Source organism: Rathayibacter sp. AC182, assembly GCF_979253875.1.
This window is the reverse complement of record NZ_CEEDEK010000005.1, coordinates 2,049,013-2,106,683: the sequence shown is the minus strand read 5'-3', so window position 1 is coordinate 2,106,683 and position 57,671 is coordinate 2,049,013. Positions and strand designations below refer to the sequence as shown.

Below are 57,671 nucleotides of genomic sequence, written 5' to 3'. Positions count from 1 at the left end.
TACAGCACCGACTTCGGCTACGGCGGATCCTCGGGCTTCCAGGTCGGGTCGACCTACAAGGTGTTCACGCTCGCCGAGTGGCTGCAGGAGGGGCGCTCGCTGGGCGAGAGCGTGAACGGCGTGCGCCGGGCGTACACGAACTTCCGCGACAGCTGCGAGCCCGACGGGATCTACTACGGCGAGTCGTGGGACCCCAAGAACGACGAGGGCGGCGACGGAGGCGTGTACTCGGTCGTGGACGCCACGAAGGGCTCGATCAACACGGGCTTCGCGGCGATGGCCGAGCAGCTCGACCTCTGCGGCATCCGCAACACCGCGCTCGCGATGGGCGTGCACCGCGCCGACGGCACGGAGCTGCAGAAGTTCGCCCCGACGATCCTCGGCACCAACGAGATCGCTCCACTGACCATGGCGACCGCGTTCGCGGGCTTCGCGAACAAGGGCACCGTCTGCACGCCGGTGGCCATCGACCGGATCGTCGACCGCTCCGGCGCCGACATCGCCCCGCCGACTTCGGAGTGCACGCAGGGCCTGTCCGAGAAGGTCGCGGCCACCGCCGACTTCGCGCTGCAGCAGGTCATGACCGGCGGGACCGGCCGCGCCTCGGCCACCGGGACCGGCATCCCGCACATCGGCAAGACCGGCACCACCGACAACGCGGTGCACACCTGGATGGTCGGCGCCAGCACCGAGGTCGCGACGGCGACCTGGGTCGGCAACGTCGTCGGCAAGACCTCGATGCAGGGGCTGCGCCTGAACGGCGTGAACGCCGGGCAGGTCCGTCATCAGATCTGGCCGAGGATCATGCGGGTCGCCGACGCGAAGTACGGCGGCACCGCGTTCCCCTCCCCCGAGCGCTCGCTCGTCGACGTCCCGCAGGAGGCGGTCCCCGAGCTCATGGGTCAGAACCCGGCCGCCGCGGCCGAGCGCCTGCGTCAGCTCGGCTTCACCGTCACCGTCGATCCGGCCCGCGTGCCCTCCGATCGACCCGCGGGGTCCGTCGCCGGGACGAACCCCCCGGCGGGCTCCCGCGTCGCTCGGGGCACCGCGATCGTGCTGCGGGTGAGCGCCGGGCCGACGCCCTCGCCCACGCCCGGAGGCTGATCCCCTCGCATCGGGCGCCCGGCGGGGTCGTGCAGAATGAACGCGGTCGCGCCTCGCGACAGGACGCTCGGAGAAGGACACATGACCGGACGCAGCCGACGCCCCTGACCACCGCTCTCGCGACCGTCGCCGCGGCCGGCACCGCCGCCGCGGTCTGGGGGATCGGCATCGAGCGGACGATGTTCACCGTCCGCCGCATCACCGTCCCCGTCCTGCCGGAGGGCTCGGTGCCGCTGCGCATCCTGCACCTCTCGGACCTGCACATGGCGCCCTGGCAGTCGAAGAAGCAGGAGTGGCTGCGCTCCCTCGCCGCGCTCGCCCCGGACCTCGTCGTCGACACGGGCGACAACCTCGGGCACCGCGACGGCGTGCTCGGCATCCGACGCGCTCTCGAGCCCTTCGCCGGGGTCCCGGGAGTCTTCGTGCACGGGTCCAACGACTACTTCGACCCCCGGGTGAAGAACCCGCTGCGGTACTTCCGCGGACCCTCGAAGAACCCGCAGGCGCACCAGAGCGATCTCGACACCGCCTCGCTGACCCGCTTCTTCTCCAGCGATCTGGGCTGGACCGACCTCAACAACACCGCCACGAGCATCGAGGTGCGCGGCACCCGGATCGAGTTCTTCGGCGTCGACGACCCGCACATCTCGCGGGACCGGATCGATCTCGTCGCCGGCGCCGTCGACGAGCTCCGCGCGTCCGAGGAGGGATCCGCCGACGTCAGCATCGGAGTGGCGCACGCCCCCTACCGGCGGGTGCTCGACGACTTCGTCGCGCGCGGCGCCGAGGTGATCCTCGCGGGCCACACGCACGGCGGACAGGTGTGCGTGCCGGGCTTCGGCGCCCTCGTGACCAACTGCGACATCCCCCGCGACAAGGTGGCCGGCTTCACGACCTGGGACAACGGCCTGCGCAGCTCCTACCTCAACGTCTCGGCAGGGGTCGGCACGTCGATCTACGCGCCGGTGCGCTTCGCCTGCCGCCCCGAGGTGACGCTCGTCACCCTCGAGGCCGCGCGCTGATCGAGCCGTTCCGGCGCGGCCGCGCGTCGCGCCGATCGGGCCGTTCTTTCGGGCCGCGAATATCGGCTATCATTGACGAGGTTCGCACGCGTCAGCGGTGCGAGCACTCCACCGGGGTGTGGCGCAGCTTGGTAGCGCGCCTCGTTCGGGACGAGGAGGTCGTGGGTTCGAATCCCGCTACCCCGACCGGTGAGAAGCCCGGCCAGGATCCATGATCCGGCCGGGCTTCGTCGTTCCCGGGGCGCCGATCCCGCTGCGGTCCACCGCCCCGCTCCGAGTCCCGACTGCCGACTCCCGCCGGATGCGCCGCCGATCCGCGCTTCGGCACCCGGGCCCGGCGAGGACGGAGCAGACTGGAGGACCGTCGACGGGGCCGGCCCTCGTCCGTCCTCGGTCGCCGCACGGCGATCCCCTCCGAGAGGAGCACCGTGACCCGGTCCCTCACCCGTCTGACCGTCGCCGTCGGCGTGCCCTATCTCGGCGCACTCGCCGCGATAGCGTTCTGGCCCGTCCCCGTCGACTCCGCGCTGCGGGGCGGCCTCGGGCGCCTCCTCGCCCGGCTCGACCGCCTGGGCCTCGGGTTCGTCGACTACGACCTGATCGAGCACGCCGCGAACGTGGCGCTCTTCGTGCCTCTCGGACTCCTGGTGGCCCTGCACCTCCGGGCCCGCTGGGCCGGGCTCGCCGTCCTGCTGGGAGCAGTCACCAGCATCGTCATCGAGACCGGGCAGCTGCTCTTCCTCGAGGCGCGCTACGCGAGGACCGACGACGTCCTGATGAACACGATGGGCGCGGCCCTCGGAACGCTGCTCGGGGTGCTCCTGCGCGCCCTCCTGCACCGCAGGGAGCGACGGCGACGGGCGGAGTGGGATCTCGCCTTCGCGCATCTCCCCGCGCCCGGTCACGGCCGCGCATGAGTGCGGACCGATGAGGGTCCGCACGCACGACGACGCCGGAGGGCTCGGAGGGCTCCGGCTCGCGCCGGCCCTCCTCCGCCCTCCGGCGTCGTGGTGGTGTGCTCCGCGTCAGCGGCCCAGGCCGCGGTACTCCCAGCCGGCGGCGCGCCACGCGGCGGGGTCGAGGCAGTTGCGGCCGTCGACGACGAAGCGGTTGGCCACGAGGTCGCCCACGACGGACGGGTCCATCGCGCGGAACTGCTTCCACTCGGTCACGACGACGACGGCGTCGGCCCCGCGCAGGGCCTCGTCGATGTCGGTCGTGTAGGTGACGTCGGGGTAACGGCGCTTCGCGTTCTCGATCGCCTCGGGGTCGGTGGCGACCACGGTCGCGCCCAGGTCGTGGAGGCGGGCCGCGACGTCGAGCGAGGGCGAGTCGCGGACGTCGTCCGACTCCGGCTTGAAGGCGAGACCGAGCACGGCGACGCGCTTGCCCTCGACCGAGCCGCCGAGGCCCTCGGCGACCAGGTCGACCACTCGCTGGCGACGGCGCAGGTTGATCGCGTCGACCTCCTTGAGGAAGGCGACGGACTCGCCGACGCCCAGCTCCTCGGCCCGGGCCGAGAAGGCACGGATGTCCTTCGGGAGGCATCCGCCGCCGAAGCCGATGCCGGCGTTGAGGAAGCGGCGGCCGATGCGCACGTCGTGGCCGATCGCGTCGGCGAGCTGCGTGACGTCGGCGCCGGTGACCTCGGCGATCTCGGCGATGGCGTTGATGAACGAGATCTTCGTCGCGAGGAAGGCGTTGGCCGAGACCTTCACCAGCTCGGCGGTCGCGTAATCGGTGACGACGAGGGGTGTCGGCGGCCAGCGCGGTGGCGTAGACCTCGTCGAGCACGGCCTTCGCGGCGGCACCCGCGTCGGTGGACGGGACTCCGTAGACGAGGCGGTCGGGGCTGATGGTGTCCTGGACGGCGAAGCCCTCGCGGAGGAACTCCGGGTTCCAGACGAGCGTCGCACCGGTCGGGGCGATCATCTCGGCGAGGCGAGCGGCGGTGCCGACCGGGACGGTCGACTTGCCGACCACGATCGAGTCCGGGGTGAGGTACGGGAGGAGGCCCTCGAAGGCGGCGTCGACGAAGCGCATGTCGGCCGCGTTCTCACCCGGCTTCTGCGGGGTGCCCACCGCGACGAAGTGCACGGCGGCACCGGCCGCGTCGGCGGTGGTGGTCGAGAACCGCAGTCGACCGGAGGCGACGCCCGCGGACAGGAGTTCGGGCAGGCCCGGCTCGAAGAAGGGAGCGGTGCCGGCGGCGAGGGCGTCGATCTTCGCCTGGTCCACATCGATGCCGATGACGTCGTGGCCGAGCTCGGCCATCGCGGCGGCGTGGACGGCACCGAGGTAGCCGCAACCAATGACAGAAAGCTTCACAGGGGTTCTCCGAATCGTGGACGTGGTGGGTGTCGCGTCGGCGACGGCGGGCAGAGGGAGGTTCTGGGGAGCGGCGGGGTGCGCAGGAGCGCTCTACCGCCGCGCCAATGCTCTCAGATCACGGGAGATGTCGGAGACGGCTCCCGCGATCTCGGCGGCGACCCGCGCGTGCGTGGCCTCGCTGCGGCCGATCGGATCGTCGATGTCGTCGCCTCCGTCGGCCCTCGGCGCACGACCGCGATGGGCCGCGGCGAGCCGGACGACGGTGCGCAGGCGCACTGCGGGATCGTCGACGGCCGGGATCGGCACCTCGGCGATGACGAACGGCAGCACCCGGGCGAACTCGAGCAGCGTGAAGCCGCGCAGGAGGATCGAGGGGAACCTCCTCGCCGCGTCGACGAGGTGCTCGCGGGTCATCGTCAGCATGACGTCGGCCTCGGCGACGAGCTCCTCGGAGAGCCTGGCGCTGGAGTGGCCGACGGGCTCGCCGCCGTACTCCGCGCTCAGCCGGGACGAGATCGGGTCCATCGGATAGCCGTCCCTCGTCTGCACACCGGCGCTGCGGAGGGAGAACAGCGGACCTCCCGCCGGGGACGTCGCCTCCGCGAGGGACCGCCGCAGCAGCTGCTCCGCCATCGGCGAGCGGCAGATGTTCCCGGTGCAGACGGACAGGATCGTGAAGACCGGAGCCTCCGAGGCCGCCGCCGGCTCGGAGGGGCGCCAGCCCCGCCGGACCCGCCGCGATCCGTCGTCTCCCGGGAACGTCATGCCCGGCCGATCAGACGGCGCTCGGTGCGGGAGCGGTCGGGTTCTCGGCGCGCGCTCCCGACCGCTCGGAGCCGTAGTAGCTCGTGTAGTAGTAGCCGTAGCCGCGGCCGACCTGGCCGCGCGGCGGGACGCGGTTGAGGATCACGCCGAGGGTGTGCCCGCTGACGCGCTCGAGGTTCTGGATGGCCTTGCCGAGCTCGTCCGTCGTCGTCTTCCCCGCCGAGATCACGACGAGCGCGCCGTCGGTGCGGGCCGTCAGGATCGCACCGTCGGTCACGGGGAGCAGCGGAGGAGCATCGACGATGACGATGGCCTCGCGGGCGATCTCGTGCAGCAGGATGTCCATCCCGTTCGAGCCGAGCAGCTCGCTCGGGTTCGGCGGGATCGATCCGGCGCCGAGGATCCAGAGGTTGCCGGAGGGGCCCCACGGCTGCAGGACGTCCTGGAGCTCGGCCTTGCCGATCAGCAGGTCGGTCAGGCCCACGCCCGGGACGAGACCGAAGGACTTCGCGACAGTGGGCTTGCGGAGGTCGCCGTCGACGACGACCGTGCGCTGGCCGGAGGCGGCGAGGGTGACGGCGAGGTTCGCGGTCACGGTCGACTTGCCGTCGGAGGGCAGGGGGCTGGTCACGACGATGATGCGCGGGGGGCTGTCGACGTTCATGAACTGGAGGTTGGTGCGCAGCTCGCGGAGCGCCTCGGCGAGCGCGTGCTTGCCGTCGGACGCGACGTAGTCCGTGGTGTCGGCCTCCGGGACGATGCGGTTGGTCTCGTTGAGCCGCTTGTCGACGGGGAGCGTGCCGACGACCGGGAGATCGAACAGGCGCTCGACCATCTCGGCGGTGCGGATGCGGCGGTCGAGCGTGTTGCGGACGAAGGCGTAGACGAGCCCGAGCACGAGGCCGACGAGCGCGCCGACGGCGAGGACGAGACGGAGGTTCGGGAAGTCCGGCGAGCTCGGCAGCGCCGCGGACTGCACGACCGACAGGCCGACGGTGTCGCCGACCCCGGTCTCCTGGTTGACCTGCTGGATGCGGGTGGCGAGGGCCGAGACCCAGGCGTCGGCGAGCTTCTGCGCACCTCGGGCGTCGAGGCGGTGGCCTGGACGGTCATGACCGGGGCGGTCGTCTCGGAGGTGACCGTGATCGCCGAGATGAGCGAGGACGCGCTCAGGTCGAGGCCGAGGTTCGTGATGGCGATCTCGGCCACGTCGCGGGACGTGGCCAGCGGCAGGTAGGTCTGGAGGCTCGACCGTGCGACGGTGTCGGCGATCTGGCGGGAGTAGATCGCCTGGCTCTCGTCGCCGCCCGCGGCCACCTTCGCCGAGACGATGCCCTGGGAGTCGGCGACGTAGCGGGGCTTCTGGGTCAGGGACCAGCCGAAGGCCACCAGGGTGCCGAGGAGGATCGCTGCGACGATCGCCAGCCAGTGATCACGGAGAAGTCGGAGGACGTCTCTAAGTTCCACAGTGTCAAGTTCCTTCACTGGTTCGGATCGAGGCGCGACCGTCGGAGACGGTGAGCCCTGGAATTGTTACACAGCCGTGTATCCGCGCTGTTTCGCGGCGCATCACGTGTGCACCCCGTCGGGGGTGGGCCGTGCGGGACTCCTCCTCGTCATCACCCCGAGCGCGACGAGCTCGTCGACCGCCGCGCCGACGGCCTCCCGCGGGTCCACTCCGTCGGGTGCACCGCCGACGTCCGCGAGCACCGCGGCGACGAGGTCGTCCCCGGCGGCTCCACTGCCGACGAGGCGCCAGACGGACGGGCCGATCCCGGAGAGGCGGACGAGCGTCCCCGCGCAGAAGACGAGCAGCTCGCCGGAGGGCGTGAGGAGCGCGTCGTCGGCCGGTGCGCACGCGAGGTCGGCCTCGTCGCCCGCCCGCTCCGGCAGCGGGAGCGCCAGCACCTCGTCCCAGATCGACGGAGCGGGGACGTCGAGCGACGAGAAGAGCTGCTCGACGAGGTCGAGCGCCGCCGCGGACTCCGAGTACACGAGCCGGCGGACCCCTCCGAGCGCGCGCAGCGTCTCGACGAGGTGCAGGATCGGGCGCGGACGGGCCGAGAGGTAGGAGGTCTGCGGCACGAGGCCGTCCACGGCCTCCACCGGATCGACCGGCTCGAGGAAGGGCTCCCCCACCCCGGGGCGACGGTCCAGCAGGACCACTCCGGCGAGCACGAGGGGCGCGGCGGGACGGGGCAGGAGTCCGAGCCCACCGGGCGCGAGCTGCGCCTTGGGGGCGCTCCCGGTCAGCGGCTTGATCGACAGCGGCTTGGGATAGGGCACGACGGCGCCGTCCTCCGCGACCGCGACGGTCTCGTCGGTCACGTAGCCGAACCGGCGTCCGAGCGCGCGCGCCATGGTGGTCTTGCCGGTGCCGGACGCCGCGACGAAGGCGAGGACCCTGCCCGACCCGTCGGCGACGCCGCAGGCGTGCAGCATCAGGAGCTCGTGACGGCGGGCGCCGATCGCCTGCACGGTGAGGGTCGAGGTCAGCGACTCCTCCAGCTGGGCGACGGAGCCGGCGAGGACGCTGACGTCGTCACCGCCGGGGCGGGAGGGCAGGACATCGGCGTGGACGATCCGCCCGTCACCACCGGCCGGTGCGAGGCAATCCGCCCAGCTGGCGGTGATCCGCTCGACGTCCCGGTCCGAGAGGCCGCCGCCGAACACGACCCGGAACGGCACGTCGAGGACCGAGACGGCCATGCTCCGCTCCGGAGTCGCGTGGTGCGTGCCGCTCAATACGCGCCGTCTCGGGCGAGCACGGCACGCGCCGTCTTGAAGAGGATGATCAGGTCGCCGGTCATCGACCAGTTCTCGACGTAGTAGAGGTCGAGGCGGACGGTGTCCTCCCACGACAGGTTGGAGCGGCCGCTGACCTGCCAGAGGCTCGTGATCCCCGGCTTCATGAGGAAGCGGCGGTGCACGTGCTCCTCGTACTGCTCGACCTCGCGCGCCAGGGGCGGGCGCGGTCCGATGAGCGACATGTCGCCGCGGAAGACGTTGAGGAACTGGGGCAGCTCGTCGAGGCTGAAGCGGCGCAGCACGGCGCCGACCTTGGTGACGCGCGGGTCCTTGGCCATCTTGAAGAGGATGCTGTTGCCCTCGTCGCGCTGCTGAGCGGCCAGCGAGGCGAGGCGGGCCTCGGCGTCGACCACCATCGAGCGGAACTTGAGCATCTCGAAGGTGGCGCCGTTCAGCCCGATCCGCTCCTGGCGGAAGAGGATCGGTCCGGGGCTCGTCGTCTTGACGAGGACGGCGACGACGATGAGCACCGGGGCGCTCAGGATGATCAGGAGCGTCGACGCGGCGATGTCGAAGAGGCGCTTGGCGAAGCGCTGGCGCCCGTCGAAGCGCGGCGTCTCGACGTGGATGAGCGGCAGACCCGCGACCGGGCGGGTGTGGATCCGGGGGCCGCCGATGTCGGTGAGGCTGGGGGCCACGACGAGGTGCTCGCGGCCGGGCTCCAGCGTCCAGCTGAGCTCGCGGATGCGCTGCGGGGCGAGCTCGTCCGAGCTGGTGACGACCACCGTGTCGGCGCCGGTCGCATCCATGACCGCGCGGACGCCGTCGACCCCGGTGAAGCCGTGGACCGCGAGGCCCGTCAGCTCGTCGTCGGCGAGGAGTGCTTCCGCTCCCCCGGCGAGGTCGAGACCGCGCCGACGAGCTTGTAGCCCGCCTCGGTGCCGCGGCGCAGCTCGCGGGCGGTGTGCAGGACGCTCGCCCGCGAGCCCAGGAGCACGACCTGGTTGGCGAAGCGGCCCTGCCGGCGCTGCCGGGTGAGCCAGGCGCGCCAGCAGAGACGGCCGACGCAGATGAGGAGGATCCCGGCGGGGAAGGCGGTGACGATGTAGCCGCGCGCCAGGAGGATCTGCAGGAGGTAGGCGATGATCGCCACGATGCCGAACAGCCAGATGGAGGCGTCGACGATGCGCCGGTACTCGGCGTAGCCGGTGCCGATGATCCGCCGGTCGCGGGTGTCGAATACCTGCAGGGCGATGAGCCAGCCGAGCACCAGGATGACGGAGACCCACGCGTACGTGATGGGGATCTCGACGGGGTTGTTGAACCCGACGTCGGAGCCCAGGTCGAGGTCGAACCAGAAGAGCTGGGTGCCGAGGACGGAGACGAGGATCGCGACGATGTCCGTCGCCAGCAGTCGCCGACGGTACTCCTGCTCCCAGGACGTTCCGCGCTTCGGAGTGGTCTCCTGCGCCGCCATCGATCCCCCCGACCTCTCCTCGTGCTCCGAAAGGCGTAGTTCCGTTTCCGGTGATGTCACGCCCGCAAGGCTACCCACTAGTTCGTTTCGCGTGGGTGACGCGACAGCGAGGATGCCTCGGGGACTCAGCCGCGCAGCCGGCCGCGGCTCTCCTGCAGGTAGCAGGATCCGCAGAGCGACTCGTAGGTGACGGACGCGCCGTCGATGGCGACCTGGTCGCCGTCGAAGACGAAGCGGCCGTCCACGACGCGCCCGTTGAAGATCGCTTTGCGCCCGCACCGGCAGATCGTCTTCAGCTCCTCGAGGCTGTGCGCGATCTCGAGGAGGCGCCTGCTGCCCGGGAACGCGGCGGTCCGGAAGTCGGTGCGGATGCCGTAGGCCAGGACCGGCACGTTCTCGAGGATCGCGATCCGCAGCAGATCGTCGACGTGGGACTCGGGCAGGAACTGCGCCTCGTCGACGAGGAGGGCGCTCACATCGCGCGCCGACTCGGCCAGGGTGCGGGCGCGCGCGGCGGTGAAGACGGCCACCGGGTCCTCGTCCGGCCGGAAGAGGATGTCCACCGGACGGGTCACGCCGAGTCGCGACACGATGAGCTCCTCGCCCTTCGTGTCGACCGACGGCTTGGCCAGCAGGACGCGGTGGCCGCGCTCCTCGTAGTTGTGCGCGGCCTGCAGGAGCGACGTGCTCTTGCCGCTGTTCATGGCTCCGTAGCGGAAGTACAGCTTGGCCATCAGGTCTCCTCGGTGCTGGTGCGGGGGGCGCGGCTCACTCGAGGAATCCGTCCTCGGCGGCGCGCCGGATGAGCTCCGCCCGGCGGCTCGCGGGTCGGCCCACCTTGGCGTACTTCTGGCGCACACGGCGCAGATAGGTCTTCGCGGTCTCGAACCGCACGTTCATCGCGGCGGCGACCTCCGGCGTGCTGGAGCCGCCGACGTACAGCCGGAGCGCCTCCAGCTCCCCCGCGCTCAGCTTCGGGCGCTGCTGCGCCGCGACCCCGATGGGCAGCGGGCGCCACTGCGTCGCGGATCCGGCGTTCGAGCGCATCTCCATCGCGGAGCGCGCACTCTCCATCACGTCGCGCATGGGCTGGGACTTGGTGAGGTGCCTGGCCGCTCCCGCGCGCAGGCAGCGGTCGCGGACCTCGTCGTCCTCGCGCTCGGACAGCACGATCACGGTCGCCCCCGCGGCGCGGCAGGTCCGGATCCGCGCCTCGATCGAGATCGGCTCGCTCAGCTCGAAGTCCATGATGACGACCTGGGTCGGGAACACGGTGCTCGTGACGAGCTCCATCCAGGTGCCGGCGCTGACGACGAGGTCGAAGTCGGGCGCGTTGGCCGCGATCCAGCTGCTCATGCTGTCGAGGAGGAGCTCGTGGTCGTCGAGGATCCCGAGGCGCACGGCGCGGCGGGGCTCGTCGTCGGCGCTCCGAGCGGAGGAGCCGGGCGAGGGCTCGCCGGAGCGGGTCACCATGGGTCGATCCTATCGGCGCGACGGGGGTCAGAAGAGGGTCGGCTGACCGACTCCCGGCAGGATCGCCGCACGCTCGGCTCCGAGCTCCTCGGCGAGCAGGCCGCCGTGCTGGAGCGGCCGACGGTCGCCGCCGAGCACCTTCAGCATCCCGAGACCGGAAGAGCGCACGGAGCCGGTCGCCGGATCCTCCCTCCCCTGTTCGAGGCGGTGGGCGCGCATCAGAGGGCGGATGCGATCGGCCAGCCAGCGCCGGTACTCCTTCGGGGCGTAGGCCGAGCCGCCGGGATAGAGGGAGCGGTAGCGGTCGAGCAGCTCGGGGTGCTCGTGCGCCAGCCACTGGAGGAACCACTCCTTCACCCCGGGCTTGAGGTAGAGCGTGGAGTACAGGATCGACGTCGCCCCCGCCTCGCGGCACGCCCGCAGCGACGCGTCCAGATGGGCCGTCGTGTCGGTGAGGAACGGGAGGATCGGCATCAGGAACACCGAGCAGTCGAATCCGGCCTCGCGCGCGGCGGTGACCGTGGCGAGTCTGGCCGCGGCGGTGGGCGCACCGGGCTCGACGGAGCGCTGGAGGTCCTCGTCGTAGACGGCGATGGAGACCCCGAGGTCGACGGGGACGTGCTCCGCCGCCTCCTTCAGCAGCGGCAGATCCCGACGGAGGAGCGTGCCCTTGGTGAGGATCGAGAGCGGCGTGCCGGATGCCGCGAGGGCCGCGATGATGCCCGGCATCAGACGGTAGCGCCCCTCCGCCCGCTGGTACGGATCGGTGTTGGTGCCCAGGGCCACCGGATGGCGCTCCCAGCTCGGCCGGGCGAGCTCGCGCGTGAGCACCTCGGCGACGTTGACCTTCACCACGATCTGGGAGTCGAAGTCGCGGCCGCCGTCGAACTCGAGGTACTCGTGGGTCGGGCGGGCGAAGCAGTAGGTGCAGGCGTGGGTGCACCCGCGCATCGGGTTGATGGTCCAGCCGAACGGCATCTTGGACGACGTGTGCACCCGGTTGAGCGCCGACTTCGCCAGCACCTCGTAGAACGTGATGCCGTCGAACTCGGGGGTGCGGGTCGTCCGCACGAGATCCGTCAGCCGCACGAGGCCGGGCAGGGCGCTCTCGTCGGCCGCGCTCATCGACTGCCCGCTCCACCTCATGGAGCAATTAGAACATATGTTCGAACTCTCCGGGCCGATCGGCGCGGGATCGCGACCGGCCGCGGAGAGCGGAGCTCAGACCGAGGCGCCCAGGGCCAGCGTCTCGGCCGTCGCCGCGACCGTGCGCTCGGCCGCCTCCGGAGCGTCGTTCAGGGTCGAGCCGTAGCTCGGGATGAGCGAGCGGAGGCGCGGCTCCCAGCCCTTCAGCTCGTCCGGGAAGCAGCGCTTCAGCACGTCGAGCATGATCGGCACGGCGGTCGACGCCCCGGGCGAGGCGCCGAGGAGGCCGGCGATGGTGCCCTCGCCCCCGGTGATGACCTCGGTGCCGAACTGCAGCACTCCGCCCTTCTTCTCGTCCTTCTTCATCACCTGGACGCGCTGACCGGCGGTGATCAGGTACCAGTCCTCGGAGCGGGCGGTGGGCAGGAACTCGCGGAGCGCCTTCATCTTCTTGCCGCGGCCGGCGACGACCTCGCCGAGGAGGTACTTCATCAGGTCGAGGTTGTCGCGGGCGACCGCGAGCATCGGCCCGATGTTGTGCGGGCGGATCGAGAGCGGCAGGTCGAGCCACGAGCCGCGCTTGAGGAACTTGGGCGTGAATCCGGCGTAGGGCCCGAAGAGCAGCGACGCCTCACCGTCGACGACGCGGGTGTCGAGGTGCGGCACCGACATCGGCGGGGCGCCCACGGCGGCCTTGCCGTAGACCTTCGCCTGGTGGCGGGCGACGATCTCGGGGTTGTCGGTGCGGAGGAACTGGCCCGAGATCGGGAAGCCGCCGAAGCCCTTGATCTCGGGGATCCCGGACTTCTGCAGCAGGTGCAGCGCTCCACCGCCGGCGCCGACGAAGACGAAGCGGGCGAGCACGCGCTTGGGCGTGCTGCCCACGAGCTGCTTGAGATCGAGCTGCCAGAGTCCGTCCTTGCGGCGGCTGATGTTCGTGACCTCGTGGCCGGTGTCGAGCGTGCCTCCGTTGCCGACCACGTGATCGAACAGCTGGTGGGTGAGCGCGCCGAAGTCGACGTCCGTGCCCGCCGGGATGCGGGTCGCCGCGTAGGGTCCACCGCCTGCGGGGCGCTGCTCCATCAGCAGGGGGGCCCACTCGTGGATCGTCTTGATGCTCTCCGTGAACTCCATGCCTGCGAAGAGGGCTGGTCCTTCAGCGCCTCGTAGCGCTTGCGGAGGTACTCGACGTTGGCCTCGCCGTGCACGAACGTCATGTGCGGAGCGGCGTTGATGAAGCTCGAGGGCTCGCGGATCGCGCCGGCCTCGACGAGGCTCGCCCAGAACTGGCGCGAGATCTGGAACTGCTCGTTGATCTGGATCGCTTTGGCGGGGTCGACGGAGCCGTCGGCCGCCTCGGGCATGTAGTTCAGCTCGCAGAGGGCGGCGTGACCCGTTCCGGCGTTGTTCCAGGGGTTCGAGGACTCCTGCGCGACGTCGCCGAGGCGCTCGTAGGCGGCGATCGTCCAGTCGGGCTGGAGCGTGGTCAGGAGGGCTCCGAGCGTGGCGCTCATGATGCCCCCTCCGATGAGGGCGACGTCGACCGGTTCCGAGGAGTTCACGAGAATCGAGTTTACCGTCGCGGAAGGGTCGGCAGCCCGGACGGGGGCCGCACCGTCATCAAATTCGCGGCTTTTCGACGCGGAGGCCGGCGGCACCGCGCGGAGTCGAGCGGTCCGCTCGGCCCGGACGGCGCCGCCGAGCCGTCAGGAGGCGGCGGGACGCGCGGCGATCAGCTCGGCGATCTGCACGGCGTTCAGGGCGGCGCCCTTGCGCAGGTTGTCGTTGCTGATGAAGAACGCGAGACCGCGACCCTCGGGGGCGCCCTCGTCGGCGCGGATCCGGCCGACGTAGCTCGGGTCGGTGCCGGCGGCCACGAGGGGCGTCGGCACCTCGCGCAGCACCACTCCGGGAGCGTCGGCGAGCAGCTCGCGGGCGCGCTCCGGAGTGAGCTCGCGCGAGAACTCGGCGTTCACCGAGAGCGAGTGGCCGGTGAACACGGGGACGCGGACGCAGGTGCCGGAGACGAGCAGGCCCGGCAGCTCGAGGATCTTGCGGCTCTCGTTGCGGAGCTTCTTCTCCTCGTCGGTCTCGTTCAGGCCGTCCTCGACCAGGTTGCCCGCGAAGGGGATGACGTCGAAGGCGATCGGAGCGACGTAGACGGCCAGGTCCGGGAACGCGACGGCCGAGCCGTCGTGCACCAGGTCGAGGAGGCGCTCATCGGCGACGGCCGCCTTCGCCTGGCCGGCGAGCTCGTTCGCCCCGGCGAGACCGCTGCCCGAGACGGCCTGGTAGGTGCTGACGATCAGGCGGGTGAGCCCGGCCTCGGCGTCGAGCACCTTCAGGATCGGCATCGCGGCCATCGTCGTGCAGTTGGGGTTGGCGATGATGCCCTTGACGGCCTGGTCGATCGCGTGCGGGTTGACCTCGCTGACGACGAGCGGGACCTCGGGGTCCATGCGCCAGGCGCTGGAGTTGTCGATCACGAGGGCACCGGCGGCCGCGAAGCGCGGGGCCTGCGCCCGGGAGCCGGTCGCTCCGGCCGAGAAGAGCGCGATGTCCAGGCCCGACGGGTCGGCCGTCTCGACGTCCTCCACGACGACGTCCTCGCCGCGGAACGGCAGGGTCGTCCCGGCTGAGCGCGCGGTGGCGAAGAAGCGGATCGAGGCGATCCGGAAGTCGCGCTCCTCGAGGAGGCGGCGCATCACCTTGCCGACCTGTCCGGTCGCGCCGACGACGCCCACGTGGAGGGGGTGCTGCTCATGCTCTGCTCTTTCGTTCGGGCGGCGGAGCCGCCGGCTCGTAGGGTCGGGTTCCGCGGGAGCGGGTACCGGTGAGAAGGTACCGGGCGGGGAGTGCTCTCCGCGCCCGTTTACCGCGCGATCGGCGGGATCGCGGGGGTCGGTGTCCGTCAGCGGCCGGTGCCGGCGTAGACGACCGCGTCGTCCTCGCCGTCGAGCCCGAAGGCGGTGTGCACGACGCGCAGCGCTTCGTTCACCGTGTCGGCGCGCGTGACGACCGAGATGCGGATCTCGCTGGTCGAGATCATCTCGATGTTGATGCCCGCCTCGAAGAGCGAGCGGAAGAGCTTGGCCGAGACTCCCGCGTTGGTGCGCATGCCGGCGCCCACGAGCGCGAGCTTCGCGATCTGGTCGTCGTACTGGAGCGCCTGGAAGCCGACGTCGTCCTTCTCGGCGTTGAGCGCCATGAGGACCGTCTGCCCGTCGGCCTTGGGCAGCGTGAAGGAGATGTCGGTGAGCCCGGTCGAGGCGGCCGACACGTTCTGCACGATCATGTCGATGTTCGATCCGGTCTTCGCGACGATGGTGAAGATCTGAGCGGCCTTCCCCGGGATGTCGGGCACGCCGACCACGGTGATCTTGGCCTCGTTCAGGTCGGCGGCGACGCCGGCGATGATGGGCTCTTCCACGGTCTGTCCCTTCTCGGTGCCGGCTGCTCCGGCGTTGTAGACGATGGTGCCCTCGTTGGGGCTGAACGAGGAGCGCACGTGGAGCGTGACCCCGTGCCTCCGCGCGAACTCGACGGCGCGGATGTGCAGGACCTTCGCTCCGGCGGCGGCGAGCTCGAGCATCTCCTCGCTGGAGATGCGGTCGAGCTTGCGCGCGCGCTTCACCACGCGGGGGTCGGCGGTGAAGACGCCGTCGACGTCGGTGTAGATCTCGCAGGTGTCCGCGCCGAGGCCGGCGGCGAGGGCGACGGCGGTGGTGTCGGAGCCGCCGCGGCCGAGCGTGGTGATGTCCTTGGTGTCGCGGTTGAAGCCCTGGAAGCCGGCGACGATGACGACCGCGTTCTCGTCGAGGGCCTCGCGCAGGCGCACCGGCGTGATGTCGACGATGCGCGCGGCGCCGTGCTGGGCATCGGTGATCATGCCGGCCTGGCTGCCGGTGAACGAGCGGGCCTCGTACCCCATGCTCTTGATGGCCATGGCGAGCAGCGCCATCGAGATGCGCTCGCCCGAGGAGAGGAGCATGTCGAGCTCGCGGGGGGCCGGGATGGGGGTCACCTGGTGGGCGAGCTCGAGGAGGTCGTCGGTGGTGTCGCCCATGGCCGAGACGGCGACGACGACGTCGTTGCCGGCCTGCTTGGTGGCGACGATCCGCTTCGCGACGCGCTTGATGCTCTCCGCGTCGGCGACGGAGGACCCGCCGAACTTCTGGACGATCAGGCTCACGTGCTGCTCCCGGGTCGGTGGCTGGGGGCCGTCGCGACCCGACGAGGGAGTCTACCGGCGGGCGCATGCGCGAGGGGCCATGTGTCGGGCGGGACGCTCGCCTCCTCCTGGGTCAGTTCTCGACGAGGCGGCGGCCCTCGAAGGCGCGGCCGAGGGTGATCTCGTCGGCGTACTCGAGGTCGCCGCCGACGGGCAGGCCCGAGGCGAGGCGGGTGATGCGGATGCCGAGGGTGCTGAGCATGCGCGAGAGGTAGGTGGCGGTCGCCTCGCCCTCGAGGTTGGGATCGGTCGCGATGATGACCTCCTGCACCTCGCCGTCGGCGAGTCGCTGCAGGAGCTGGCGGATGCGCAGCTGATCCGGGCCGATGCCGTCGATGGGGCTGATCGCGCCGCCGAGCACGTGGTACAGCCCGCGGAACTCGCGGGTGCGCTCGATGGCGGGGACGTCCTTCGCCTCCTCCACGACGCAGATGACGGCGCGGCTGCGGCGCGGATCACGGCAGATTCCGCACGTCGCCTCCTCGGCCACGTTGCCGCAGATGTCGCAGAAGTGCACGCGGCCCCGCAGCTCGAGCAGGATCTCGGCCAGACGGGTCACGTCGAACGTCTCGGTCTGCAGGATGTGGAACGCGATGCGCTGCGCGGACTTGGGTCCGATGCCGGGGAGCCGGCCGAGCTCGTCGATCAGCTCCTGGACGATGCCTTCGTACATGCGGTCGCCTCCTCTCGGTGGGGGCGGACGGGGTGGAGGGACGGGAGCATCACGCGCCGCTCACGCGCGGACCGCGCGGGACGTGCGGCTGCTCCTCGATGAACTGGGCGCCGAGGATCTCGCGCACGACGGCCTCGCCGTAGCGCTGGCGGCCGTCAGCGGTGGCGGAGCGGGTGGTCCTCGTGACCGGGCGGGCGGGCGCCTCGCGGCGAGGGGGAGCCGCGGCGGGACCGCGGACGGGCTCGGGCGCGGGCGCCGCGGTCGGCTCCCCCGGAGGCGCGACGGTGGCCCAGGAGTCGGGCATCGGCGGCTCGACCGGCGGCATGTCCTCCTCCGGCGGCTCCTCGTCGAACGGGGGCGCCTCGTCGGAGGGCTCGGGAGCCGGGACGGGCGCGCGCGGCGGGGCGGGAGCCGCTGAGGCCGTGGGGGCGGGAGCGGCGGCCGGGGCGGGAGCGGCGGCAGCAGCCTCGGCGGGCGCGGGCGCCGGATCGGGGTCCGCGGGGATGGCCACGGTCGCCCAGCCGTCGGAGTCCGTCGCGGCCGGGGCCGGGGCGGGGGCCGCCGAGGCCGTCGGGGCGGCGGGCGCCGGAGCCGCGCGGGACGCGGCGCGCTCGGCCTCGGGAGCGGCCGCCGACGGCTCGACGCGGGCGATGTACTTCACCCGCAGGCCCAGGACCTGCTGGATCGCCTGCCGGAGGTGCTCGCTGACGCCGGGCTGACCGGCGGTGCCCGCCATCTTGAAGGAGTCGACGTCGTTCTGGCTCGGGAAGGACAGCGTGAGGACGTCGTCCTTCAGCGCGCGGACCTGGGCGGTGTACGCGACGAGCCAGGCGGTCATCCTGGCCTTCTGCACGACCTCGAGGATCTCGGGCCAGCTGTCCTTCATCCGCTGCAGGGTGATCGGACCCTCCTCGGCGGCGGCCGGCACGACCGGGGCGGAGGGAGCGGCGTCGGCCGGCGGAGTGGGAACGGAGGCGGGCTCGGGGGCGGACTGCGCCGGAACCTGCTCGACGGGCACCACGGGCCCCGCCGGCTCGACCGGGACGGCCGTCGCGATGACGGCGGCCGGACGCTCGATGCGGTGGGCGGGAGCGATCGGGGCCGGAGCGGCGGGGCCCGGTCGCGCGGCTCATCGGCGGCCCGCGGCGCCTGCGGGCGCACGGCCTCCTGCGGGCGGGCGGCCTCCTGCGGGCGCTCGCCCGCCGACGGGGCGCCACCCAGCACCAGGGCGCGCGCGATCATCAGCTCGAGGTGCAGGCGCGGCGAGGTGGCGCCGGTCATCTCGGTGAGGGCGTCGTTGACGAGGTCGGCGACGCGGGAGAGCTCGGCGAGGCCGAGCGCCCGGGCCTGGCCCGCCATGCGGTCGAGCTCGTCCTGCGAGACGCCGCGCAGCACCGCGGCGGCCGCCGCTCCGGTGGCGGCGACGACGATGAGGTCTCGGAGCCGCTCGAGGAGGTCGTCGACGAAGCGCCGCGGGTCCTGACCGGTCTGGATGACCCGGTCGACCGCTCCGAACGCCTCGGCGGAGTCGTGCTCGGCGAGCGCGTCGATCACCTCGTCGAGGAGGGCGCCGTGGGTGTAGCCGAGCAGCGCCACGGCGCGCTCGTACTCGACGGTGCTGTCCTCGGACCCGGCCATCAGCTGATCGAGCAGGGACAGCGTGTCGCGGACCGAGCCGCCGCCCGCGCGGACCACGAGGGGCAGGACGCCCGCCGCGACTCCGACGCCCTCGCGTTCGCAGAGCTCCTGCGTGTAGTCGAGCATCTGCGCGGGCGGGACGAGGCGGAACGGGTAGTGGTGGGTGCGCGAGCGGATGGTGCCGATCACCTTGTCGGGCTCGGTCGTCGCGAAGATGAACTTCACGTGCTCCGGCGGCTCCTCGACGATCTTGAGCAGCGCGTTGAAGCCCTGCGGCGTGACCATGTGGGCCTCGTCGAGGATGAAGATCTTGAAGCGGTCGCGGGCCGGGGCGAACACCGCGCGCTCGCGGATGTCGCGCGCGTCGTCGACTCCGTTGTGGCTCGCGGCGTCGATCTCGACGACGTCGAGCGAGCCCTGGCCCTCGCGGCTGAGCTCGACGCAGCTGTCGCAGACGCCGCAGGGCGTGTCGGTCGGACCCTGCGCGCAGTTCAGGCAGCGGGCGAGGATGCGGGCCGACGTGGTCTTGCCGCAGCCGCGCGGACCACTGAAGAGATAGGCGTGATTGACGCGGTTGGTGCGCAGGGCCGTCATGAGCGGATCGGTCACCTGCGACTGGCCGATCATCTCGGCGAACGTCTCGGGCCGGTACCGGCGATACAGGGCTGCTACCACCCGTACAGAGTAGCCGCGACCTCCGACACCGGAGCGGGGTCGGCCGAGGCGGGGCCCCGCGTAGCCTCGGAGCGTGACGGACCCCGCGCCCCTCCCCCGCTTCGACGCCGTCGTGCTCGCCGGCGGGCGCGCGCGCCGCCTCGGCGGTGCGACCAAGCCGCTCCTGGTGCACAGCGGGGCGACCCTGCTCGCCACGGTGCTGGCGGCCGTCGAGGGCGCCGAGCGGACCGTCGTCGCCGGGCCGGCGCAGCTGGCTCCGGAGGCCGGGACGGCGCTGCTGGTCCAGGAGGATCCCCCGTTCGGCGGGCCGGTCGCGGGGCTCGCCGCCGCACTCCCCCGGCTCCTGCGGCCCGCCGCCCCGGAGTGGGTGCTCGTTCTCGCCGCGGACCTGGTCGCGCCCGCCGCCGCCGTCCAGCGGCTGCTCGCGGAGGCCGCGAGCGCCGACTCCGACTCCGTCCTCGCCGTCGACGCCGAGGGCCGGGCCCAGCAGCTGCTGGGCGTGCACAGGACGCGGTCGCTCGTCCGGGCGCTCGACGCGCTCGGCACCCCGGACGGAGCCTCGGTGCGCGCGCTCCTGCGCCATCTCGCGGTCGCACTCGTCGCCGTCCCCGCCGAGGCCACCGCCGACGTCGACGGCCCGGACGACGCCCGGCGGCACGGCATCGACGTGCCGCCGTCCGTCCCGTCAGACTGAGCGGATGAACGAGACGACGGACGACCGGCCCACCGACGACGTGCTCCGCGAGTGGTGGGACGAGCTGTGCACCGCGCTGGGACTGGACGAGGTGCCGATCGGGCGCGACGCGCTGCTCGCGCTGGCGGGCGACGCCGCGCACGGGATCGTGCGTCCGGCGGCTCCGCTGACGACGTTCCTCGCGGGGTACGCGGCGGGCCTGCAGGGCGGCGGGGCGGAGGCGCTCGCCACCGCGCTGGCCACCGCGAGCGGCGCGATCCGGGACCGCGCGCACGACTCCTGACACCGTACTCCCCGAGGCTCGATCCCGCTCCAGACTCCGGGCGTACGGTGCGATCGGGCCCCGACGCCGCGGCCGGACCACCGCGCGGCGCCAGGGACTCCCGCGGGGCGAGCGCTCCGCGGTCGCTGCGCTGAAGGAGCACCCATGTCGGGCAACAGAGCCGTCGCCTACAAGTCCCCCGGAGTCGTCGAGGTCATCGACATCGACTACCCGACCTTCGAGCTGAAGGACGGTCCGGGCGTCAATCCGGCCAACATCGGCCGGAAGCTGCCGCACGGCGCGATCCTGCGCACCGTGTCCACCAACATCTGCGGATCGGACCAGCACATGGTCCGCGGTCGCACGACCGCCCCGTCCGACCTCGTGCTCGGGCACGAGATCACCGGCGAGGTCGTCGAGGTCGGGCCCGACGTCGAGTTCGTGAAGGTCGGCGACATCGTCTCGGTGCCGTTCAACATCGCCTGCGGCCGCTGCCGCAACTGCAAGGAGCGCAAGACCGGCATCTGCCTGAACGTGAACCCGGACCGCCCGGGCAGCGCCTACGGCTACGTCGACATGGGCGGCTGGGTCGGCGGGCAGGCCGAGTACGTGATGGTGCCCTACGCGGACTGGAACCTGCTCGTGTTCCCGGACCGCGACCAGGCGCTCGAGAAGATCCTCGATCTCACGATGCTCTCGGACATCTTCCCGACCGGCTTCCACGGCGCGGTCACCGCGGGCGTCGGCGTCGGCTCCACCGTCTACGTCGCAGGCGCCGGTCCGGTGGGCCTCGCCGCGGCCGTCGGCGCGCAGCTGCTGGGAGCCGCCGTCGTCATCGTCGCGGACCTCAACGAGGAGCGGCTCGCCCAGGCGCGCTCCTTCGGCTGCGAGACCGTCGACGTCTCCAAGGGCGACCCGGCCGGGCAGATCGAGCAGATCCTCGGCGTGCCGGAGGTCGACTGCGGAGTCGACGCCGTCGGCTTCGAAGCGCACGGCAACGGACCCGATTCGCATCAGGAGGCTCCGGCGACGGTGCTGAACTCGCTGATGTCGATCACGGCGGCGGGTGGCGCCCTCGGCATCCCGGGCCTCTACGTCACGGGCGACCCGGGCGGAGTGGACGACGCGGCGAAGGAGGGCTCGCTCTCGATCCGGCTGGGTCTGGGCTGGGCGAAGTCGCTGTCGTTCACCACGGGCCAGTGCCCGGTGATGAAGTACAACCGCCAGCTGATGATGGCGATCCTGCACGACCGGGTGCACATCGCGGACGCGGTGCAGGCCACCGCGATCACGCTCGACGAGGCTCCGCGCGGCTACGCGGACTTCGACAAGGGCGCGGCGAAGAAGTTCGTGCTGAACCCCAACGGGTACCTCGGCTGAGCGATCGGCGGGGTCCGCGCGATGCGGGCCCCGCCCTGCTCCCGGCCAGAATGAGGGGATGAGCGCGCACCGGCACGAGGCGACCGACTGGGACGACGCCCGGCGGCGCGCCGCCGAGGCGGTCGCGATGGGACCGGTCGTCGAGGTCCCGCTCCTCGCCGCACGCGGAGCGGTGCTCGCCGGACCCGTCGCGACGACCCGTCCGCTCCCGCACTACGACTCGTCGGCGATGGACGGCTGGGCGGTGCGCGGCGCGGGACCGTGGCGGCTCGAGGACGGGGTCGCCGCTCCGATCGTCACCGGCGGCGTCGTGCCGGACTGGTGCGACGCGGTCGTGCCCACCGAGCAGGGCCGCGTCGACGACGGCCTGCTCTCGAGCTCGGCGGTCCTGCCGCACGGGCGCCACGTGCGCCGCGCCGGGGACGAGGCCGCGCCCGGGACGGTGCTGGTCGGAGCCGGCACCCGCCTCACTCCTGCCCACCTCGCGCTGCTCGCGGTCGCGGGCGTCGACCGCATCGGCGTGCGTCGTCCGTGCCTCGTCGACCTCCTCCTCACCGGCGACGAGATCGACACCGAGGGGGCGCCCGCGGCCGGGCGGGTCCGCGACGCGTTCACCCCGCTCCTCCCCTCGTTCGTCGAGGGCGTCGGCGGAGCGGTGGGCGAGGTCGACCGGCTGCGCGACGACGACCACGCGATCGCCGCGCGGCTCTCGGCGGGGACGGCGCCGATCCGTCTGACGACCGGCGGGACCGGGCGCTCGCGGGCGGACGCCGTGCGGCGAGCACTGACCCTCGCAGGAGCCACGGTGCTGGTCGACGGCGTCGACATGCGTCCCGGTCACCCGACGATGCTCGCGGTGCTGCCAGGAGGCGCGCTCGTGATCGCGCTGCCGGGCAACCCCCTCGCGGCGCTGCTCGCCGCGCTGTCGTTCCTGCCCCCGGCGCTCGACGCCGCGGCCGGAGCGACGCCGCGCGTCCCCGGCACCGGAACACTGGGCGAGCCGCTCGGCAGGCCGTCGACGACGGTGCTCGTCCCCGTCTCGCGCGGCGAGGGCGGCTGGCGGGCCGCGGCGGGCATCCGCTCGCACATGCTCACGGGGCTCGCGGCCTCGGAGGCCGTCGCGGTGGTGCCGGCCGGCGGCGCGCAGGCCGGCGACCCGGTCCGCCTCCTGCCGCTGCCCTGGTAGCGGTCAGGCGACGGGCTCGAGCCGGACGACGACCGACTTCGACGTGGGCGTGCCGCTGATCCTGGCGGTCGAGTCGAGCGGCACCAGCACATTGGTCTCGGGGTAGTAGGCGGCCGCGCAGCCGCGCGCGGGTGTCGTAGGCGACGGTCCGGAACTCCGGTGCGCGGCGCTCGACGCCGTCCTCCCACTCCGACACGAGGTCGACCATCGCGCCGTCGGCGATGCCGAGCGCGGCGAGATCCGAGGCGTTCACGAAGACCACGCGCCGCCCGCCGTGGATGCCGCGGTAGCGGTCGTCGCGGCCGTAGATCGTGGTGTTGAACTGGTCGTGCGAGCGCAGGGTCTGCAGCAGCAGCCGTCCCTCGGGCACGCGGGGGTACTCGAGCGGGTTCGCGGTGAAGCGCGCCCGGCCGGTCGCCGTCTCGAAGCGGCGCTCGTCGCGCGGCGGATGCGGGAGGACGAAGCCGCCGGGGGCGCTCACCCGCGCTTCGAAGTCCTCGAATCCGGGGACGACGTTCGCGATGTGCCCGCGGATGAGGCGGTAGTCCTCGCGCAGTGCCGCCCAGTCGACGACCGGGGCGTTCTCGCGACCCGCGAGCAGCCGCTCCGCGATCCCGGTGAGGATCGCCACCTCGGAGCGCAGGTGCTCGCTCGGCGGAGCGAGGCGACCGCGCGAGGCGTGCACGGCGCTCATCGAGTCCTCGACCGTGACCCGCTGCTCCCCGTGGCACGGACGTCCGCGTCGGTGCGGCCGAGCGTCGGCAGGATCAGTGCCCGGCGCCCGGTGACGACGTGCGAGCGGTTCAGCTTGGTCGACACGTGCACGGTGAGCGCGAGCGAGCGCATCGCCGCCTCGGTCACGGCGGTGTCGGGGGTGGCGCGCGCGAAGTTGCCGCCGAGTCCCATGAAGACCCGCGCCGCTCCGTCGCGCATGGCGCGGATCGCCGCGACGGTGTCGGTGCCGTGCTTCCGCGGCGACGAGAACGAGAACTCCGCGTCGAGCCGGTCGTGGAAGACGTCCGGCATCCGCTCGAAGATGCCCATCGTGCGGTCGCCCTGCACGTTGGAGTGGCCGCGGACGGGGCAGACGCCCGCGCCGGGCTTGCCGATGCTGCCGGTGAGCAGCAGCACGTTCACGACGTCCTTGAGCGTGGCGACGGAGTGGCGGTGCTGGGTGAGTCCCATCGCCCAGCAGACGATCGTGCCCTCGGACGCGGCGATCAGCTCGGCGATCGCGCGGATCCGCGCCTCGTCGATCCCGCTGCCGACCTCGATCTCGGACCACTCGGCGCCGCGCAGCTCGTCGAGGTAGGCCTCGAGCCCGTCGGTGCTCTGCTCGATGAACGCGCGGTCGAACACCCCGCCGCGCAACTCCTCGAGGTCGAGCAGCGCCTTGCCGAAGCCCTGGAACAGGGCCTGGTCACCGCCGAGCCGGACCTGCAGGAAGTGGTCGGCGAGGGCGGTGCCTCCGCCGATCGTGCCGCGCACGGTCTGCGGGTTGTCGAAGCGGAGCAGTCCCGCCTCGGGCAGCGGGTTGATCGCCACGATCGTGCTACCGGCCCGCTTCGCGCGCTCGAGCGAGGTGAGCATGCGCGGGTGGTTCGTGCCCGGGTTCTGCCCGGCGACGATGATCAGCGGCGCGCGCTCGATGTCGCGGAGGCTGACCGACCCTTGCCGATGCCGATCGTCTCGGTCAGCGCGGACCCGCTGGACTCGTGGCACATGTTCGAGCAGTCGGGGAGGTTGTTGGTGCCGAAGCCGCGCACCAGCAGCTGGTAGACGAAAGCGGCCTCGTTGGAGGTGCGGCCGGAGGTGTAGAAGATCGCCTCGTCCGGGCTCGCGCAGGCGCGCAGCTCCTCGGCGACGAGGTCGAGCGCCTGGTCCCAGCCGATCGGGCGGTAGTGGGTCGCGCCCTCCTCGAGCAGCATCGGCTCGGTGAGGCGGCCCTGCTGGCCGAGGGCGAAGTCGTCCCAGGTCTCGAGCTCGGCGAGCGAGTGCTGCGCGAAGAAGGCCGGGGTGACGGTGCGGAGGGTCGCCTCCTCGGCCACCGCCTTCGCCCCGTTCTCGCAGAACTCGGCGACGTGGCGCTTGTCGGCCTCGGGCCAGGCGCACCCGGGGCAGTCGAAGCCGGTCTTCTGGTTCACGCGGAGCAACGTCTCGGCGCTGCGCAGCGGACCCATCTGCTTCATCGAGATCTGCAGGGCGTGCGCGACTCCGGGGATGCCGACCGCACGGTGCTTGCGGGCGCCGACCGTGAGGCCTCGCTCGTCGATCGGAGTCTCTCGGGGTGCGGCGTCATCGACCATCCCTGCATGCTACGTCGCGCAGCCGGGGATCGGAGGGGCGCCCCGGTGTCGCGCGGCCGGTGCGAGGATGGACAGCACCGCTCGAAGAGGAGACCGACATGAGCCGCGCGAGCACGAGGACCCGACTGACCGCCGTCCGACTCGCGGAGCCGGACCGCCGCCGAGAGGACGTGCTCGCGGTCGAGGAGCCGCTCGAGATCCGCGTGGGGGGCCGCCGGTTCAGCGTGACGATGCGCACCCCGGGCGAGGACTTCGATCTGGTCGCGGGCTTCCTGGTCTCGGAGGGGTGCTCACCGCGACCGACCAGCTCGCGGCGCTGCGCTACTGCGCCAGCGGCTCGGGTCCGGGCGAGAACACGTACAACGTCGTCGATGCGACCGTGCGCGGCGGGCGCGCGGCGGTGCTCCTGGAGCGGGAGCGATCGGTGTACACGAGCAGCTCGTGCGGAGTCTGCGGGCTCGCGTCGCTGGACGCGGTGACGACGGAGTCGGCGTGGACCGTCGACGAGGACGGGGTGGCGGCCTCGTCGGAGCTGATCGCATCGCTCCCGGATCGGCTGCGCGAGGCGCAAGCCCTCTTCGAGCGGACCGGCGGGGTGCACGCGGCGGGGCTGTTCGAGGCCGACGGCACGCTGCTCTGCCTCCGCGAGGACGTGGGTCGGCACAACGCGGTCGACAAGGTGGTGGGCTGGGGGCTGCGCGAGGGCGGCTCCCGCTGCGCGGGACGCTGCTGCAGGTGTCGGGGCGCGCGTCGTTCGAGCTGGTGCAGAAGGCCGTGATGGCGGGGATCCCGCTGCTCGCGGCGGTCGGGGCGCCGTCGTCGCTGGCGGTGGACCTGGCGCGGCGGGCGGGTCTCACGCTGATCGGCTTCAGCCGCGGATCCGGCTTCAACGTCTACTCGGGCGAGGAGCGGGTGCGGGAGGGGTGAGCGGCGACCGCCGTCCGGCGGCGGCGGGTCTCTGAGGAGAAGTCACCGCACGGGTGGCTGCAGCCTGCTGATCGAGGAGGCCGCGCAGCGGGCGTATCGAGATCCACCATCAGCAGAGGACCTGACCTCAGCGCGGGGCTGCTGGCGGACGGGGGTCTCGATACGCCCCTGCGGGGCTGCTCGACCAGCAGGAGTCGTGCGGGGCTACTCGTCCAGCACGGGAGACGGTGCGCCGAAGTACGACGTCTCCCGGCTCAGGCGGACAGGAACTTCACGGCGACCGGGGCGAACGTCTCCCAGTACTGGAAGATCCCGCCGTGGCCGGAGTTCGGGTAGATGACGAGCTCGGACCCGGCGATGCGCCTGTGCAGATCGCGGGACAGCACCGACGGCACCATGCGGTCGTTGTCGCCGTTGGCGATGAGGGTCGGCTGGGTGATGATCGAGAGGTCCGACGGGGCGGAGCGGCCGAACCGCTGGATCGCCTTGAGCTGGGTGGTGAAGGCCTTGTTGCTGATCTTCTCGTCGCGATCCACCGTGCGCTCCTTCAGGCGTCCGACGAACTCCTTCGCCGCCTTCTTGCCGGCGGCGTCGCGGTTGAAGAAGAGGAACTCCTTGATGTCGGAGCGGGCGAGGACCGAGCGGACGAGGTCGTAGTAGGTGACTCCCACGACCTTGTCCATGTCCTTCCCGCCGCGCGGGCCGGTGCCGGTGAGCACCAGCCTGCGCACCAGCTCGGGGTGCTTCACGACGACGTCCTGGGCGATCATGCCGCCCATCGAGAACGAGAAGATGTCGATCGTGTCGTAGCCGAGGCCGCGGATGAAGGCGTACGCATCGTCGGCCGCCTCCTCGATCGTGCCCGGAACGGTGCCGCCGGACGCGCCGACGCCCTGCTGGTCGAAGGTGATCACGCGGCGGTTCTGGGCGATCGCATCGACGATGCGCGGGTCCCAGTTGTCGAGGGTCGCGGCCAGGTGCACGAAGAAGACGACGGGGACCGTCTCCTCCGGGCCGAGCTCGCGGTACGCGAAGGTCTTGCCGTGCGTGGTGATGCTCTTCGCGGGGGCGAGTGCGTAGGACGTGATGACGGGGTCTGCGGCGCTCATGGTGGGTGCTCCTTCTGGAACGGTCGCGCGGGGAGGGGTGGGGGTCAGAGGCCGAGGACGACGGTCTTGCCGCGGGCGCGGGACGAGTGCAGCGACTCCATCGCGGCGGGCGTCTCGTGGAAGGGGAACGTCGCTCCGACGACCGGGCGCAGGGCCCCGGCGTCGACGAGCTCGGTGATCCGGTCCAGCTGCTCGCCGCTGGCGCGCATGAAGAGGAACTCGTAGCCCACCCCCAGGTTCTTCGCCTGCCCGCGGATCTTGCGGCTGAGAGCGGCGACCGCGAGGCGCAGCACCGGGTTCATGCCGCTCGCCTTCGCGAAGGCGGGGTCGGGCGGGCCGGAGACGCCGACGGCCCTCCCCCCGCGCCGGAGGACCCGGAGCGACTTCTCGAGATTCTCGCCGCCGAGACTGTCGAGCACGAGGTCGTACCCGGAGAGCTCCTGCTCGAAGTCCTGCGAGCGGTAGTCGAGGACGACGTCGGCACCCAGCTCCCGGACGAAGTCGGCGTTGGCGGCGGAGGCCGTCGTCGCGACATGCGCGCCGAGGTGCTTCGCGAGCTGGATCGCGATGCTGCCCAGGCCTCCGGAGCCGGCGTGGATCAGCACCTTCTGACCGGGCTGGACCCGCCCCTCTCGACGAGCGCCTGCCAGGCGGTCAGCGCGACCAGGGGCAGGGAGGCGGCGTCGACGGCGCTGATCGAGGACGGGGCGCGGGCCACGTCGGCCTCGTCGATCGCGATCCGCTCGGCGAAGGTGCCGATGCGGTGGTCGCGGGGGCGGGCGTAGACGTTGTCGCCGACCTGCACCCGGCGCACCTCGGCACCCACGCGCAGGACCGTGCCGGCGACGTCGTGCCCGAGGACGAACGGCGTCTTGTACGGGAGGAGCGTCGTGAACTCCCCCGCCCGGATCTTCTCGTCGAGCTGGTTGAGGCCGGCGGCCGCGACCTGCACGAGGACGTCGCGGGGGCCGACCACGGGCTCGGCGACGTCGGTCTCGTGGAGGGGCTGCTTGTAGGCGTCGAGGACGAATGCTCGCATGGGGGGTGTCTCCTGGTGAGGTGTGCGGGTCGCGGATCAGCGGCGGAGGAAGGTCCGGACGGCGTCGAGGACGGCGAGCCGGTTCTGGGGCACCGCTCCGTGGCCGGAGTCGGAGAAGACGATCACGAGAGCGTCGTCGAAGCGGCGGCGCAGCGGTTCGGTGTTCTCGGGCGGGACCATGCGGTCGGCATCGCCGTGCAGGATCAGCGCGGGCTGGGGGAACGTGCGTCCGGGTGCCGGCTGCCCGCCCCAGCGCTTCACCGCCTGCAGCTGGGCGCGGAGGACACCGAGCGGGACCGGACGGTCGCGGTCGGCCCGACGGCGCTTCAGCCGCGCGTCGTGCTCGACCGCCGCCCGGCGGCCGACCGGAGTGCGGGTGAAGAAGAGCAGAGCCGTGGGGTCGGTGGCGGTCAGCGCCCCTCGCAGGATGGTGCGGACCATCACGCCGGTCATCCGGGTGAGGCCCGGCCCGCCCTCCGGGCCGGTCGACGCGAGGACCACGCGGTCGACGAGGGCCGGTGCCCGCTCGAGGACCGCCTGGGCGACCATCCCGCCCATCGACTGGCCGAAGAGGTCGATCCGCTCGAGCCCCAGCGCCCCGACCGCGGCGATGAGGTCGTCGGCCGCCTCCTCGAAGGACCGTCGCACCCCGCCGCCCGAGCCGCCGACCCCGCGGTACCCGATCAGCAGGACCCGGCGCTCGGCGGCCAGCGGGTCGACGACCTCCGGGTCCCAGCTGTCGAGATCGGCGCCGAGGCGGGTGAGGGCGACGAGCGGAGGCACTCCGTCGCGGGCGGTGCCGAGGTCGCGGTACACGACGTCCTCGCCGCGCACGCGCAGTCGGCGCGTCGGTGCACCGAGGAAGGACGCCCGTCCCGCCTCCGCGTTCGATGACCCTGCCATGTCGATCCGGTCTCCTGTCCGATCCGGCGGCGGGAGGTGCTCCTCCCCGCTCATCCGAGTAGACTCAAGCATGAGCACACTCAGTAATTTTGTCAACGAGGAGTCGCATGGGTTCGGAGGAGAAGCCGCCGGGCCGTCGTGAGCGGGCGAAGGAGGACAAGCAGCGCCGCATCGAGCAGGCGGCGCGCGCGCTCTTCGCCGAGCGGGGAGTGGGCGGAGTGACCACCCAGCAGATCGCCGACCGCGCCGACGTGGCGATCGGCACGCTCTACCTCTACGCCGCGACGAAGGCCGAGCTGCTGGTCATGGTGCAGAACCGGAAGTTCGGAGCGGCCATCGACGACGGGCTCGCCGCCGCCCGGGCGCCGGCGAGTGACGCCCTCGAGAGGGTCCTCGCCCTGATCACGCCCGTCGTCGCCTGCGTCCGCGAGCATCCGGAGAACGGGCGGATCTATCTGCACGAGCTCGTGTCCGGCGACCCGGAGGAGGAGCACCGCCGCGAAGGCCTGGCCCTGTCGCAGCGGCTCGAGGAGGGGTGGGCGGCATCCTGCGCCTGGACAGCAGGATCGACCGGCTCGATGCGGCGATCCGCGCCCGCGTGATCACGTCCGTCATCCACGTGACGACGACGGCGACCCTCCACCTCGGCGATCCGCTGCCGACCCTCCTCGCGCACCTCCGCCGCCAGATCGCCGTCGTGGTGCCGGGCCGGGGCGAGGGAGAACGGGTCGGAGCGCCCTGACGCGGAGGTGGGACGGACGCGGTCCCTCGTCGACGCGGGCCGCGAGCAGGGCGGAGCACCCCGGGCGTGGGCGGGTCTCGATACGCCCCTTCAGGGCTCCGCGACCAGCAGCTGGAACCGAGGTCGGGCCTGCGGACAAGAGCTGGTAACGCGGATGACGGCACTCTCGGACACGGGGGTCTCGATACGCCCCACGGGGCTACTCGACCAGCGAGGGGGCGAGGCGACCGACATCAGGAAGCGGACGGGCGAAGCCCCGTCCCCCACCGACCAGCCGCCACGCGCAGAGGGCCGCGACCCGGAATCGCGTGCCAGCGATTCAGGGCAGCCCGACGCACCCCGCTCCTGGGAACGCGACCACTTCGGAAGCCGACCGCGGGTCGTCTAGCGGCCCGCTAGACGACCGATAAGGACTGCCGGGCGATCTCGAGTTCCTCGTTGGTGGGGATGACGAGGACGGCGACGCGGGAGTCGTCGGTCGAGATGCGGCGGGCTCCGCGGTCGCGGGCCGCGTTGCGCTCGGGGTCGAGCTCGATGCCGAGGCCCTCGAGGCCGCGGAGGGCGCCGGCGCGGACCGCGGGGACGTTCTCGCCGACTCCGGCGGTGAAGACGATCGCGTCGACGCGGCCGAGCTGGGCGTAGTACGCGCCGATGTAGTGGCGGAGGCGGTGGTAGTAGACCTCGAGGGCGGCGGCGGCCTTCTCGTCGCCGGCCTCCGACGCCTCCTGCACGTCGCGCATGTCTCCGCGGCCGGAGAGGCCCAGGAGGCCGCTGCGGCGGTTGAGGACCGCGTCGAGCTCGTCGATCGAGAGGCCCGCCTTGCGGGCGAGGTGGAAGACGACCGCCGGGTCGAGGTCACCGGAGCGAGTGCCCATGACGAGCCCCTCGAGCGGGGTCATGCCCATGGAGGTCTCGACCGAGGCTCCGCCGTCGACCGCGCAGACCGACGCGCCGTTCCCGAGGTGGAGGACGATCGTCCTGAGATCGGAGCGGCGGCGGCCGAGGTAGGCGGCGGCGGCCTCGGACACGAACTTGTGCGACGTGCCGTGGAAGCCGTAGCGGCGGATGCGGTGCTTGTCGGCGAGCTCGGCCGGGATCGCGTACGTCGAGGCCTCGGGCGGCAGGGTGTGGTGGAACGCGGTGTCGAAGACGGCGACGTGCGGCACGTCGGGGAACGCCTTCTGCGCGGCCTCGATGCCCTCGAGGTTCGCCGGGTTGTGCAGGGGGGCGAGGTCGGAGAGGTCCTCGATGTTGATCTTGACGAGGTCGGTGACGACCGTCGCCTCGTAGAAGCGCTTGCCGCCGTGCACGACGCGGTGCCCGACCGCGACGGGCGGGAACTCCGACAGGCTCGGCCCGTTCTCGTCGAAGGCGCGGATCATGGCGTCGAAGCCGGCCGTGTGGTCCGGGATCGGACCCTCGATCTCGATGCTCTCGCCGTCGCGGGTGTGCTTCGTGCGACCCGTCTCCTCGCCGATCCGCTCGACGAGGCCGCTCGCGAGCGTCTCCTCCGTCGTCATCTCGATGAGCTGGTACTTGAACGACGACGAACCGCTGTTGACGACGAGGACGACGGACATGAGGGGACTCCTGGGGGTCGGGGTCGGAGGGGCGGCGACGCGGGTGGCGTCAGCGCACGACGGGGATGGCGGAGGTGGGCGGCACGATCGCCTGCGTCGCGGCCTGGATGGCCGTGATCGCGACGGTGTTGACGATGTCCTGGACGAGGGCGCCGCGGCTGAGGTCGTTGACGGGCTTGCGGAGGCCCTGCAGGACGGGGCCGATCGCGACGGCTCCGGCCGAGCGCTGGACCGCCTTGTAGGTGTTGTTGCCCGTGTTGAGGTCCGGGAAGATGAACACGGTGGCGCGGCCGGCGACCTGCGAGCCGGGCATCTTCGAGGCGGCGACGGCGGCGTCGGCTGCCGCGTCGTACTGGATCGGACCCTCGACCAGCAGGTCGGGACGGCGCTCGCGCACCAGCGCCGTCGCGGCGCGCACCTTCTCGACGTCGGCCCCGGCCCCGCTCTCGCCGGTGGAGTACGAGAGCATCGCGATGCGCGGATCGATGCCGAACTGCTGCGCGGTCTCGGCCGAGGAGATCGCGATGTCGGCCAGCTGCGCCTCGGTGGGATCGGGGTTCACCGCGCAGTCGCCGTAGACGAGCACGCGGTCGGCGAGCGCCATCAGGAACACGCTCGAGACCACCGAGACGCCGGGGCTGGTCTTGATGATCTCGAAACCGGGGCGGATGGTGTGCGCCGTCGTGTGCGCGGCGCCCGAGACCATGCCGTCGGCGAGGCCGAGCTGCACCATCATCGTGCCGAAGTACGAGACGTCGGTGACGGTGTCGAAGGCGTGGTCGTAGGTGATGCCCTTGTGCGCGCGGATGCGGGCGTACTCCTCGGCGAACCGCGCGCGGTGCTCGGGGTCGAGGACGCTGAGCACGCGTGCGCCGTCGATGTCGACGCCGAGGCCCGCGGCCCGGCCGCGCACCTCCGACTCCTCCCCCAGGATCGTCAGGCGCGCGATGCCGCGCTTGAGCACGGTGGCCGCGGCGCGCAGGATGCGGTCGTCGCCGCCCTCGGGCAGCACGATGTGGCGGTCGGCGATGCGGGCGCGCTCGATGAGCCCGTACTCGAACATGAGCGGCGTGACGACGTCGGACCGGCCCACGTCGAGGAGGGTCAGCAGCTCGACCGCGTCGATCGCCTCCTCGACGAGCGCGAGGGAGGTGTCGCGCTTGCGCGGCGAGTCGGCGGCGAGGCGCCCGCGGGCGGCCGTGACGCGCACGGCGGTGTCGTACGTGCCGAGCTCGGTCATGATGATCGGCAGCGGGGTGTCGACGCCCTCGATCAGGCGGACGATCGGCTCGGGCAGCTCGAAGCCGCCGTTGAGGATGATCGCCGAGACGGTCGGGAAGTTGCCGGAGGCGTGCGCCATGATCACCGCGAGCACGACCTCGGGCCGGTCGCCCGGGACGATGACGACGCCGCCCTCCATGAGGCGCGGGAGCACGTTGACCATCGACATGCCGGCGACGACGACGCCGAGCGCCTCGCGGCCGAGCAGCTCGGGGTCGCCGGCGACGACGACCCCGTCGACCGCCTCGACGAGCCGGGACACGCTGGGGGCGACGAGGAACGGATCCTCGCGGATGGCCCAGACGGGGACGCCCGCGGGCAGTCCCCCGCGGATCGCCTCGACGGCGGCGGGGGCGGTGGCGGGATCGGCGCGGTTGGCGATGACTCCGATGAGCGTGGCGTGCGCGGTGCGCAGTTCGACCGCGGCGAGCTCGGTGATCTGCCGCATCTCCTCCGGGGTGCGCGCGGGCGCCTGGCCCAGCTGCTCGCTCCGGGACACGTCGCGCCCGGTGAGGACCAGCAGGACGGGGGCCCCGAGGTTGGCGGCGATGCGGGCGTTGTAGCCCAGCTCGGTGGGGCTGCCGACGTCGGTGTAGTCGGAGCCGAGGATCACGACGGCGTCGCACTGCGCCTCGACGCCCTTGTAGCGCTCGACGATGCGCGAGAGGGCGGCCTCGCCGTCGGCGTGCACGTCCTCGTAGGTGACGCCGATGCAGTCGTCGTAGGCGAGACCTGAGTCGGAGTGGCCGAGCAGCATCTCGAGCACGTAGTCGGGCTCGGAGGTGGAGCGGGCGATGGGGCGGAAGACGCCCACCCGCTGCACCTGGCTGCTGAGCATGTCGAGGACGCCGAGGGCGACCGTGGACTTGCCGGAGTGACCTTCAGCGGACGAGATGTAGATGCTCTGGACCATCGGAGCCACCCTACCGACGGGGCCCGCGGCGAGACTGGGCAGTCGCTCCAGGATGGGAGAGCGTGCACGCGGGGCGGGCTGGGGAGGAGCCGTGCGGTCCCGTTAACGGAGGAAGACCCCCGCGCACCCGCCAGAGCCCGGTTACCCTTGCTGCGTTTCCGCCCTGGGGGAGTTGGCCTGGATGGCGCCACGCGGGGAGCCGGGAGACAGTCTAACCCGATCCGCGGGAGGTGACGAGCGCCCCGTGGTCTGCAGCGGGCCTCGGTTCCGTGTAGTGTGCATGAGGTCGCGATCACGGTCGCGCCTGGAGGATTCGCCTAGTGGCCTATGGCGCACGCTTGGAAAGCGTGTTGGGTGAAAGCCCTCGGGGTTCGAATCCCCCATCCTCCGCCGAACGGTGTCCGTCGCTCTCGCCAGCACGGGCACCGTTCTCCTTCCCGCGGGGACCGGTGGCGAGGGTCGGAACCGCGTCGGCGGTCGATACGCGTCAACGGGCGACGCGGATCAGCGGGCGATGCGGACGAGCCACTCCTCGAGCAGCATCCGCTCGGCGTCGCTCAGCACGTCGACCGTGCCCAGCGCCGCGCGCAGGGCGACCGCGTGGGCGACGAGGGCGCGGGCCGCGGGATCGGTCGGTCCCGCCTCCGACGTCGTGATGGCCGCGAGGACCGCATCGCGGGAACGCGAGGACAGGTCGTCGTCGCCGTCGTGGCCGGCGGTGAGCGTCAGAGTGCAGCCGAGGGCCGCCGACTGGAGCAGCCGGGCGGCGTGCTCGACATCGACGGTGAGCCGTCCGGCCTCCGCGACGGCGCGGACGTGCGCGAGCAGCGCACCGCGGGACAGGCGCGCCGCCTCCGACTCCTCCCCGGCCGGGCGGTGAACATCAGGGCGTAGACGTGCGGCTGCGCGAGTCCGAAGGCGACGTGCTGGTCCCAGGCGGCGCGGAGTGCGTCGACGGGATCCTCCGGGGCGTCGCCGCGCTCGAACTCGGCCAGGGCGTCGGCGACGCCCGCGGCGACGACGGAGTCGAGCAGTCCGCGGAGGTCGCCGAAGGTGCGGTAGATGGTGGGCGCCTGGACGCCGGCCGCCGAGCTGATCGCGCGGGTCGAGACGGCGTCGCGGCCCCCCTCGGCCAGCAGCTCGGCGGTCGCCCGGAGGATGCGGTCTCGGGTGCTGAGGCTCTCGGTCACGAGGAGTGACGCTAACACGCGGGCGTTGGCGGGGTCCTCCGGCGCGGGTCGATCTCGATACGCGCGCTGCGCGCGCTCCTCGATCAGCAGGTGGTGCCCGCAGGGCCGCCACCCCTGGAGGGGCGCCCGCAGGGCCGCCGCCCGCCCTCGTCGAGGCGCCCACAGGGCCGCCGCCGCTGACGGGGTCGGCTGCAAGGCGGACGAGGAAGCGATACCGGCGGTATCGCGACCGAGGACAACGCCGCAGACGGCCCCGTCAGCGGCGGCGGCGGCCCCGTCAGCGGCGGCGGCGGGCGGTGCCGAAGATGCCTCGGACGACCTCGCGGAGCAGGGTCTTGCCGACCGAGGACTCGAGGACCTGTTCGACGACGCCCTTGTCGGCGCGGGAGGTGCGGCTGCGGGTCGTCGGCGCGGTGCGGCGGCGGGTGCGCTCGGCAGCGGCGTCGGCGCGGCGCTCGGCGGCCTCGCGCTCCTTCTCGCGGCGGGCCTGCTCCTTCGCGAGGCGGGCCTCCTCCTCGGCGCGCTCCTCGGCGGCGAGGCGCTCCTCCTCCGCGTCGGCGGCGGCGTCGAGCCGACGGGTGAGGATCTCGCGGGCGGAGTCGCGGTCGAGCGCGGTGCCGTAGCGCGCGAGCAGCGGGGAGCGCTGCACGCTCGCCTCCCGCTCCGACTCCGGGGTCGGCGACATCGAGCCCTGCGGAGCGCGCAGACGCGTCCAGGCTACCGGGGTGGGGGCTCCGCGCTCGTTCATGACCGTCACGATCGCCTCGCCGATCGGCAGGGCCTGGAGCGTCTCGCCGAGGTCGTAGTCCGACTCCGGGTACGTGGACACGGTGGCTCTCAGCGCCTTCGCGTCGTCGGGGGTGTGGGAGCGCAGCTGGTGCTGGATGCGCGAGCCGAGCTGCGCGAGGACGTCGCCCGGGACGTCCTTGGGCGTCTGCGTGACGAAGACGATGCCGACCCCCTTCGAGCGGATGAGGCGCACGGTCTGGGTGATCGCCGCGAGGAAGTCCTTCGACGCGTCGCGGAAGAGCAGGTGCGCCTCGTCGAAGAAGAAGACGAGCTTCGGGCGGTCGAGGTCGCCCACCTCGGGCAGGTCGTTGAAGAGGTCGGCGAGCAGCCACATCAGGAACGTCGAGAAGAGCGCGGGCCGGTCCGCGACTCCGGGGACCTCGAGCAGGCTCACGACGCCGCGGCCGTCGGCGGTGGTGCGGAGGAACTCGGCGGTGTCGATCTCGGGCTCGCCGAAGAACACGTCGGCGCCCTGGTCGGCGAACGCGATGAGCTCGCGGAGGATGACGCCCGCGGTGGCCTTGGACAGACCGCCCAGCTCGGCGAGCTCCCCCTTGCCCTCGTCGCCGACGAGGTAGGTGAGCACGGCGCGCAGGTCCGAGAGGTCGACGAGCGGGAGGCCCTCGCCCTCGGCGTAGTGGAAGACGAGGCCGAGGCTCGACTCCTGGGTCGCGTTCAGACCCAGGACCTTCGACAGCAGCAGCGGGCCGAAGCCGGTGACGGTCGCGCGCACGGGGATGCCCGTGCCGATGCCGCCCAGGGCGAAGAACTCGGCGGGAGACGCGTCCGCCCGCCACTCCTGGCCGATGGTTCGGGTGCGGGCGAGGAGCTTCTCGTCGGCGGTGCCGGGGGTCGCGAGACCCGAGAGGTCGCCCTTGATGTCGGCGGCGAACACCGGGACTCCGGCGGCCGAGAGCTGCTCGGCGAGGACCTGCAGCGTCTTGGTCTTGCCGGTGCCGGTCGCGCCCACGACGAGACCGTGGCGGTTGAGCATGCCGAGCGGCAGGCGGACGGGGACGTCGGGACGGGCCTCGCCGTTGACGAGGGCGCCGAGCTCGAGGACCGGGCCGGCGAAGGCGTAGCCGGCGCGGACGGCGTCGACGGACGATTCGGCGAGGGGGCCCGGGGCCGCCGGAGCCGCCTCGGGAGCCGCGTCGCCCTGCACCGCCTCGACGAGCCGGACGTCGTCGACGACCGCGCTCGCCTCCTCCGGACCCGAGACGGCGCCCAGAGCCGCGGCGGCCGCCTCGGCGCGCTCGAGGGCCCGAGCCGCCTCGGCCTGCAGTGCGCGGGCGGCCTCGAGTGCCGCTCGCGCCTCGTCCCTCGCCGAGGCGAGCCCGTCGTCGTTGGTCATGCGCTCAGCCTAGGGTCGCGTGTCCTCGCGGACGTGCCAGGCCTGGCCGTACCCGCCCTCCTCGATCGGGCGCGCCATCAGCTCGAGGAACGGAGCCGCGTCGAACGCCTCGGGACCGAGCACCCCCGCGCCCGACCAGGCGCCGGTGGCGAGCATCTCGGAGGGCCACGACGGGGTTCAGCGCCGTCTGCCAGACCACGCACTGGGCGCCGTACTCGGCCATCGTCCACTCGTTGTCGCTCACGTGGTAGAGGTACACCTCGCGGTGGGCGCCGTCCTTCGTGCCGCTGACCCACAGGCCCGCGCAGGTCTTGCCGGTCATGCGGGGGCCGATGCCCGCGGGGTCGGGCAGTGCGGCCGCGACCACGTCGCGCGGAGCGACCATCACGGGGCCCTCCGAGGAGCGCACCCGAATCGGCTCGACGCCGTCCAGGCCCAGCAGGTGCAGAGTGCGCAGGACGCCGATGAACTGCTCGCCGAGCCCGTACTTGAAGGTGACCCGCTTCGCCTCGAGCCAGCGCGGCATGAGGAGCACCTCCTCGTGCTCGACGTTGACGCACTCGACGGGGCCGATGCCCTCGGGGAACTCGAACACCTCGGGCTCGGAGAAGGGCGGCGTGGTGAACCAGCCCCGTCCCTCCTCGTAGACCACCGGCGGGTTCAGGCACTCCTCGATCGTCGTCCAGATCGAGAAGGAGGAGCGAAGACCTCGGCCCCGCTCTCGTCGCGCACCACGAGGTTCGCCCCGTCGCGCACGCCCAGCTCGTCGATCTCGTCGAAGAGGTGGTCGGAGGCGTAGCGGGCGAAGACGTCCGAGAGGCCGGGCTCGACGCCCATGCCGACGAGGGCGAGCCGCCCGCGCGACTCCCACTCCCCCGCCGCCTCGAACTGCTCGTCGCCGAGCTTGACCCCCGTCTGCGCGTGCGGCTCGTCGGGGTGCGGGCGCGACAGGCTCATGGCCATGTCGACGTAGTCCGCTCCGGCGGCGAGCGCTCCGGCGAAGATCGTCGGCACGAATTTGGGCTCGACGGCGTTCATCACGTGGGTGGCGCCGTGAGCGCGCGCCACGGTCTCGACGCTCTCGGCGTCGGAGGCGTCGATGCGGGCGGCGACGAAGCGGTCCTCGACTCCCTCGACGCCGTGGCGCTCGGCGATCCAGGCGACGGTGCGCTCGGCCCGGGCGAGCTCGTAGTCGCAGACGATGACCTGCTCGAAGAAGGTGCGACGGGCGGCGATCCGGGCGAAGGCGTCGCCGACGCCGCCGGCGCCGACTAGGAGGATTCTCATGCCCCCACCGTAGCGACGGATCGCGTCGTCCACCACGTCGATGGCCGCTGAGAACATCGCTGAGGCGGCCCGTGGGCCACCGATTCCGTCACTCCGGCGCCCCCGCACCCCGCTCGAGCAGGCGGATGAAGCGCGACAGCCGCTCGAGCCCGACGAGCGAGGTGGGCAGCGAGGCGGCGAGCGCCGGCGAGTGCACGAGGTAGGCCGCCCACTTCGCGCGGGAGATCGCCACGTTCAGCCGATTGGACAGGAGGAGGAACTCGAGCCCGCGCGGGACGTCGGCGCCCGAGGACGCCGCGAGGGAGACGATCGCGACCACCGCCTCGCGTCCCTGGAAGAGATCGACGGTGCCCACGGCCGTCTCGTCGAGCCCCGCCGCGTCGAGGGCGGCGCGCAGCAGACCGCCCTGCGCGTTGTAGGGCGCGACCACGATCACATCGGCCGCGGTGAGGCTCCGCTCGCCGTGCTCGTCGACCCAGGTGCGGCCGATCATCGACCGGGCGATCTCGACGACGCGACGGGCCTCGTCGGGCGAGGACGTGGTGTCGCCGGCGTGCACGACCGGGACGGAGTGCAGGCCCGGCCTGACGCCCTCGAGGCGGCGCTCCTCCGGCGCCCGCGACGTCAGGGCGCCCTCGTAGGACAGCTCGGACACGGCGGCGGCGAGCTCGGGGTGCATCCGGTAGGTCTGCGCGAGGAAGTAGCCGTACTCGGCGGGCAGCACGTCGTGGCCGTCGGCCAGCCAGCCGAGCGCCGACTCGTCCACCGGCTCCGGGTGCGAGCCCTGGCTGACCTGGGGCAGCTGCTGCGGATCGCCGAGGAGCAGGAGGCGCTCGGCCGCGAGCGCGCTCGCGATCGTGGGCGCGAGCGAGAACTGGCCCGCCTCGTCGACGACGAGCAGGTCGAGGAGCGGCGGGGCACCGTGCCCGCGTTCGCGAAGGTCCACGCGGTGCCGCCGACGACGCAGCCGCCACCCTCGGCGAGCACCGCGGCGAGCGCCGCTCCGTTCTTCACGGGCGCCCAGGCGACCGCCTCGAGCGCCTCGGCCGAGGTGCCGTTCTTGGGCACCTTGGCGACGCGCGACGGATCGACTCCTCGGCCCACGACCGCCGTGAGCACGTTCTCGACGACGGAGTGGGACTGACCCACGACGCCGACGCGCCAGCCGTGCTCGCGCACGAGGTGGGCGATGACGTGCGAGCCGACGTAGGTCTTGCCGGTGCCGGGCGGGCCCTGCACCGCGAGGGTGGCCCGGTCGAGCCCGAGCAGGGTCTCGACGACGGCACCGATCACGTCGTCGCCGTCGACCGGGGCGACCGCGGCGGGCGGCCTCCGACGCAGCACGTCGAGCGCGGGATCGGGCAGGAGCTCAGGCAGCGCGTCGAGCACCTCGCGGCCCCACTCCGCGATCGCCTCGGGCTGCGGGGCCGCCCGAGGCGGCGGCGCGGGCGCCAGCGCGACGGGGGTGTCGTCGTGCGGGTCCTCCCCCGCCCTCAGCCCCTCCTTGAGCAGGAGGACGATGCGCTCGCCGTCGTCGTCGACCGCGAGGATCTCGGACCGGTCGGACGCGCCGCGCAGCCCGGGTCCGGGCGACGGCGCTCCGGGCGGCGGCGGGGCGTCGTAGACGAGGTAGGGCGAGGATCCGGTGCCGAGCCTGCTCCCCGGCGCGAGTCGGCCGAGGATCCGCAGCTCGCGCGACTGCGTGCGCGCCTTCGGGAGCTTCGACCAGTCGCGGACGACCTCGACCCGGTCGATCATCACGACGTCGCGGACGTCGGCCCATTCGTCGAGGGGCTGGCGGAGGCGGTCGAAGTGCTCCTGCCAGAAGGTCTTGGCCTCGCGGCGGTGGTAGTCGATCGCCGCGCCCGCGAGGGCCAGGGCGGTCTGGTCGGCCGTCCGCTCCACGGCTCGACGCCCGCCACCTGCTCGAGCAGGGCGACGGCCGTCGGATCGGGCTCGCGCGGAACCGGGAGGTCGACCTCGACGAGCGGCAGGGGCTCGTCGCGGGGCGGCGCGAGCGACAGCAGCCAGTCGCGCAGGCGCAGGGTGGAGCGGCAGTCGTAGGCGTTGTACTCGGCGACGAGATCGAGCTCGCGCTGACCCTTCACGGGGTCGTCGGCGAACGCGGCGCGCGCCTTCACGTAGACGTCGATGCTGTCGGCCGCGTTCGTCACTCCGGACGCGTCGCGCTGCTCGGACCCCATGTAGAGAGGCTCGAGCTTCTTGATGGAGTAGCTGCGCGAGCCCACCCGGAGCCCCCGCCGCACCACCGGGTAGAGGTCGACGAGCACGCCGTCGCGCAGCAGCTGGTCGACCTCCTCCTCGCCGACGCCGTGGCGCAGGGCGAGCGAGAGCAGGTGCGTGCGCTCGTAGGACGCGTAGTGGTAGACGTGCATCCGGGGGTAGCGGGAGCGGCGCTCGCGCAGGAACGCGAGGAAGTCGACGAGCGCCCGCCGCTCGGCGCCGAGGTCGTGCGCCCAGAAGGCCGTGAACCCCTCCTGGTCGTCGACCATGCCGAACAGGTAGTCGAGGCCCCACTCGCGGTTGTCCTCGGTGTGCAGCGGGTCGCCCTCGAAGTCGAAGAAGAGGTCACCCGGGTCGGGAGCGGGCAGGGCGGCGAGCACGGAGGCGTCGACGACCTCGACGGCGGGCACCGGCGAGGACTCGGACAGCACCTGGAGGCGCGCCTGCGCCCGGAGGGCGTCGAGGGTGCCGGCCCCCATCCCCGGGACCGGGCTGTCGTGCTCGGCGAGCGCGTCGAGGGTCGAGACCCCGGCCGCCACCAGCTTCGCCCGCTGGTCGAGCCGCATCCCGGCGACGAGGATCGGATCGCGGTGCGCCTGCACCTCGGGAGCGCAGACGGGGCAGCGCCCGCAGGCCGCGTAGCGCGGGTCGCCCCAGGCGAGCGGCTCGTCGGCAGCCAGGCGCTCGTCCAGCACCGCGCGCAGGCGCGCCCGCTGCACGCGCTGGACCGGCGCGATGGACGCCAGCTCGTGGCTGGTGACCGTGCCGTCCCCGAGCACGAGGTGCACCTGCTCGCCGACGCGGATCCCGCGGGCGCTCATCTGCTCGGCGTAGGCGGCCAGCTGAAGCAGCGCCGGGATCTTGGCGTGCCGGGCGAGCTTGGTGTCGTAGACCTCGTACGCGCCGTCGGCGGTGCGGAGGAGGAAGTCGGAGAAGCCGATGAACGCGCCGTCGAAGAACGTGGCCTGGAACAGGACGTCGACCCCGGCGCGCATCGCCTCGACGGCGGCGTCGGCCGCGGCCGTGTACCCCGCGGGCTCGGGCCGCTCGAACTCGAGGACGTCGTGGGTCCGCTTCAGCTCGGCCAGGAAGCGGTGCTCGTGCTCGTCGCCGAGGACGGCGGTGCGGTCGAGCATCGCGTCGACCACGGGGTCCAGCCGCGGCGACCGGCCCAGCATCGCGTCGAAGCGCCGGAGCACCGCCCACTCGCAGGCCGCCCAGTTCGAGAGGTCGGTGGGGCTCGTGACCACGCGGCCGGCCTCCAGGTACATGCGACTCCCTCCGTGCCGCCGGGCGGCGGACGCCTCCAGGCTAGGGCGACCCTCCGACACCGGGTCGTGGGAGGGTGGACGGGTGACCAGGACGCGCTTCGAGATCATCCCGTCCGACGACATCGCCGAGCGGGCCCGCCGCGCGTTCGCCGAGCCGCCCGCGATCACCCTGACCGTCACGAGCCTCCCGCAGCACGGCACCGAGCGGACGCTGGACGCGGCCGTCGAGCTCGCCGCACTCGGCTTCCGGGTGGTTCCGCATCTCGCCGCGCGCAACGTCGAAGGGCGCCCGGCCCTCGAGCGGGCGCTCGGCCGGCTCGGCGACAGCGGCATCGACGAGGTGTTCGTCGTGTCGGGTGACGCGAAGAAGGCGAGCGGGACCTACTCGACGAGCCTGGAGCTCCTCCGCGACGCCGTCGAGATCACGCCTGACCTGGCCGTCGGCATCGCCGGGTACCCGGAGGGGCACCCGCACCTCTCGGACGAGAGCATCCTGACGCACCTGCGCGAGCGGGCGCCCTTCCTCCGCTCGATCGTCACGCAGATGTGCTTCGACGTCGACGCCGTGGTGCGCTACGCCGAGCTTCTCCGGGCGGAGGGCATCGAGGCGGAGCTGTGGGCCGGGGTGCCGGGACCGGTCGAGCGGGCGAAGCTGCTGAGCCTGGGCGCAAGGATCGGCGTGGGCTCCTCGCTGGGGTTCCTGAAGCGGAGCACCTCGGTGGCGGGCGGCCTGCTGCGCGGCCGGCGGTTCGATCCCACCGCCTTCGTCTCCTGACTCGAGGAGGCCGCGGGCGACCGGCTCCACGGGCTGCACGTCTACACGTTCAACGAGCTCGACGGGCTCGCGCCGCTCGGCTCCTGACCAGGACCTGTTGAACACGATCTCGCGAGCTCCGCTCGGCCTGATCGCACGATCTGCGGCGTCGGAACCCTCGGTCGATGCCCGCATCGACCTTCGGCTTCCTCCTTGCAGCTCGCACGACCAGGCCGTGCTCGCGACGGCGATCTCGTGTTCAACAGGCCCTAGCGCACGTCCGAGCGCTTGACCCAGATCGGCGGATGCGGCAGCTCGCTCTCGCTGCGCAGGCGCCCGGCGAGCGGGGCCCAGACGACGAGCGCGACTCCGACGCCCAGGAGCAGGCCGCCGATGGTGTCGCTCAGCCAGTGCGCGCCGAGGTACGTGCGGCTGGCCATCATGGCGACGGAGTAGAGGAAGCCCGCGATCCAGACCCAGACCAGCGGGAAGACCAGCGCGAGCACCATCGCGGTCGTCGCCGCGTTCGCCGTGTGGCCGGAGGGGAACGAGCCGTAGTCGCTCGTGACCAGCATGTCCTCGGGGCGGGCGCGGCCGACGAGCTCCTTGACGAGCTGCGTCAGGCCGACGCTGACCAGGGCGGCGACGGCGTAGTACAGCGCGGCCCAGCGCCTGCGGAACACGAGCAGGACGGCGACGATGGCCAGCGGGATGATCGCCGTGCCGGTGATGCCCGCGCCGACCGTGTTCATGACGAGGGCCGGGATGTCCCAGACGTTCGAGCGGTGCTCGACGATCTCGTCCATCCACTCGACGTCGAAGCCGAAGGCGGTGGTCGGGCGGTAGGCGATCATGATCGCCAGGATCACCGTGAGGAGCAGGGCGATCGACGCCGAGATGAGCGGCCAGCGACGCGAGACGCGGTGCGCGACCTCCTGCGTGAGGACCTTGGTCGCCGCGGGATCGGCGGACGGGGCGGACGTCCCCATCCGCTCGCGCTGCACCGCATCGGGGCTCGCGGAGGCGGGCTCGGTCGTCGATCGGTTCTCGCGGTTCACCATCCCGACATCCTCCCCCGCCGGACGTTCACGTGCAGGGGCTTGCGCGCGGGGCGCGGAGCCGCCGCGTCAGTCCTGCAGCGCCGCCACGGTGCGCGGCCGCACGATCAGCCAGAGCGCCAGGATCGAGATCCCCGCGGTCGTCATCATCACCAGCGCCATCGGGATCGCGGAGGAGGCACCGAAGATCCCCGAGATCGGCGAGAGGATCCCCGCCATGCCGAAGTTCACGGCGCCCAGCAGCGACGCCGCGGTGCCCGCCTCCTTGCCGTGGTTCACGAGTCCGAGCACCTGCACGCACGGGAAGCTGAAGCCGCACGACGCGATGAAGAGCCACAGCGGCACCAGCGTGCCCCAGAGTCCGAAGCCGAGCGCGTCGAAGAGCGCGATGAGCCCGGCGGTGGTGAACAGCGAGATCGTGGTGATCGCGAGGATCCACTGCGGGCCGACGCGGCGGCTGAGCCGCGAGGACGCCTGGACGCCCACGACCACTCCGAGCGAGTTGACGGCGAAGAGCAGGCCGTACTGCTGCGGATCGAAGCCGTAGAGGCCCTGGAACAGGAAGGCCGAGCTGGAGAGGTAGGTGAAGAGGCCGGCGAAGGTCATGCCGCCGATGAGCGCCACTCCCACGAACTGGCGGTCGCCGAGCACGGAGCGGTAGCGCTGCAGCAGCGAGCGGCGGTCGCGGTCGCCCCGGGCGGTGCGGGGGCGGGTCTCGACGATGAGGAGGGCGACGGCGATCATCACGACGAGGCCGTAGGCGGCGAGGAACACGAACACGCCGCGCCAGTCCATGACCAGCAGCAGCTGCGAGCCGATCACCGGGGCGAGCACGGGCGCCAGGCCCGAGACCAGCGCCAGGCGGGAGAGCATCAGGACCAGCGGACGCCCGCCGAAGAGGTCGCGGACCATCGCCATCGCCACGACACCGCCGGCCGCTGCTCCCGCGCCCATCAGCACGCGGAACACGCCGAGCCAGACGATGTCGGGGGCGAACGCGGCGCCGATGCAGGTGAGCACGTGCACCGCGGTGGCGAGGATCAGCGGCAGGCGCCGGCCGACCGCGTCGCTCCACGGGCCGACGATCAGCTGGCCGAGGGCGAAGCCGAGCGTCGTGCCCGTCAGCGTCAGCTGCACCGCCGCCTCCGACACGTTCAGCTCGTCCTGCAGCACCGGGAAGGCGGGGAGGTAGAGGTCGATCGTGAACGGCCCGAGCGCGGTGAGCGCTCCCAGGACGATGACGTAGACGAGGCGCTGACGGGTGGTCAGAGCGTCGCCGGGGTGGCGGTGGACGGGGACGGAGCCGGTGGGCGTCGGGGCGACGGTGGTCACGGAGGCCTTCCTGCGCGAGGCGCGGGGAGCGGGGCGGAATCGTGCGGGAGCGGCGCCGGAACGGCCGCGAGGAGCGGCGCGGGATGCTCGCATCCCTGCACCGCTCCTCACGCTAACCGCCGCGGGCGCTCCTGCACTCACCCTCGATCGAATTGATTCGACTATCAGTTCATCCGGGGACGTGATCGACGGGGCTCGACGCCGTGAGCGCTCTCATCCGACCCGCAGCAGTGCGACCCCCTGGGGTGCCAGCGTGACGGAGTCGGCGCGCTCGCCGGACAGCACGTCGACTCCTGCGATCGGCACGACGGCGTCGGAGCGGCCGTGGTTGATCGCGAAGACGAGCGCGCCGCGGCGCACGAGCTCCACTCCCTCGATCGGCTCGGCGACGACGCCCTCCACGCCCGCGTCGGCGAGCGCGCGCTCGACGACGGTGCCCAGGAGCTCGGGCGCGGGCCAGGTGGCGACGTACCAGGCGGATCCGCCGCCGGTCGTCTCGCGCCGCGTGATCGCCGGCCAGCCGTCGAGGTCGTCGGTGAAGCGCGCGAGCACCTCGGCGCCCTCGGCGTGCAGGTACTCGCGCCAGCGGGTGACGACGCCCTCCAGCGAACCGGTGACCGTCGAGTCGGGCAGCTCGTCCGAGAAGGCGTCGGCGGAGGCGAGCGGAGCGAACTCCTCGACGCGCACGCCGAGCGTCGACTGCAGCGCGCCGAGGTAGCCGCCCTCGGTGATGTGCGCGTCCTCGTCGGTGATGCCGCTCTGGAACGTCGTGACGAGGTGCCCGCCGCCCTCCGCGTACGCGGCGAGGCCGGCCAGATCCTCGGCCCGGGCCGCGAAGAGTGCGGGCGCGACGACGAGGTCGTAGCCGTCGAACGGCCCGGAGGCGCGCACGAAGTCGACCGTGACGTGACGGCGGGTGAACTCGCGGTGCCACGCGGTGACGTGCGCGGCGTAGTCGATCGCTCCCGGAGTCGCGTCCTGCTCGATCGACCACCAGCTGTCCCAGTCGAAGACGATCGCGACGCGGGACTCCACCTCGGTCCCGAGGATCTCGTCGAGGCGGCCGAGCTCGGCGCCCAGCTCCTCGACCTCGCGGAACACGCGGGTCTCGGGGCCGCCGTGCGGCACGAGCCCCGAGTGGAACTTCTCGGCGCCGGCGCGCGACTGCCGCCACTGGAAGAAGAGGATGCCGTCGGCTCCGCGGCCCAGCACCTGGTAGCTCCAGGCGCGCATCTGCCCGGGCTTCTTCGGCGCGTTGCTGCGGCGCCAGTTGACGGCGCTGGTGGCCTGCTCCATCAGCAGCCACGGGCGGCCCTCGCCGAGCGAGCGCATGAGGTCTCGCGCGACCGCGGCGGTGAAGGGCGCCTCCGGGTCGGCGGGATCGGGGTAGAGGTCGTCGGACACGACGTCGACGTGCGGGGCCCAGGCCCAGTAGTCGACGGGCTTGAAGAGCCCCATGAAGTTCGTGGTGATCGGAGTCTCGGGCGAGTACTCGCGCAGGATCTCCTTCTCGGCCAGGTAGCACTCGAGCAGCTGGCGGGAGGAGAAGCGGTCGAAGTCCAGGCGCTGGGTCGGGTTGGGCAGCGTCGGCATCGCCGCGGGAGGCCGCACCTCCTCGAAGCTCGAGTAGCGCTGCGACCAGAAGGCGGTGCCCCAGGCCTCGTTGAGCGCCTCGATGCTGCCGTACTTCGCGCTCAGCCACTCGCGGAACGCGAGGACCGCCGACTCGGAGTAGTCGTGCGAGACGTGGCAGCCGTACTCGTTGCCGATGTGCCACATCTCGAGCGCGGGGTGGCCGGCGTAGCGCTCGGCCAGCTTGCGCACCAGGCGCGCGGCGTAGCGGCGGTAGACGGGCGAGGACGGCGCGTACTGCTGGCGCGAGCCGACTCCGAGGACCACTCCGTCGGCGGTGACGGGCAGCATCTCGGGGTGCTCGTGGCTCAGCCACGGCGGCGGGGACGCGGTGGCGGTGGCGAGGTCGACGCGCACGCCGCCGGTGTGCAGGCCGTCGAGGACCTCGTCGAGCCAGGCGAAGTCGAACTCGCCGTCGCGCGGCTCCAGGTGCGCCCACGAGAAGACGCCCACCGTCGCGAGATTCACGCCGGCGCGGTTCATCAGTGTCACGTCCTCGGGCCACACCTCCTTCGGCCACTGCTCGGGGTTGTAGTCGCCTCCGTAGCGAACGGGCATGTGCTCTCTCCTTCGACCGCCGCAGCGGTGGTGCGGGCCGGGGCGCCGACGGTGGTGCCCGGTCCCGGTGGTTCTCCAGCAGGGTAAACGCTTACCGCCACCCTGCCCAAGCCCCGGCCGTCACGGGCCGAGCGGATGCAGCGGCGCGGCCAGCGGATTGGCGAGCAGGTGCTCGAACGCCAGCTCGGCCGCTCCGATCATCAGCAGGTCGCCGCCGAGCTCGGTGCGCGCGATGCGGACGGAGTCCAGCGCCACCCGGAACGGCCCGCCGTGCGTCAGGCGCTCCTCGAGGAACCCCGGCGCCACGCCGACGAGGGCGCCGAGGAACCCGCCGAGCACGACCAGCTGCGGGTTGAAGATGTTGACGACGTTGCGCAGCGCCACCGCGAGGTGGCCGAGCTGGCGCTCGACCTCGGCGCGGACGGCCGGGTCGTCGGAGGCGGCGAGCGCCTCCTCCAGCCGCTCGCTCTCCTCCAGGCCCAGCACGCGCAGCAGCTCGGCGCGGCCGACCTCGGTCTCGAGGCAGCCGACGGCGCCGCAGTGGCAGTCGACCCCCGCGCTGTTGACGAGGGTGTGGCCGATCTCGCCCGCGTAGCCGTCGATGCCGTGCAGCGGGGCGCCTCCGACGATCACGCCGGCGCCGACGCCGCTCGCGCCGCCGTTGAGGTAGATCAGGTGCGAGACGTCGCGGCCGGCGCCGAGCACGCTCTCGGCCAGCGCACCGAGGTTGGCGTCGTTGGCCGAGAGGACGGGCAGTCCGGTCGCGTCGGCGAGCATCCGCGAGAACGGCTCGTCGCTCCAGCCCAGGTGCGGGCCGGTGCGGACGAGACCGTCGGCGTCGCGGACGAGGCCGGGAACCGCAACTCCGATGCCGACCGTCCGGGCGTCGGCGGGCAGCTCGGCGCGCAGCTCGGCGATCGCGTCCGCGGCGAGCGCGGCCGCCGCCTCGGCGGTCGGCACGATCGCGGTGCGGCGGAGGCGGCGGCGCACCTCGGCGTCGAAGCCGACCACGGCGACCGTCACGGCGTCGATCTCTGGGTTCACGGCGAAAGCGACCACCCGCGGGTCGGCCTCGACGATCGGGCTCGGCCGCCCCACTTGATTGAGCGTGTCGGGATCGCGCTCGCGCACGATGCCCAGCTCCACCAGCTCGCCCACGAGCGCGGCGATCGTGGACCGGTTGAGCCCGGTGGCCCGCGTCAGCTGCGAGCGCGAGCGGGGGCCGCCGCGGTGCACGAGGCGCAGGATCGCGGCCAGGTTGTGGCGTCGGACCCGGTCGAGAGTGTTGCCGCGCGTCGCGTGATCGGGCATTCCGCGGTCTCCTCTGGTCTCGCATCAGCCTATCGGCGGCTCTCGGCACCCCCGCCGCGCGCATCGCAGCCGTCGGCCGCGCGCATCGTCAGCTGAGAGGAGGGGATGACCGCTGTCAGGCGATATCCCCTCCTCTCAGCCGACAGTCCGCAGGCTCACGCCCCCGCGCGGCTCCAGGTCCAGCTGCCCTCTGGCCCGTCGACGCTCACGTCGGCGCCCGAGCGGCTGACGGTGAAGACCGTCTCGTCGCCGGAGTCGTGCGCCACGACGCGCACCTCGCGCACGCCGTCGCCTCCCGGGAACACCCGGAGCTCCAGCCCGTCGAGGTAGTCGTACTCGGCCACGTCGGTCCGGGAGCCCACCGGCACCACCGCCCCCTCGCGCACGTAGAGCGGCAGGGTGTCGAAGCCGTGCACCTCGCGGCGCCACTCCCCGTCGAGTCGGTGGTCTCGCCGGTCCACCAGCTGGTCCAGCGGCCGCGGGGCAGGTAGAACTCGACCGAGCCGTCGGCGGTGAACACCGGGGCGACCAGCAGGTCGTGGCCGAGCATGTACTGCGTGTCCAGGTGAGAGGCGTTCCGGTCGTCCTCGAACTCGAGCGTCATCGGCCGCATCACCGGGATCCCCTCGCGGGCCGCCTCCGCCCCCGCCGCGTACAGGTACGGCATCAGCGAGAGCTTGAGCTCGGTGAAGCGACGGGTGATGTCGACGGCCTCGTCGCCGAACTCCCAGGGCACGCGCACCGAGGTCGAGCCGTGCAGTCGGGAGTGCGAGGAGAGCAGTCCGAAGGCCAACCAGCGCTTGAAGACGCCCGGGTCGGGCGTGCCCTCGAAGCCGCCGATGTCGTGGGCCCAGAAGCCGAACCCGCCGAGCGCGAGCGACAGGCCGCCGCGGAGGGTCTCGGCCATCGACACGTAGGACGACGTGTTGTCGCCACCCCAGTGGACCGGGAGGGCCTGCCCGCCGACCGTGGCGCTGCGGGCGAAGAGAGTCGCGCGTCCCTCCCCCAGCTCCTCGACGAGCACCTGGTGCACCGCGAGGTTGTAGAGCTGGGTGTACCAGTTGTGCATCGCCTCCGGGTCGGTGCCGTCGGCCCAGACCACGCCCTCGGCCGGGATCCGCTCGCCGAAGTCGGTCTTGAAGGAGTCGACGCCCTGGCGCACGAGGACGCGCAGCTTGTCCTGGAACCAGCGCGTCGCCTCCGGGTTCGTGAAGTCGACCAGCGCCATGCCGGCCACCCAGAGGTCCCACTGCCAGACGTCACCCGACGTCGTCTTCAGCAGGTAGCCCTTCTCGCGGCCCTCCGCGAAGAGCGGCGAGGCCTGGGCGATGTAGGGGTTGATCCAGACGCAGGTCTTCAGGCCCTGGTCGTGCAGGCGGGCGAGCATGCCCTCGGGATCGGGGAAGGTCCGGGAGTCCCACTCGAGGTCGGTCCACTGGAACTCGCGCATCCAGAAGCAGTCGAAGTGGAAGGCCGACAGCGGCAGCTCGCGCTCGGCGAAGCCGTCGATGAAGGAGTTGACGGTGTCCTCGTCGTAGCTCGTCGTGAAGCTCGTGGTCAGCCAGAGGCCGTAGCTCCACGCGGGCACGACGGAGGGGCGGCCGGCGAGCCCCGTGTAGCGGCGCAGCACGTCCTTCTTCGTCGGGCCCTGGATCACCAGGTACTCCAACGCCTCGCCGCCGACCGAGAACTGCACGCGCTCGACCGACTCCGAGCCGATCTCGAACGAGACGAGCCCGGGGTCGTTGACGAGCACGCCGTAGCCGCGGTTGGAGAGGTAGAAGGGGACGTTCTTGTAGGCCTGCTCCGAGGAGGTGCCGCCGTCGGCGTTCCAGACGTCGACGGTCTGGCCGTTCTTCACGAACGGTCCGAAGCGCTCGCCGAGACCGTAGACGAGCTCGCCGACGCCGAGGTCGAGCTGCTCGTGCACGTACGGGTCGCCGTCGGGCCCCGTCAGATAGCCCTGGGACTTGTGGCCGGAGCCGGTGAGACGGGTGCCGGTCGCGGTGTCCCAGAACTCCAGCGACCAGGGTGCGCCCTGCGCGACGCGGACCTCGAGGTCGCCCGTGCGGAGCACTCCGCCCGCCTCCGTGACGCTCGCCTCGCCCACCGATCCCTCGGCCAGCGCGAAGCCCGGACGGGTGGCGGTGCCGCGCCAGTGCTCGATGCGCACCTTCGCCACGCCCTCGGCGGGCGAGGAGACCGTGACGGTGAGGGCCGGGCGGTTGAGCACGTCGCCCCGACCCTGGATGACCTTCGTCGGCGCGATCACCTCCAGCGCGGAGCCGGTGGCGCGGATGTCGTACGCCTCCTGCGCGAACAGGGCGGTGAATCCGGCCCTCGTCTGCCAGAACCCGTCGGTGAACTTCATGCGTGTGCCTCTCTGGTGGTCGTGCGTCGTGCGGAGTGCGGGCGCCGCGGAGCAGGGGCCGGAGAGGCCCCCGCTCGCGGAGGTGGTGCTACTTGACCGCGCCGGCGGTGATGCCGCGGGTCAGCGTGCGCTGGAAGATCAGGAAGAAGATCAGCGTCGGGAGCAGGCCCAGCAGGGCGCTCGCACTGGTCGTCGTGACGTCCATGATCTTGTCGCCCTGGAGGCTCGAGATCGCGATCGGGACGGTCTGCGTCGCGTCGCTCACGAGGAACACCAGGGGGATGAGGAACTCGTTCCAGGTCCAGATGAAGAAGAAGATCATCAGCACCGAGAGGGTCGGCCGCGAGATCGGCACGATCACCCGGGTGAGCACCTGCCACTTCGACGCGCCGTCCAGCGCCGCGGCCTCGAGGATCTCCTTCGGGAACGTGCCGTAGACGCTCGAGAGCAGGTACGTGCCGAAGGCCGACTGGATGACCGTGAAGATGATGATCACGGACAGCTGGCTGTCGTAGATCCCGACCGCCTTGAACATGTAGTACAGCGGGTAGAGCAGGGCCTCCTGCGGCAGCATGTTCGCCAGCAGGAACAGCACGATGATCCAGCTGCGGCCCTTCACGCGGCCGATGCCGATCGCGTAGGCGTTCAGGACCGAGAGCGCGACTGCGAGGATCGCGACCGATCCCGAGATGAGGATCGAGTTGCCGAGCTTCTCGGGGAAGTTCACCCGCTCCCAGAAGGTCGACAGGCCGTCGAAGGAGAGGCCGGTCGGGAACGCGAGCGGGCCGCCGGCGGAGTACTCGGCCGGCGTCTTGAACGAGTTGAGCAGGATCAGCAGCACCGGGCTGATGATCACGAGGCCGATGACGATCGCGACCACGAGGATCGCCCAGTCGCCGATCGTGCGCTTGGTCGTGCCCTTGGCGGGCTTGGGCGCGCGGCGCGACGTGGTCAGGTCGCTGTCCGCGGTGCCCGCCTGGGTGAGGGGCAGGGTCTCGATGGCCGACATCAGCGGGCTCCTTCGCTGCGCTCGACGCGCTCCTGGGCGCGGATGAACAGCACGGCCAGGATCACGATGACGATCGTGAGCGCGGTCGCGATGGTGGCGCCGTAGCCCACCTGCTGCTTCTGGAAGAACTCGGTGTAGGAGTAGTAGCTCGGCACGATCGTCGAGTCGCCGGGACCGCCGCGGGTCAGCGCGTAGATCGGTCCGAAGACCTTCAGCGCGGCGATCGTGCAGGTGAGGGTGACCACGAAGATCTCGGGGCGGATGATCGACACGGTGATCCAGCGGAAGCGCTGGAACCAGTTCGCGCCGTCGAGCTCCGCCGCCTCGTAGAGCTCGGGATCCACGCGCTGCAGCGCCGCCATGAAGATGACGACCGGGTAGCCCAGCTGGACCCAGATCATCACGACCATGATCGAGAGCATCGCGGTGTCCGGCTTGCCCAGCCAGTCGTGCGAGAGCGAGCCGAGTCCGACGGCCTCGAGGATCGAGTTGAGCGCGCCGTTGTCGGGGCGGAGGATCCAGCCGATGACGATGGCCGCGATCACCGTGGGGAGGATCTGCGGGAGGTAGTAGGTGGCGCGGAGGAAGCTCGCGAGCTTGCCGCCGAACTTCTTGCCGACCAGGTCGAACAGGATCGCGGCGAGCAGGAGGCCGAGGATCGTGGGCACGATCACCATGGCGATGATCATGTAGACGGAGTTGAGGAACGACGTCCAGAACTGGTCGTCGCCCATCAGCTCGACCCAGTTCTCGAGGCCGATGAAGATCGGCGGCTTGATGCCGCGCCACGAGGTGAAGCTGATGTAGACGTTCCAGACGAGCGGGATCAGCACGATGAACGCGAAGAGCACGAAGCCCGGGATCAGGTAGAGCCAGTAGCCGCTCGAGCGCTTCTCGCGCGGGGGCTTCGCGGCCGGAGGCGGTGGCGCGCTCTCCGCGCGACGCGGTGCGGTCGTCGTCATGGGTACTCCTAGAGGGGTGTGCGGGGCGGCGTGCGGGAGGGGCCGCGAGATGCCACTCCGGTACGGGTCCGACGGCGTGTCGTGTACCGGAGTGGCGTCTCGCGGGAGGAGGCGCGAAGCTCAGCGGAGCTTCATGCGACCCCATTGAGGGTCGCCGTCGCGTTGTCGAGGCTTCCGCGGTCATTCCGCGCCTGTGGGCGCGGGGCTGGCCGCCTTCAGGTGACGCTGCGCGTCACTTGATGTCGTCGACGCCGTCGTCGTACTTCTCCTGGAGCTGCGACAGCATCTCGTCGGTCGACGTCGACTTGTTGAGCAGCTCCTGCGTCGCGGCCACGAGGTCGTCGTAGAAGGTCGCGGTGGGCCAGTCGGGGTAGAAGGAGAGCTGGTCGCCGTCGACGACCGTCTTCCACTGCGACAGCAGCTCCTTGCTCTTCTCGTCCGTGATCGCCGACTCGTCGACGACCAGCGGGATGCCTCCGTTGTTCCCGATCAGGTTCTGGATCTCGGGACGCATCGTGATGTCGATCCACTTGTAGGCGAGGTCCTTGTTCTTCGCCGTCTCGGGGATGACCCAGTGGTTGCCGGCGGAGCCCATCGTGAACTCGGCGCCCGGGAAGAGGAAGGTGTTCCACTCGAAGCCGGTGATCTCGGTCTTGAAGCGGCCGAACCACCACGAGCCCGAGAAGAAGATCGGGTACTCGCCCGAGATGAAGGCGGTGCCCGCGTCCTCGGCCTTGAGCCCGGAGGCGTCCGGCGAGATGTAGCCCTTGTCGACGTACTCCTGGAGCTGGTCGGCGGCGTAGGACCACGCGGCGTCCGAGAAGTCGACCTCGCCCGTGTAGGTCTGGTAGTCGGTGATCCACTGGCGGTCGGCCTTCAGCAGCGCGAGCTGGTAGAAGAGCTGCTGCAGCGGGTACTCGGCCCCGGCCTCGGCGAGCGGGGTGATGCCCTTGGCCACGAAGGCGTCGAGCACCGCGATGAACTCGTCGTACGTCGTCGGCACCTCGATGCCGTTCGCCGCGAAGACGTCCTGGTTGTAGTAGACGAAGGTGAACTCGCCGTAGTTCGGGATGCCGTACCAGGAGCCGGAGCCCATGATGCCGTCCTCGTCGTACTTGGCGGTCGTCTGGAGGGCTCCCGGGACGAGCTTGTCCCAGCCGTAGAACTCGACGGCCTCGTCGAGGTTCGTGAGCAGCCCCTGGCTCGAGAGCAGTCCGCTGGTCGCGTTGCCCTTGTTGTACTCGACGACGTCGGGGGCCGAGTTGGAGTTGAAGATCTGGCTGGCGCCGGTGCGCAGCTGCTCGAACGCCTTGAACTCGTAGGCGATCTGGGCTCCCGTCTCCTTCGTGAAGATGTCGCGGGCGGCGAGCCAGGCGATGCCGCGGTCGCTGTCGGGGGTCTCGAAGTCCCACATGGTGAGGGTGCGGCCGGCGCCGTCGACCTCGGTGGCGAGGGCGTCGGATCCGGCGTCGGATCCTCCTCCGGAGCAGGCGGCGAGCGCGAAGATCGCGCCGATGCCGACGCCTCCGGCGATCAGGCCGCGGCGGCTGAGCGAGCCGACCGCGGCGGCGGTGGGGCGGTGGAAGGCGGTGCGGGGACGAGGCGACATAGCGGGTGTTCTCCTTCGGACGGTGCCGCTGGGCTGTGACTGCGTGGATGGGTGGTGGAGCGCTCTCCGATCGGACGAGCGTCGAAGCGTTTCGACGATCGGCCGACGAGAAGCAGGAGCAGGAAGTGGAGGGAGGGGCGTCAGGAGGCGATCGGCGCAGGGGCGCGGATCGCCGCGAGCGCGATGGAGCCGCGGTCGACGTAGTGGGGCGGGAGGAGATCGACTCCGACGGTGCGTCCGGACTCGATCTGCTGCAGAGTGCGACCGACGGCCGCACGGCACATCGCGTCGAACGGCAGGGGGAACGAGCTGACCGGGACCGGCAGCGCCGCCCCGTCGTAGCTCGCGCAGGCGGCGAGGACCGAGAGGTCCCCGGGGACGGAGAGGCCGCGCTCGAGCACGCGCTCGACGGCGGCCTCCGCGACGGGCTCGTTGCAGTGCAGGACGAGCGCGGTCGGGGCGAGGGGGGATCGAGGATCGCGTCGACGGCGGACGCGGCGCTGGCTCGGCCGAGGTGCGGGCGCTCGACGACGACCTCGAGGCCGAGCGCGTCGCACTCCGCTCGGAACGCGTCGTCGAAGCGGCGCACGAAGCCGGCGTTGCGGTCGGTGTACGACTGCGGGTGCTCGATGAGCCCGAGAGAGCGGTGGCCCTGCTCGGCGAGCGTGCGGACGCTCCTCCGCGCCGCCTCCGCGAAGTCGAGGTCGACGCAGGCCAGGTCGTGGGCGTCGGAGGGGACGCCGATGAAGGTCGCCGGCACCCCGGCATCGCGGATGAGCGCGGCGCGGTCGTCGTCGTCGTCGACGCCCATGAGCACGATGCCGTCGACGAGGGAGGAGGAGGAGACGCGGCCGATGCCGCTGGACGCTTCGTCGGTGACGAGCAGCAGCACGTCGTAGTCGGACTCGCGGGCCCGCTCGAGCACCTCGGTCACGAAGCGCATGTGGGTGGGCAGGTGCAGCTCGCCGCGCATCGGCGCCGAGAGGGCCAGGATGTGCGTGCGGGCCCCGGCCAGCATCCGGGCTCCGGCGTGCGGCCGGTAGCCGAGCTCGCGCACGGCCTCGTCGACCCGCTGACGGGTCGTGGCGGCGATGGAGCGCTTGCCCGAGAGGGCGTAGGACACCGTGCTGATCGAGACCCCGGCAGCGCGGGCGACGTCGTGGATGGTCGCCATCGTTCCTCCTGCCGGACCTCGTCGTCGGACCCCTCCGATGCTCGAAACGCTTCGACGGGGCTGTGCTGCTGAGCACTGTACGCAGAGTCGAAGCGCTTCCGCAACAGGTTTGTCGCGACCCGCGACATATCCGGCGGATGTCGACGCGGAGACACTCGATCCGCATTGCGCGCAGCCGCCGCCCCCGATATGTTGGCCTCAACAACAATTCGGCGACGTCGCCGGAAAGGATCGGATCCATGTCCCTGACCCCCACCCGCGCCGACAAGTTCTCGTTCGGCCTCTGGACCATCGGCTACAACGGCACGGACCCCTTCGGCGGCCCGACCCGCGAGCCCCTCGATGTGGTGCACGCCGTCGAGAAGCTGGACGAGCTGGGCGCCTACGGCCTCACCTTCCACGACGACGACCTCTTCGCGTTCGGCTCGACCGACGCCGAGCGCCAGACCCAGATCGACCGCCTCAAGGGCGCGCTCGAGTCGACCGGTCTCGTCGTGCCGATGGTCACCACCAATCTCTTCAGCGCCCCGGTCTTCAAGGACGGCGGATTCACCTCCAACGACCGCGACGTGCGCCGCTTCGCGCTGCGCAAGGTCCTCCGCAACATCGACCTCGCCGCCGAGCTGGGCGCGCAGACCTTCGTCATGTGGGGCGGCCGCGAGGGCGCCGAGTACGACTCCGCGAAGGACATCCGCGCCGCTCTCGAGCGCTACCGCGAGGCCGTCAACCTGCTCGGCGACTACGTCACCGACAAGGGCTACGACATCCGCTTCGCCATCGAGCCCAAGCCGAACGAGCCCCGCGGCGACATCCTCCTGCCGACGCTCGGACACGCGATCGCGTTCATCGACTCGCTCGAGCGCCCCGAGCTCGTCGGCGTGAACCCCGAGGTCGGCCACGAGCAGATGGCGGGCCTGAACTTCACCGCCGGCATCGCCCAGGCGCTGTACCACGGCAAGCTCTTCCACATCGACCTCAACGGCCAGCGCGGCATCAAGTACGACCAGGACCTCGTCTTCGGTCACGGCGACCTGCACAACGCGTTCTCGCTCGTCGACCTCCTCGAGAACGGCGGCCCCGGCGGAGTCCCCTCCTACGACGGCCCGCGCCACTTCGACTACAAGCCCTCGCGCACCGAGGACGAGACCGGAGTCTGGGACTCGGCCGCCGCGAACATGCGCACCTACCTGCTGCTGAAGGAGCGCGCCGCGGCCTTCCGCGCCGACCCCGAGGTGCAGGAGGCGCTGGCCGCCGCCAAGGTCGCCGAGCTGCAGACCCCGACGCTGAACGAGGGCGAGTCGTACGACGACCTGCTCGCCGACACCGCGTCGTACGAGTCGTTCGACGCCGACGCCTACCTCGGCGGCAAGGGCTTCGGCTTCGTGCGCCTGCAGCAGCTCGCGACCGAGCACCTGCTCGGCGCCCGCTGACCCGCCCGGCACTCCCCTGACGGACGAGACCCCGGCCCTGCGGCACGGGGTCTCGTCCGTTCCCCTCGTACCCCCACGAAGACGCATCCCGCTGCTGCGGGAGGAACGGACACGGCGATGACGCTGGTCGCAGGAGTCGACTCGTCGACCCAGAGCTGCAAGGTGGTCGTGCGCGACCTCGAGAGCGGAGCGGTCGTCCGCACCGGCCGCGCGAGCCACCCCGACGGCACCGAGGTGCACCCCTCGGCCTGGTGGGACGCTCTGACCGAGGCGATCACGGACGCCGGTGGACTCGCCGACGTCGCCGCCATCTCCATCGGCGGGCAGCAGCACGGCATGGTCGTGCTCGACGCCGACGGTGAGGTGATCCGCCCCGCACTGCTCTGGAACGACACCCGCAGCGCCGGTGCCGCCGAGGCGCTGGTCGCCGAGCTCGGCGCCGAGGAGTGGGCGCGCCGCACCGGCACCGTGCCCGTCGCCTCCTTCACCGCCACGAAGCTCCGCTGGCTCCGCGAGGCCGAACCGGAGAACGCGGCGCGCGTCGCAGCAGTGGCCCTCCCCCACGACTGGCTGACCTGGCGCCTGCTCGGCTTCGGCCCGGGATCGCCCCGCGGAGTCGATCTCGACGCGCTGACGACCGACCGCTCGGACGCCTCCGGCACCTCCTACTGGGGCGCCGACGGCTACGACCTCGAGCTGCTCGAGCACGCGCTCGGCCACCGCCCGGCACT

43 protein-coding genes, 2 tRNA genes, 1 other RNA gene and 9 pseudogenes (2 of these 55 only partly in view) are annotated in these 57,671 nt (G+C 72.1%); 18 read left to right on the top strand and 37 right to left on the bottom strand.

What is annotated here, in order from left to right:
• From AC0CII_RS23125 to AC0CII_RS23110, 4 genes are all read left to right on the top strand, one after another.
• Positions 1–1,104, top strand: partial view of a penicillin-binding protein gene (locus AC0CII_RS23125; RefSeq protein ID WP_465230732.1) — the 3' portion only. 144 nt of this gene lie to the left of the window's left edge; 1,104 of the gene's 1,248 nt are visible here — the last part of the coding sequence; the start codon falls outside the window, past its left edge; its stop codon occupies positions 1,102–1,104.
• 29 nt (positions 1,105–1,133) lie between these two features.
• Positions 1,134–2,126 carry a metallophosphoesterase gene (locus tag AC0CII_RS23120; RefSeq protein ID WP_465230731.1) on the top strand — a complete coding sequence of 331 codons (993 nt, stop codon included), beginning with the start codon at positions 1,134–1,136 and terminating at the stop codon, positions 2,124–2,126.
• A gap of 112 nt (positions 2,127–2,238) precedes the next feature.
• A tRNA-Pro gene (locus tag AC0CII_RS23115) sits at positions 2,239–2,312 on the top strand.
• 242 nt (positions 2,313–2,554) lie between these two features.
• The gene (locus AC0CII_RS23110; RefSeq protein ID WP_465226317.1) at positions 2,555–3,043 is read left to right on the top strand and encodes a VanZ family protein; all 489 of its coding nucleotides are present in this window, start codon (positions 2,555–2,557) and stop codon (positions 3,041–3,043) included.
• Positions 3,044–3,151: 108 nt separating this feature from the next.
• Here AC0CII_RS23110 and AC0CII_RS23105 read toward each other — a convergent pair.
• From AC0CII_RS23105 to AC0CII_RS23095, 3 genes and pseudogenes are all read right to left on the bottom strand, one after another.
• A pseudogene (locus tag AC0CII_RS23105) lies at positions 3,152–4,454 on the bottom strand (UDP-glucose dehydrogenase family protein).
• Positions 4,455–4,547: 93 nt separating this feature from the next.
• Positions 4,548–5,222 (bottom strand): arsenate reductase/protein-tyrosine-phosphatase family protein, encoded by a 675-nt coding sequence (locus AC0CII_RS23100; RefSeq protein ID WP_207406812.1) that lies wholly within the window; start codon positions 5,220–5,222, stop codon positions 4,548–4,550.
• A 10-nt stretch (positions 5,223–5,232) separates the two neighbouring features.
• The gene (locus AC0CII_RS23095) at positions 5,233–6,201 is read right to left on the bottom strand and encodes a tyrosine-protein kinase domain-containing protein (protein WP_465230730.1); all 969 of its coding nucleotides are present in this window, start codon (positions 6,199–6,201) and stop codon (positions 5,233–5,235) included.
• 117 nt (positions 6,202–6,318) lie between these two features.
• Here AC0CII_RS23095 and AC0CII_RS23090 point away from each other — a divergent pair, with 117 nt between their 5' ends.
• Entirely contained in the window at positions 6,319–6,459 is a 141-nt protein-coding gene (locus AC0CII_RS23090) for a hypothetical protein (protein WP_465231149.1), read from the top strand.
• An 8-nt stretch (positions 6,460–6,467) separates the two neighbouring features.
• On the opposite strand, the pseudogene AC0CII_RS23085 reads toward AC0CII_RS23090, so the two are convergent.
• The 12 genes and pseudogenes from AC0CII_RS23085 to AC0CII_RS23030 form a co-directional block, all read right to left on the bottom strand.
• Positions 6,468–6,689, bottom strand: a pseudogene (locus AC0CII_RS23085) (Wzz/FepE/Etk N-terminal domain-containing protein); the annotation flags it as partial.
• A 102-nt stretch (positions 6,690–6,791) separates the two neighbouring features.
• On the bottom strand, positions 6,792–8,081 hold the full coding sequence (locus tag AC0CII_RS23080) for a hypothetical protein (protein ID WP_465230729.1): 1,290 nt from the start codon (positions 8,079–8,081) through the stop codon (positions 6,792–6,794).
• A complete protein-coding gene (locus AC0CII_RS23075; protein ID WP_465230728.1) occupies positions 7,964–8,779 on the bottom strand; it encodes a sugar transferase in 816 nt (271 codons plus the stop codon). Before AC0CII_RS23075 ends, AC0CII_RS23080 begins: the two co-directional genes overlap by 118 nt.
• A 50-nt stretch (positions 8,780–8,829) precedes the next feature.
• Complete coding sequence (locus tag AC0CII_RS23070) at positions 8,830–9,447, bottom strand: hypothetical protein (RefSeq protein ID WP_465226321.1); 618 nt, start codon at positions 9,445–9,447, stop codon at positions 8,830–8,832.
• Positions 9,448–9,572: 125 nt separating this feature from the next.
• Positions 9,573–10,181 carry a thymidine kinase gene (locus tag AC0CII_RS23065; RefSeq protein WP_207406805.1) on the bottom strand — a complete coding sequence of 203 codons (609 nt, stop codon included), beginning with the start codon at positions 10,179–10,181 and terminating at the stop codon, positions 9,573–9,575.
• A 34-nt stretch (positions 10,182–10,215) separates the two neighbouring features.
• On the bottom strand, positions 10,216–10,920 hold the full coding sequence (locus tag AC0CII_RS23060) for a helix-turn-helix domain-containing protein (protein WP_242683368.1): 705 nt from the start codon (positions 10,918–10,920) through the stop codon (positions 10,216–10,218).
• Positions 10,921–10,947: 27 nt separating this feature from the next.
• Positions 10,948–12,066, bottom strand: coding sequence for an Rv2578c family radical SAM protein (locus AC0CII_RS23055; protein ID WP_465230727.1), 1,119 nt, complete (start codon positions 12,064–12,066; stop codon positions 10,948–10,950).
• Positions 12,067–12,141: 75 nt separating this feature from the next.
• A pseudogene (locus AC0CII_RS23050) lies at positions 12,142–13,580 on the bottom strand (malate:quinone oxidoreductase).
• Positions 13,581–13,772: 192 nt separating this feature from the next.
• Positions 13,773–14,810 carry an aspartate-semialdehyde dehydrogenase gene (locus tag AC0CII_RS23045; RefSeq protein WP_465230726.1) on the bottom strand — a complete coding sequence of 346 codons (1,038 nt, stop codon included), beginning with the start codon at positions 14,808–14,810 and terminating at the stop codon, positions 13,773–13,775.
• Positions 14,811–14,977: 167 nt separating this feature from the next.
• Positions 14,978–16,258, bottom strand: coding sequence for an aspartate kinase (locus tag AC0CII_RS23040; RefSeq protein ID WP_207406796.1), 1,281 nt, complete (start codon positions 16,256–16,258; stop codon positions 14,978–14,980).
• Positions 16,259–16,370: 112 nt separating this feature from the next.
• Complete coding sequence (gene recR, locus AC0CII_RS23035; RefSeq protein ID WP_104222157.1) at positions 16,371–16,970, bottom strand: recombination mediator RecR; 600 nt, start codon at positions 16,968–16,970, stop codon at positions 16,371–16,373.
• Positions 16,971–17,019: 49 nt separating this feature from the next.
• Positions 17,020–19,283 (bottom strand): annotated as a pseudogene (locus tag AC0CII_RS23030) (DNA polymerase III subunit gamma and tau).
• A gap of 73 nt (positions 19,284–19,356) precedes the next feature.
• Here AC0CII_RS23030 and mobA point away from each other — a divergent pair.
• The 4 genes from mobA to AC0CII_RS23010 all read left to right on the top strand — a co-directional run bounded on the left by mobA (position 19,357) and on the right by AC0CII_RS23010 (position 22,805).
• A complete protein-coding gene (gene mobA, locus AC0CII_RS23025; RefSeq protein WP_465226325.1) occupies positions 19,357–19,977 on the top strand; it encodes a molybdenum cofactor guanylyltransferase in 621 nt (206 codons plus the stop codon).
• A gap of 4 nt (positions 19,978–19,981) precedes the next feature.
• Positions 19,982–20,260: a DUF6457 domain-containing protein gene (locus AC0CII_RS23020; RefSeq protein WP_465226326.1), complete on the top strand. Its 279-nt coding sequence runs from the start codon at positions 19,982–19,984 to the stop codon at positions 20,258–20,260.
• A gap of 144 nt (positions 20,261–20,404) precedes the next feature.
• Positions 20,405–21,619, top strand: coding sequence for a formaldehyde dehydrogenase, glutathione-independent (gene fdhA / locus AC0CII_RS23015; RefSeq protein ID WP_055791222.1), 1,215 nt, complete (start codon positions 20,405–20,407; stop codon positions 21,617–21,619).
• A gap of 58 nt (positions 21,620–21,677) precedes the next feature.
• Positions 21,678–22,805, top strand: a complete 1,128-nt coding sequence (locus tag AC0CII_RS23010; protein ID WP_465226327.1) for a molybdopterin molybdotransferase MoeA — start codon at positions 21,678–21,680, stop codon at positions 22,803–22,805.
• 3 nt (positions 22,806–22,808) lie between these two features.
• Here AC0CII_RS23010 and AC0CII_RS23005 read toward each other — a convergent pair.
• Positions 22,809–25,111: pseudogene (locus AC0CII_RS23005) on the bottom strand (FdhF/YdeP family oxidoreductase).
• 98 nt (positions 25,112–25,209) lie between these two features.
• Here AC0CII_RS23005 and AC0CII_RS23000 point away from each other — a divergent pair.
• Genes AC0CII_RS23000 through AC0CII_RS22990 form a run of 3 tightly spaced genes read left to right on the top strand, consistent with a single transcriptional unit; the run spans position 25,210 to position 26,038 of the window.
• Entirely contained in the window at positions 25,210–25,590 is a 381-nt protein-coding gene (locus AC0CII_RS23000; protein WP_465230725.1) for a formate dehydrogenase accessory sulfurtransferase FdhD, read from the top strand.
• Positions 25,491–25,889, top strand: coding sequence for a formate dehydrogenase accessory sulfurtransferase FdhD (locus AC0CII_RS22995; protein ID WP_465230724.1), 399 nt, complete (start codon positions 25,491–25,493; stop codon positions 25,887–25,889). Before AC0CII_RS23000 ends, AC0CII_RS22995 begins: the two co-directional genes overlap by 100 nt.
• Positions 25,874–26,038 carry a formate dehydrogenase accessory sulfurtransferase FdhD gene (locus AC0CII_RS22990; RefSeq protein WP_465230723.1) on the top strand — a complete coding sequence of 55 codons (165 nt, stop codon included), beginning with the start codon at positions 25,874–25,876 and terminating at the stop codon, positions 26,036–26,038. The genes AC0CII_RS22995 and AC0CII_RS22990 overlap by 16 nt, the downstream gene beginning before the upstream one ends.
• A 254-nt stretch (positions 26,039–26,292) precedes the next feature.
• Here the strand turns inward: AC0CII_RS22990 and AC0CII_RS22985 are convergent, their stop codons facing one another.
• From AC0CII_RS22985 to AC0CII_RS22975, 3 genes and pseudogenes are all read right to left on the bottom strand, one after another.
• On the bottom strand, positions 26,293–27,147 hold the full coding sequence (locus tag AC0CII_RS22985) for an alpha/beta fold hydrolase (RefSeq protein WP_465226330.1): 855 nt from the start codon (positions 27,145–27,147) through the stop codon (positions 26,293–26,295).
• 44 nt (positions 27,148–27,191) lie between these two features.
• Positions 27,192–28,186 (bottom strand): annotated as a pseudogene (locus AC0CII_RS22980) (NADP-dependent oxidoreductase).
• Between the two features lie 36 nt (positions 28,187–28,222).
• A complete protein-coding gene (locus tag AC0CII_RS22975; protein WP_465226331.1) occupies positions 28,223–29,089 on the bottom strand; it encodes an alpha/beta fold hydrolase in 867 nt (288 codons plus the stop codon).
• A 107-nt stretch (positions 29,090–29,196) separates the two neighbouring features.
• Between AC0CII_RS22975 and AC0CII_RS22970 the strand changes: the two genes are divergently transcribed.
• Both AC0CII_RS22970 and AC0CII_RS22965 read left to right on the top strand, forming a co-directional pair.
• Positions 29,197–29,691, top strand: coding sequence for a TetR/AcrR family transcriptional regulator (locus AC0CII_RS22970; RefSeq protein WP_465230722.1), 495 nt, complete (start codon positions 29,197–29,199; stop codon positions 29,689–29,691).
• Complete coding sequence (locus AC0CII_RS22965) at positions 29,688–29,831, top strand: hypothetical protein (RefSeq protein ID WP_465230721.1); 144 nt, start codon at positions 29,688–29,690, stop codon at positions 29,829–29,831. The genes AC0CII_RS22970 and AC0CII_RS22965 overlap by 4 nt, the downstream gene beginning before the upstream one ends.
• 395 nt (positions 29,832–30,226) lie before the next feature.
• On the opposite strand, the gene AC0CII_RS22960 is transcribed toward AC0CII_RS22965, so the two are convergent.
• The 3 genes from AC0CII_RS22960 to ffs form a co-directional block, all read right to left on the bottom strand.
• Entirely contained in the window at positions 30,227–31,411 is a 1,185-nt protein-coding gene (locus tag AC0CII_RS22960) for an acetate/propionate family kinase (RefSeq protein ID WP_465226333.1), read from the bottom strand.
• A 49-nt stretch (positions 31,412–31,460) separates the two neighbouring features.
• Positions 31,461–33,605, bottom strand: a complete 2,145-nt coding sequence (pta, locus tag AC0CII_RS22955; RefSeq protein ID WP_465226334.1) for a phosphate acetyltransferase — start codon at positions 33,603–33,605, stop codon at positions 31,461–31,463.
• A gap of 112 nt (positions 33,606–33,717) precedes the next feature.
• Positions 33,718–33,804: signal recognition particle sRNA small type (ffs, locus tag AC0CII_RS22950), an RNA gene on the bottom strand.
• A 107-nt stretch (positions 33,805–33,911) separates the two neighbouring features.
• On the opposite strand from ffs, the gene AC0CII_RS22945 reads away from it, so the two are divergent.
• Positions 33,912–33,995: transfer RNA gene (locus tag AC0CII_RS22945), tRNA-Ser, on the top strand.
• Between the two features lie 335 nt (positions 33,996–34,330).
• On the opposite strand, the gene AC0CII_RS22940 is transcribed toward AC0CII_RS22945, so the two are convergent.
• The 5 genes and pseudogenes from AC0CII_RS22940 to AC0CII_RS22920 form a co-directional block, all read right to left on the bottom strand.
• Positions 34,331–34,795 (bottom strand): TetR/AcrR family transcriptional regulator, encoded by a 465-nt coding sequence (locus AC0CII_RS22940; protein WP_465231067.1) that lies wholly within the window; start codon positions 34,793–34,795, stop codon positions 34,331–34,333.
• A gap of 277 nt (positions 34,796–35,072) precedes the next feature.
• Positions 35,073–36,938, bottom strand: coding sequence for a helicase HerA-like domain-containing protein (locus AC0CII_RS22935; protein WP_465230720.1), 1,866 nt, complete (start codon positions 36,936–36,938; stop codon positions 35,073–35,075).
• A 9-nt stretch (positions 36,939–36,947) separates the two neighbouring features.
• Positions 36,948–38,225 (bottom strand): annotated as a pseudogene (locus AC0CII_RS22930) (saccharopine dehydrogenase family protein).
• Positions 38,226–38,313: 88 nt separating this feature from the next.
• Entirely contained in the window at positions 38,314–38,949 is a 636-nt protein-coding gene (locus AC0CII_RS22925) for a DEAD/DEAH box helicase (protein ID WP_465230719.1), read from the bottom strand.
• A 1,033-nt stretch (positions 38,950–39,982) separates the two neighbouring features.
• The gene (locus AC0CII_RS22920) at positions 39,983–41,740 is read right to left on the bottom strand and encodes a TM0106 family RecB-like putative nuclease (RefSeq protein ID WP_465230718.1); all 1,758 of its coding nucleotides are present in this window, start codon (positions 41,738–41,740) and stop codon (positions 39,983–39,985) included.
• Between the two features lie 82 nt (positions 41,741–41,822).
• Here AC0CII_RS22920 and AC0CII_RS22915 point away from each other — a divergent pair, with 82 nt between their 5' ends.
• On the top strand, positions 41,823–42,515 hold the full coding sequence (locus AC0CII_RS22915) for a methylenetetrahydrofolate reductase (protein ID WP_465226338.1): 693 nt from the start codon (positions 41,823–41,825) through the stop codon (positions 42,513–42,515).
• A gap of 248 nt (positions 42,516–42,763) precedes the next feature.
• Here the strand turns inward: AC0CII_RS22915 and AC0CII_RS22910 are convergent, their stop codons facing one another.
• From AC0CII_RS22910 to AC0CII_RS22865, 10 genes and pseudogenes are all read right to left on the bottom strand, one after another.
• Positions 42,764–43,555 (bottom strand): phosphatase PAP2 family protein, encoded by a 792-nt coding sequence (locus AC0CII_RS22910; RefSeq protein ID WP_465226339.1) that lies wholly within the window; start codon positions 43,553–43,555, stop codon positions 42,764–42,766.
• Positions 43,556–43,621: 66 nt separating this feature from the next.
• Positions 43,622–44,977 carry a multidrug effflux MFS transporter gene (locus AC0CII_RS22905; RefSeq protein ID WP_465226340.1) on the bottom strand — a complete coding sequence of 452 codons (1,356 nt, stop codon included), beginning with the start codon at positions 44,975–44,977 and terminating at the stop codon, positions 43,622–43,624.
• Positions 44,978–45,097: 120 nt separating this feature from the next.
• Entirely contained in the window at positions 45,098–47,074 is a 1,977-nt protein-coding gene (locus AC0CII_RS22900; protein WP_465226341.1) for a beta-galactosidase, read from the bottom strand.
• A 120-nt stretch (positions 47,075–47,194) separates the two neighbouring features.
• Entirely contained in the window at positions 47,195–48,385 is a 1,191-nt protein-coding gene (locus tag AC0CII_RS22895; protein WP_207405240.1) for an ROK family transcriptional regulator, read from the bottom strand.
• A gap of 155 nt (positions 48,386–48,540) precedes the next feature.
• Positions 48,541–50,756 (bottom strand): annotated as a pseudogene (gene yicI, locus AC0CII_RS22890) (alpha-xylosidase).
• 88 nt (positions 50,757–50,844) lie between these two features.
• Positions 50,845–51,765 carry a carbohydrate ABC transporter permease gene (locus AC0CII_RS22885; protein WP_465226343.1) on the bottom strand — a complete coding sequence of 307 codons (921 nt, stop codon included), beginning with the start codon at positions 51,763–51,765 and terminating at the stop codon, positions 50,845–50,847.
• Positions 51,765–52,727 (bottom strand): carbohydrate ABC transporter permease, encoded by a 963-nt coding sequence (locus AC0CII_RS22880; RefSeq protein ID WP_207405234.1) that lies wholly within the window; start codon positions 52,725–52,727, stop codon positions 51,765–51,767. Before AC0CII_RS22880 ends, AC0CII_RS22885 begins: the two co-directional genes overlap by 1 nt.
• A 232-nt stretch (positions 52,728–52,959) precedes the next feature.
• The gene (locus tag AC0CII_RS22875; RefSeq protein WP_465226344.1) at positions 52,960–54,336 is read right to left on the bottom strand and encodes an ABC transporter substrate-binding protein; all 1,377 of its coding nucleotides are present in this window, start codon (positions 54,334–54,336) and stop codon (positions 52,960–52,962) included.
• A gap of 140 nt (positions 54,337–54,476) precedes the next feature.
• Complete coding sequence (locus tag AC0CII_RS22870; protein ID WP_465231066.1) at positions 54,477–55,049, bottom strand: substrate-binding domain-containing protein; 573 nt, start codon at positions 55,047–55,049, stop codon at positions 54,477–54,479.
• Positions 55,050–55,429: 380 nt separating this feature from the next.
• A pseudogene (locus AC0CII_RS22865) lies at positions 55,430–55,510 on the bottom strand (LacI family DNA-binding transcriptional regulator); the annotation flags it as partial.
• Positions 55,511–55,749: 239 nt separating this feature from the next.
• Here AC0CII_RS22865 and xylA point away from each other — a divergent pair.
• On the top strand, positions 55,750–56,940 hold the full coding sequence (xylA, locus tag AC0CII_RS22860) for a xylose isomerase (protein ID WP_055791178.1): 1,191 nt from the start codon (positions 55,750–55,752) through the stop codon (positions 56,938–56,940).
• 117 nt (positions 56,941–57,057) lie between these two features.
• On the top strand, positions 57,058–57,671 hold the 5' end (the start) of the coding sequence (gene xylB, locus AC0CII_RS22855) for a xylulokinase (RefSeq protein ID WP_465226346.1). It continues 772 nt past the right edge of the window; the window shows 614 of its 1,386 coding nt (coding positions 1–614); it begins with the start codon at positions 57,058–57,060; its stop codon lies beyond the right edge, outside the window.

Coding starts and splice junctions, on each gene's coding strand:
- AC0CII_RS23100 (WP_207406812.1), bottom strand. CDS start 5,222: ATGACGTTCCCGGGAGACGACGGATCGCGGCGGGTCCGGCGGGGCTGG.
- AC0CII_RS23075 (WP_465230728.1), bottom strand. CDS start 8,779: ATGGATGCGACCGGCGCCGACACGGTGGTCGTCACCAGCTCGGACGAG.
- AC0CII_RS23070 (WP_465226321.1), bottom strand. CDS start 9,447: ATGGCGGCGCAGGAGACCACTCCGAAGCGCGGAACGTCCTGGGAGCAG.
- AC0CII_RS23065 (WP_207406805.1), bottom strand. CDS start 10,181: ATGGCCAAGCTGTACTTCCGCTACGGAGCCATGAACAGCGGCAAGAGC.
- AC0CII_RS23060 (WP_242683368.1), bottom strand. CDS start 10,920: ATGGTGACCCGCTCCGGCGAGCCCTCGCCCGGCTCCTCCGCTCGGAGC.
- AC0CII_RS23055 (WP_465230727.1), bottom strand. CDS start 12,066: ATGAGGTGGAGCGGGCAGTCGATGAGCGCGGCCGACGAGAGCGCCCTG.
- recR (WP_104222157.1), bottom strand. CDS start 16,970: ATGTACGAAGGCATCGTCCAGGAGCTGATCGACGAGCTCGGCCGGCTC.
- AC0CII_RS23020 (WP_465226326.1), top strand. CDS start 19,982: ATGAACGAGACGACGGACGACCGGCCCACCGACGACGTGCTCCGCGAG.
- fdhA (WP_055791222.1), top strand. CDS start 20,405: ATGTCGGGCAACAGAGCCGTCGCCTACAAGTCCCCCGGAGTCGTCGAG.
- AC0CII_RS23010 (WP_465226327.1), top strand. CDS start 21,678: ATGAGCGCGCACCGGCACGAGGCGACCGACTGGGACGACGCCCGGCGG.
- AC0CII_RS23000 (WP_465230725.1), top strand. CDS start 25,210: ATGAGCCGCGCGAGCACGAGGACCCGACTGACCGCCGTCCGACTCGCG.
- AC0CII_RS22985 (WP_465226330.1), bottom strand. CDS start 27,147: ATGAGCGCCGCAGACCCCGTCATCACGTCCTACGCACTCGCCCCCGCG.
- AC0CII_RS22975 (WP_465226331.1), bottom strand. CDS start 29,089: ATGGCAGGGTCATCGAACGCGGAGGCGGGACGGGCGTCCTTCCTCGGT.
- AC0CII_RS22970 (WP_465230722.1), top strand. CDS start 29,197: ATGGGTTCGGAGGAGAAGCCGCCGGGCCGTCGTGAGCGGGCGAAGGAG.
- AC0CII_RS22960 (WP_465226333.1), bottom strand. CDS start 31,411: ATGTCCGTCGTCCTCGTCGTCAACAGCGGTTCGTCGTCGTTCAAGTAC.
- pta (WP_465226334.1), bottom strand. CDS start 33,605: ATGGTCCAGAGCATCTACATCTCGTCCGCTGAAGGTCACTCCGGCAAG.
- AC0CII_RS22935 (WP_465230720.1), bottom strand. CDS start 36,938: ATGACCAACGACGACGGGCTCGCCTCGGCGAGGGACGAGGCGCGAGCG.
- AC0CII_RS22920 (WP_465230718.1), bottom strand. CDS start 41,740: ATGTACCTGGAGGCCGGCCGCGTGGTCACGAGCCCCACCGACCTCTCG.
- AC0CII_RS22910 (WP_465226339.1), bottom strand. CDS start 43,555: ATGGTGAACCGCGAGAACCGATCGACGACCGAGCCCGCCTCCGCGAGC.
- AC0CII_RS22905 (WP_465226340.1), bottom strand. CDS start 44,977: ATGCGAGCATCCCGCGCCGCTCCTCGCGGCCGTTCCGGCGCCGCTCCC.
- AC0CII_RS22900 (WP_465226341.1), bottom strand. CDS start 47,074: ATGCCCGTTCGCTACGGAGGCGACTACAACCCCGAGCAGTGGCCGAAG.
- AC0CII_RS22895 (WP_207405240.1), bottom strand. CDS start 48,385: ATGCCCGATCACGCGACGCGCGGCAACACTCTCGACCGGGTCCGACGC.
- AC0CII_RS22885 (WP_465226343.1), bottom strand. CDS start 51,765: ATGTCGGCCATCGAGACCCTGCCCCTCACCCAGGCGGGCACCGCGGAC.
- AC0CII_RS22880 (WP_207405234.1), bottom strand. CDS start 52,727: ATGACGACGACCGCACCGCGTCGCGCGGAGAGCGCGCCACCGCCTCCG.
- AC0CII_RS22875 (WP_465226344.1), bottom strand. CDS start 54,336: ATGTCGCCTCGTCCCCGCACCGCCTTCCACCGCCCCACCGCCGCCGCG.
- xylA (WP_055791178.1), top strand. CDS start 55,750: ATGTCCCTGACCCCCACCCGCGCCGACAAGTTCTCGTTCGGCCTCTGG.